This window comes from Aquirufa sp. (assembly GCF_964796385.1).
Window position 1 is genome coordinate 1 of sequence record NZ_CBAUBA010000012.1, and the last position, 57,671, is coordinate 57,671.

Consider the following 57,671-nt stretch of genomic DNA (forward strand, 5'->3'; position numbering starts at 1 on the left):
TTAACTACCCCGAATCCAGCAAGTTTAATTGCTGGGATAGATTCTAAAGGACAAACTAACCGAACTTTTGGAAACGTGAACTTTAATTATTCGGTCTTACCAGGATTAGATGCCAAACTTAACCTTGGAAGTGATCGTCAAACGGTAAGAAGAGACATCTACAATAGCCGATTAACCTTAAGAGGAACTGATTTCGGTGGTTTGGCAAATATTGCTTCTTTGGAGTTGACAAATTATCTCGCCGAATACACCATGAACTACAATAAAGATTTTAACGAGTCGAATAAGTTTTCTGTATTGGGTGGGATTACCTATCAACAATTCAGCCGTCGATCTATGGTCTCCGCAATTTCTAGTTTCCCCACGGATGCATTGGGCTGGGATAATCTTTCTTTAGGCGACCCCGCAAGGGCATCGGTTGGTAGCAATAAACAAGAGAATACTCTTTTGTCATATTTAGGTAGGGCAAATTACACCCTGAATAACAAGTATCTTTTCACCGCTTCAATTAGAGCTGATGGTTCTTCGCGATTTGGTACTAACAATAAATATGGATATTTCCCTTCCGCTGCTTTTGCATGGAAAATGAGCGAAGAAGATTTTATACCTGATGCTTTAGATCTAAAATTCAGACTAAGCTGGGGTAAAACAGGCAACCAAGAAATAGGCAATTACTCATCTTTATCCACTTTGAGTAATGGTGGTCAGGCTGTTTTTAACAATGCCATTTTTTCTTCAACTCAGCCTTCACGAATTGCCAATCCCGACTTAAAGTGGGAAACTACTACCCAAACCAATGTAGGTCTAGATTTTGGAATAGCACTTGGTAGAATTAGTGGATCTATTGACTACTTCAATAAAAATACCAATGATTTACTTTTAAATCTTCCGATTCCTCGCTCCACAGGTTATACTTCTATTTTAACCAATGTAGGTGAAGTTAAAAATTCGGGTATTGAGTTACAAATAAATTCAACCAATATAAATGCAAAAGATTTTCGATGGACTACTAGCTTTAACATTGCGGCTATAAAAAATAAGGCTGTAGATATAGGAGGTCTTAATCAAATTATCGCTGGTGCTTTGGATAATGTTGGTAATTCCGCCATTATTAGGCCTGGCGAGGCTATTTTCTCTTATTATGGATATAAAATTACTGGTATTTTTAATACTAAGGAAGAAGTTGCTGCTTCTCCACAAAAAAGTTCTAAACCTGGTTATCCTATTTTTCAAGACACAGATGGAAACGGAATAATTACACCTGCAGATCAAGTTATTCTCGGAAAGCCATTTCCGGATTTTACGGCAGGTTTAGGAAATGATATATCTTATAAAGGGTTTAATCTTAATTTCTTTATTCAGGCTGTACAAGGTGTGGAGAATATCAATGTACAGGCTATCCAAAGTATGTATCCAGCCAATTTTCGAAGAAATAAGTTTAGAAAACAGTTTTTAGATCGATGGTCGCCTACTAATCTAGATGGTAAATACCCATCTGGTGTTACTCCATCTGCTTATGGAGGAGGAAAAGTAAACAGCCTAACTATTGAAGATGCCTCGTTTATTAGACTGAGAACAGCTACATTAAGTTATAAAGTACCATTAAAAAACAAGAATGTTTTTCAAAATTTAGGTGTATATGTCACGGCTCAAAACCTACTTACTATTAGCAATTATATTGGATGGGATCCTGAGGCTAGCTTAAGAGGTAATAGCACAGGTGCACGAGCAGATGATAATTCTTATCCACTTAGTAAGTCATTTTTATTTGGCGTAACGGCAGAATTCTAATTTAAATAAACAATAATATAATTATATGAAAAAGATATTTATAAATTCACTCTTTATAATCTTTTTGGGCTTTAATTTACAAAGCTGTGATAAACCACTTGAAGAAGTTGTTTTTTCGGAACTTGCCCCAGAAAACTTCTTAAAAACAAAAGCTGGCATCAATTCAGTATTGAACAATGCTTATGCAATTCAGCAGCGTCATGGTCAGAGTACTTTTAATGCCATCGCAACTTTTCAGATGCCAAGTGGAGAAGTTTGGAACCGAGGAGGAAGTATAGAAACAGACTTGACACCTATGCTAGATTATACATGGGATTCCAATGCCGGGCGTTTAGGAAGTGAATGGACTGATTCTTATCGAGCTATAAGGGATGTAAATCTCGTCCTCGATAATTTAGCATTAGGAAAATTTGATGCTAATTTTGTAAAAAATATAACCGCAGAGGCAAAGTTTTTAAGGGCCAAGTCCATGATCGATATTTACGATCTTTTCGGTACAGGCCCAATTTTTCTTTCTTCTACTTTTGATAAGTTTCAAAAAGCCCGTGCCTCTGATTCGGAATGGGTGGCACAAATAGTAAAAGATATGACAGAAGCTATGAACGATCTTCCAGCAAAACCGGCATATGGAAGAGCTTCAAGTGGTGCTGCTGCAGGTATATTATGTAAATTTTACTTAAACCTTAAAAAATGGAATGAATCGTTAACAATGGCTGAAAAAGTAATTAGTTCAGGCGTTTATGATTTATTTCCTACATATATTGAATTATTTGCAATTGCGAATGAAGGAAACAAAGAGATAATTTATACTCATTCAGCTACAAGTGCCGGAGGTCCTGCTTCAGTACAAACAAACGCACTTATTTTTCCTGTAGATTACGCTAGACCTTCTAATATTGGTTTATTCGCGGCTCGACTTTACTTCTTCGACTCTTTCGTTGATTCGTTTCATCCGAATGACTCACGTCAAGCCATGCTTGTTAAATCATATGTAAACACTGCAGGCCAAACTATAAAAGGATATGGGGTTAACCAAACAATTGCCGGCAAGTACGAATTAGATAAAAATGCTAATGGTGCGGATGCAAGTAACGACTGGCCAGAAATAAGGTATGCGGATATTTTGCTCTCTAAAGCCGAAGCCCTAAATGAGTTAAATGGCCCTTCAAAAGAAGCAATTGATTTGATCAATAGAATTAGAACTAGGGCCAAAGTGCCTCAACTCATGTTAAGTGATTTTTCAAGCAAAGAAAAATTAAGGTCGGCCATTTTAAATGAGCGAGCTTGGGAGTTTGCACTTGAAGGCAAAAGACGACAAGACGAAATTAGGCACGGTGTTATGATTTCGAGGGCGAAGGCTCGTGGAAAAAATGCTCAACCATATCATGTATTATTTCCTATTCCGCAATCTGAAATAGACGCAAATAAGGAATTAAAGCAAAACACTGGTTATTAGATAGTTATTTTTAGATGACTATTGCATTAGAAAATCGTATTAAGTTTCAGTCAAATTGCATTTCCGGCAGCAGCTGAATGGCTTTTTATGATTTTCTATTGCTTTGTTTAGAGTGGTAAAAAAGGCAAAGACCTGCTATAAATTATATGGAATTCGAATATAAAATTTCAAATGAAAGAAGGCAGAAACAGCTAAACAAAAAATAATTTAAATGATTGAAAACAATTCATATATATAATGAAAATTAGATCCGAAATAAGATGAGCGTACTTAGCAGAAAAGCCTAGAAGATAAAATAAAATCATTCCTAATTAAAAAGCCCAAAGAAAACAAATATTTGACTCTGAGAAGAAGCTGATAACAATTTGAGGGGGAAATTAAACAATGTCATAAATGAAATATCTCTTCTTTATTATATTAGCTACTTTATCTGCCACAGCTCAAACAAAAAAAGTAACTATTAATACTCCAAATATCATTTATATTTTAGCAGATGATTTAGGTTATGGAGATTTGAAATGCTTTAATCCGTATAGCAAAATACCAACTCCTCATCTAGATAATATGGCCAAAAATGGAATCAAATTTACCGATGCACACACGTCTTCTGCTGTTTGTACGCCTACGCGATATGGAATTCTAACTGGTCAATATAATTGGCGTTCTTCTTTGAAGAGTTCTGTCTTAAGTGGTTACTCCAAATCACTAATTAAACAGAAACAAACCACCATTGCTGAAATGCTAAAAAAACAAGGATATAGTACGGCATTTATTGGCAAATGGCATTTGGGATGGGACTGGAATTTCACTAAAGCCGAAGATAAACTTGATATTAATGACCTAAATGCTGCACCTGAAGTAGACTTTAGTATACCAGTTAAAAATGGCCCATCAACTCATGGATTTGATTATTCTTTCGGTTTTTCAGGCTCGCTCGATATGGATCCTTACGTTTATGTTGAGAATGACAAAGCTACTATGATACCTTCAAAAACTACTGTTTCGGTGGATGAAAAGGGTTTTTGGAGAAAAGGTCTAACTTCAAATGATTTTAATCACTCAAATTTACTTCAAGATTTAACCGATAAGGCCTTAAATTACATCAACAAAAAAGCCAAAAGCAATTCACCATTTTTTTTATATTTTCCCTTACCTGCCCCACATACGCCTATTTTGCCGACTACCAAGTTTTTAGGTAAGAGTAATACCAATATGTATGGCGATTTTGTGATGCAAGTAGACGATGTGGTTCGCCAAATTAGAGAAACGCTTAAGCAACAAGGAATTTCAGAAAACACAATGTTGGTTTTTGTCAGTGACAATGGTTGTTCGCCAAGAGCCAACTATAAAGAGTTGGCGAAAGTAGACCATAACCCTAGCTATTTGTTTAGAGGTCATAAAGCTGATATTTTTGAGGGCGGACATCGGGTACCTTTTATTGTAGAATGGCCTGAAAAAGTTAGAAAAAATACAATTTCAAATAAAACCATTTGTACTACTGATTTCTTTGCTACTTGTGCGGATATTGTAGGCTATAAAATTCAAGAGGGTGAAGCTGTAGATAGTTATAGTATGTTGTCCATTATTACAGGTAACAGTGACGAAACTAATCGTGAATACACCGTTCATCATTCCATCAATGGTTCTTTTGCAATAAGAAAAGGCAATTGGAAATTAATCTTATGTCCCGACTCCGGAGGCTGGAGTTATCCAACTCCGCAAGAGTATAAAGCCAATAAAATGGATTTGCCAGCTATGCAATTATATAATTTGGCAGCCGATATAGGTGAAAATAATAATCTTATAACCGAATACCCAGAAAAAGCAGCAGAATTAAAAGCAGCAATTAAAAAGATCATACTTGACGGCAGAAGCACTCCTGGAAAAGCACAGGAAAATGAAGGCATGGATGGTTGGCATCAAATAGAATCTATTTTGAATTAAATTATACCAATTGAAAATAATTTAGTCCAATCGATGTCATTAATTAAAATTTATCGCAAATGAAAAAAAGCATTTTGGCTATTTTTTTATGGTTTTTGAGTAGTTATTTTTTGTTGGCTCAAAACAAGAGGCCTAACGTACTTATTATTCTGACGGATGATTTAGGCTATCATGATGTATCTTATTACGATAATAAAGATCTGAGTACACCTAATATTGATCATTTGAGAAGGGATGGAATGAGGTTCGATTATTTCTATTCGAATTCACCCGTATGTGCACCCACAAGAGCTTCTTTAATGTCAGGTAGATACCCTGATTTTGTGGGTGTTCCTGGCTTAATTCGCTATAACAAAGAAAATAACTGGGGTTATCTTAATCCAAGTACTATTTTATTACCTAAAGTCTTAAAAAAGGCTGGGTATCACACTGCGCATATAGGTAAATGGAATTTAGGCTTAGAATCGCCCAATCTTCCCAATGAAAAGGGGTTTGATTTTTTCCATGGTTGGCTTGAGGATATGATGGAGGATTATTGGACTCATCTTCGCCATGGCATTAATTTCATGCGATTAAATGAGCAGAAAATCGAGCCAGTAGGACATGCCACCGATTTGTTTACCCAATGGTCTGTGGATTATATTCAAAAACAAGCTCAGAGTAAGCAACCATTTTTTCTTTATTTGGCTTACAATGCGCCTCATTTCCCTGTTCAACCTCCTAAAGAATGGTTAGATAAAGTACTAATGAAAAATCCGGGAATTAATGAAAAGAGGGCTAAGCTTGTGGCATTAATTGAGCACTTAGATGATGGGATAGGTAAGGTGGTCGATGCTTTAAAGAAATCGGGTCAATATGAAAACACGATTATCGTATTTACCTCAGATAATGGAGGGCATTTACCTGATCTAGCAAATAATGGTCCGATTAGAGACGGCAAACAAAGTATGTATGAGGGAGGTTTGAGGGTTCCAACGGTAATTAGTTGGCCAAACAAAATTACAAAAGGCTCAAATTCTACCCATGTTAATTTATCCATGGACATTTATCCAACCATACTTGAATTAGTGGGTGCTACTTTTTCCCATAAAATAGAAGGAAGAAGTTTTGCGAATACACTTCTGAATACGGGAAATGAACAAATAGAACGTCCCATTTATTTTACAAGAAGAGAAGGTGGAATTCAATATGGAGGGAAAGCGTATCATGCCATTCGTTTGGGAGATTGGAAATTATTACAAAATTCCCCTTTCTTGCCTTATGAGCTTTATAACTTGAAAAATGATCCACTCGAGAAGAGTAATTTAGTTGAATCCAATCCTGAAATGACTAAAAAATTAAATAATTTGTTGATGACGTTCATCCAAGAAGGAGGAAGAGTTTCATGGCAAAAACCATTAAATTAAACGAATATGAAACTTAAATTATTTATTGCCGCACTATGTATTTTAACATGTTTTCAGTCGATAGCCCAAGCTTCAAAAAAACGGAAACCCAACTTTATCGTTATATATACGGATGATTTAGGCTACGGGGATTTAGGGACCTTTGGAAATCCAGTCATTAAAACGCCTAATTTAGACCGAATGGCCTATGAAGGTCAAAAATGGACTAATTTCTATGTAGCTGCTAATGTTTGTACTCCTTCAAGAGCCGCTTTAATGACAGGAAAATTACCTGTTAGGATAGGAATGGAAAGTTATAAACGGAGGGTTTTATTCCCCGATTCGAAAGGTGGATTGCCTGAATCTGAATTAACCATTGCTGAAATATTGAAGGCGAATAGTTATCAAACTGCGTTAGTAGGCAAATGGCATTTGGGTCATTTAAAGCAGTTTGCACCTAATAACAATGGATTTGATTATTATTTTGGTATACCTTATTCAAATGATATGGATAAAAAAGCAGGTATGACTCGTGAAGATATGTTTACGCCAAATTTTCAGGATTTCAACGTTCCACTCATGAGAAATTCAGAAATAATAGAAAGACCAGCAAATCAAAATAAGATCACACAAAGGTATACGGAGGAATCTGTTGATTTTATCAAAAGAAATAAAGAGAAACCATTTTTTCTTTATTTGGCACATTCAATGCCACATGTACCACTTTTTGCAGGTAAAGATTTCAAAGGGAAAAGTATGAGAGGTTTGTATGGGGATATCATAGAAGAGCTTGATTGGAGCGTAGGGAAAGTATTAGAAACATTAAGGGAGTTGCATTTGGATGAAAACACGTATGTGATATTTACTTCTGATAATGGTCCTTGGAAGTTATTTAATGAACAAGGAGGTTCCTCGGGATTATTGTTTGGTGCTAAGGGAACAAGCTATGAAGGTGGAATGCGCGTTCCATTTATTGTATGGTCGCCTACTAATATTAAACCAAGGGTTGAGATGAAGATGGGTAGTACCTTAGATATATTGCCCACTCTTTGTAAAATAGCCAACATAGAAATTCCATCTCAAGTTAAATCAGATGGATATGATTTGAGTCCATTAATGGTGCAGAATAAAGATGTCAATCCAAGGAATGAGATGTTTTTCTACCATGCAACGGATTTATTTGCTGCTCGATTAGGCGATTATAAATTGTATTATTTGAAAAATAACCCCATAGGCTATCCAGAGAAAATTGAAAAATTAGAAAAACCAGTGCTTTTTAATCTATCTGTAGACCCTTCTGAGCAATATGATATATATGGTAAAAATGAAAACATTGTCAATGAAATAAATGAGATGGTTCGTAAGCATAAAGCTGGCATTATTTCTGTGAAAAGTAATCTTGAAGATTAATGAAAAAAAAGTTCTTCAAAATTGTTTTCAATTTTTTGATCATTGGATTCTTTGCATGCGATGGCTATGGCCAACAAGTTTGCTCAGATACTGCCAAAATAACTAGCTGTAGAGCAGGGATACCGAATAGAAAAACCGCTATTTTTCAGAAAATACCGGATTTAAATAAGTCAAAAGTTGAAAATGAAAAGAAGTTTGTAATTGATTTGTCAACTAAAAAGAGAATAACTTTAAAATAGTAGTGATTTAGATTTTTTAAGGAGAGAGACATGATGTCTCTCTTTTTGATGTCTAGACTTTATGTTTTGATTTTTGATTTCATTTCTAATTAAACAATGTCACATTTCGATCGAATACCCCACTCTAGCCACGTGTTCTGCTACCACCACCATAAAATAAAAAAATTACTCGCCCTGAGTGGTTTCCAGTTACCGTACGGTTTAAATAAACCCTACCCTATCGTATCTAAATCGGATCAAAACCAAACCATACTAATCTATTTATATTTTTTGATTTTTGAAACACATTAAAATCAGATGAAATAGAGTGGTATGGCTCGCTTATTTGCTACTCTACTTTTTGTGAATAATTTTATTTAAAATAAAATATTAAAATTAAAATTTAAATTCACATGAAGACCAAACACTCCTAAACGAAAAGTCCAATTAGTTTAACGACATACATTAAATAAATAATTATGTTTAATCTAATCTGAAAATGAAAAAAGTATTACCCTCAATAGTTACTATCTTTTTATTGATTACATCAGCGTCTTTCAATGCTGAAAAAAAAGGGAAGGAGATTGAACAACCCAATATCCTTTTCATTTTTGCTGACGATTGGGGTTATGGCGATTTAGGCTGCTATGGAAATACCGAAGTACAAACACCAAATCTCGACAAGCTTGCGTCTCAAGGAACACGATACACACAGTTTCATGTCACAAGCGGAGTTTGTTCTCCGAGCAGAACTTCAGTAATAACGGGTCACTTTCCGGCTCGGCATAGCGTGCATGGTCATTTTGCGGGAAATGAACCCAATGCTCAAAGAGGAATGCCCAACTGGTTAGATGAAAATTTACCTGTTTACCTCCCAAGTATGATGCAGAAAGCCGGGTATTCTACCGCACATTTTGGCAAATGGCATCTGGGCGGTGGTGGATTACCTCATGGAGATCTTTCTGCACCTGAACCAAAAAAATACGGATATGATGAAACTAGGGTTTGGAACGGAAATGGCCCCACCTGGAAAGGGGATCAACTTTGGCCAACAACCCGGTATATGGATAGTGATACCCTTTGGGCACGAAGTTCAAGCAGGATCGCTGTTGATGCCACCATCGATTTTTTAAAACGACACAAAGCAGAGAAGCCCATGTTTGTTAATCTGTGGCTGAAGGATCCGCATACACCACTATGGCCCAGCGATGAACAACGCAAACTTATTAAAGATAAGGGGCTTATTCTTGACAAAGAAACGTATTATTCAGTATTAGCTGATGCTGATTACCATATTGGTCGGTTAATGGCTGCCTTAACTGAATTGGGACTAGATAAAAATACCCTAGTTATTTTCAGCAGCGACAATGGGCCGGCAAATTATCCTCCGGCACGAATAGCCGGTTCTACTGCCGGGTTAAAAGGGCGTAAAGCCGACATTTTTGAGGGTGGTGTGAATGTCCCGTTTATTATACGATGGCCCGGACATGTGAATGCTGGAAAAGTCGATCATAGCAGTGTACTGTCGACAGTTGATTTATTGCCTACTTTTTGTGAATTGGCCCATCAGAAATTAGCCGCCGGTTATCAGCCAGACGGCGAGAGCATCGTTTCCATTTTTAACAACATTCCATTTAATCGCACCAAACCTTTGTTTTGGGAATGGCGATTTCCATACTCCGGAAACGACCCGAATAGAGCTGATAGTTGGGTTACGCTCGCCGTCCGTTATGGTGACTTCAAACTGTTAGCGGATGAAAAACGCGAACGTGTTGAGCTGTATGATATTGCAGATGATCAGTATGAGAAAAACAATCTTTCTTCGAAAAAAAGCGAAAAAGTAAACGAAATGCTTGGCATGTGGGATAAGTGGAAAAGTGAGTTGCCTGAATAGAAATTCAAACAGTATAATTTAATTAAAATATAAGTTCAAGTAATAAGTGTAATACCGGTAATATACTCCTTCGGGGAGTAGTGTAACTTAGCGAAACGGATCCATGAAGAGGGTTGAGCCAATAAAAAACCTTTACATTACTACATGAAAAAAGTATATTATCAGCTCACCCAAGACCAAAGGTAAAAATTAGAATTCTATTTAGCAGTGGGAAAAAGTGGACCGATAGAGGTTATTTATTAGGGAGTTTTTCCAAACAATTATTAACTAACAAAATGGAAACAAGAAAAAAAACAATCAGCCAAAGATTGCACAGAAAAAAAGAAATTATACATTCACAAAACACGAAACACTCCTTAAGGAAAAGTCCAATTAGTTTGACGACGTACAGGAATGTGTGAACCAAACGGGTGAACTTTTTAAAAATAACTCTTCACTTCTGGGGAGTTATTTTTAATTTAGGTCCATTATATTTATTTCTTACTCCAATCGTATGAAAAAATTAACTTATATGTTGGCCTTTCTGCCATTCATAGCGTTTAGCACATTAGCTCAAAATAAAACAAAGCCAAATGTGCTGTTTATCGCCATTGATGACCTTAAGCCTATGTTAGGATGTTATGGAGAAAGTCATGTGCATTCGCCCAACATCGATAAACTTGCTTTATCGGGTACCGTATTTTTATCAAATTACTGCCAACAAGCTGTTTGTGCACCGACAAGAGCGAGTTTACTCACGGGACAAAGGCCTGATTACACACAAATTTGGGATTTAAAAACACTAATTCGGGATAAAGTTCCTTACATATTGACATTGCCTCAGTATTTCCGCCAACAAGGTTATACGACATCCGGGATTGGAAAAGTATTTGATTCAAGGTCGGTGGATGAAAATTCGGATGAGGCTTCTTGGTCTATCCCCTACTTAAAACTAGATAAAGATGACTTTGCAAAAGGTTTTAATAAACCTTTCAACAATTATTATCAATCACAGGAACTTATTCAATTGATCGGCAGCTTCCGAGAGGAAGGAATAAAAAATGGACTAAAAGGAAAAGAATTAGAGGATTTTGTCAAAAATGGCCGCCGACCTCTTTACGAAGCAATCGATGTTCCTGATGACGCTTATATTGATGGGGCAAATACCTTAAAAGCAATCCAACAAATTAAAAAATTAAAAAAAGAAGGAAATCCATTTTTCATGGCAGTGGGTCTTACTAAACCCCATTTACCATTTGTTGCCCCGAAAAAATATTGGGACCGCTACGAAAGATCAATGCTAAAATTAGCCGAGTTTCAGTCCTTATCTGCAGGAACACCTGAATTTGCTTTTCAAGCGTCAAACGAGTTGGTCAATCAATATATTTTACCTTCTGGCGAGCGTATGCCAACTGGATATTCGCCTAAATCAGATGAATTACAGCGATTACTACTTCATGGTTATTATGCGAGTGTTAGTTATACGGATGCCCAAGTAGGCTTGCTTATTGATGCCCTAAAAGAACAAGGTCTAGATAAAAACACCATTATCGTACTCTGGGGAGATCATGGTTGGCATTTAGGTGACCATACGATGTGGGCGAAACATAGCAATTTTGAACAGGCTACAAGAGCTCCATTAATTTTCTCTGCGCCAGGTTTCAAAGGGGGCCAACAAGTAAAAGGAATTTCTGAGTTTGTTGACGTATTTCCTACACTGACTGAATTGGCCGGGCTTCAAATCCCAAATGGTTTAGCAGGAAAAAGTTTAGTTCCTGCCATGAAAAATCCTAGCCTACAAGTGAAAAGATTTGCTCAAAGTCAATATCCACGCATGAACGATAAAGCGATGGGCTATGCGATTAGGACTGACCAATTTAGAATGGTCACTTGGTTTAAAGGAGAGTTTCATACCTCAAAAATCAATTCAGATAATCCAGTAATAGGCATAGAACTTTATGACTATAAAAAAGATCCCCTCGAAAAAGAAAATTTGGCCTTGAAAGCTGAATATTCTAATGTTTTAAAACAACATCAGGAAATGTTAACCAACTTCTTAAAAACTCAAAATCAATCCAGATAACTGTACGTCGTCAAATTAAAGTGGACTTTTCCTTAAGGTATGTTTCGTGTTTTTGTGAATGTATAATTTCTTTTTTTCTGTGCAATCTTTGACTGTTTTTATTTTCTTGTTTAAATTTTGTTATTTAATAATTATTTGGAAATACTCCCTAAGAAATAGACTCTACCGGTCCACTTTAGTTTGACGACGTACAGTTGGAAATTACATATAAACAATAACCATACAACGGTTGTACAAAATGTTCATATAATTTTCCAAATGCTTGTTGATTACCTTCTCTTAAAGATTCCCAAAGCTTTAATTCATCAATTGAAATTTTCTTTAATTTAATTCTTTAATAATATCTTGATGACTTTATTTTTTAATCGATTTTCATTTTTCACTATATTGTTTTTAGCTTTTTATGTCAAAATTGCTGCCCAGCAAGCGTATTTCACTACGGGCTTTAAAGTCAGCGAGCTAAGTTCTTATCATGCAACCGTTTGGACTCGCTTGTGTGAAAAGGAAAAACCAAACCCGGTGATCCATCAGCGGCTTAATCAGGTTTTTAGACATCCGATTGACTTTGATGAAAACATGCCCATAGCTAAGATGGACGGCGCAGTTCTCGGAACAGCAGGTTGGGTTCGAATTACCTTAAAATCAGGCCCTTATGAAATTTCAAGTGGCTGGTTAGTAGCAAGCCAAGAAAAGGATTTTACCGTTTTCTATTCCTTTAAGGAGTTGAAACCTAATACGAAATATGAGGTTAAGCTGGAAGGGAAGTCGACTGAAAAGGGTTTAGTTCAGCAAATAGCAGGGAATTTCACCACGGCTCCAAGGATGAATGATAAAAAGGAATTGAACCTGACAACCTCTACCTGTCAATATTTTTGGAGCCACGATGATTCATTAAAAGGATTCCATACCTACAACAGCATGGCTCTTTTAAAACCAGATCTTTTTGTTCAAACAGGGGATTATGTGTATTATGACAAGCCCGGACCTATGGCCAATACGCCTGAAAAAGCACGTCATAAATGGCATGCCATGGACGCTTGGCCTTCTTTGAAATCATTTTTTCAATTTACGCCTGTATATATGTTGAAGGATGACCATGATTTATTGGCCGATGATGTGCATCCCGGCTCGGCTAATTTTGGCCAACTGACTATTTCTGAAGGCTTAAAAATTTGGCATGAAAATGTACCACTATCGGATAAACCCTATCGGACTTTGCGCTGGGGAAAAGATGTTCAGTTATGGTTTCTAGAGGGGCGAGAATATCGAAGCAATAACGATATGCCGGATGGGGCATCCAAAACAATATGGGGAATCGAGCAAAAAAATTGGCTCATTAACACCATGCAACAATCTGATGCGACCTATAAAATCATTTTTTCTCCTACGCCTATCGTAGGGCCTGATCGAGGTGCTAAGGCTGATAATCACTCAAATCTTGCCTTTAAAACAGAGGGAGATTGGGCGAGGAGATTGTTGTCGGGTCAAAAAGCGATTGTAGTCAACGGGGATCGGCATTGGCAATATGTTACTAAAGATGCTTTGACTGGCTTAATAGAGTTTGGTTCAGGACCTGTCAGTGACTTTCATGCGCAGGGTTGGCCGCCAGGTGAGAAAAGACCTGAGCATCAATTCCTTCGTGTGGCAGGTGGTTTTTTAGGTATTAAAATGGTTTATGAACAGCAAAAACCAATTCTTTACATGACTCATTATGACGCAATGGGGAAGAATTTGCACGAAGAAAGAATCAAAAAATAAGCATGCGTTTTCCATTTTAATTGGTTAATTTGAAAAAATATCTCGAAAAAATTTACGATTAATCGTATACCTAAAACCTATTATTGACATGAAAAAATTACTCATTGTGGCCATTTTGTTTTTGAGTTTCCACCAAATATCTCTGGCCAAAGAGCCCAAATTAAAAAAGATTTTTACAGGTAAAAACTTTGATGGTTGGAAACTACCTGAAGATTTAACTTGTTGGCGCGCCGAGAAAGGCATCCTCTACGTACGCAACAACGCGGCTAGAAAAGGAAGTAATTTATGGACGGAGAAGACGTATACTAATTTTATTTTCCAAGCAGATTATTTGTTAGGGGATGGGGTGGTTGATTCGGGTGTTTGGATGCGTTCAGAAAATGATCAAATACAAATAGGCATATCGGGTTCATTAAAACGAGACTTAACGGGCTCTCCTTATATTCCAAAACTTAGATATCCAGTAGAAGCGAAGGGCGTTTTGGAGTTAATCAAACCAAAGGATTGGAATACGATGAAAATTAAAATGGAGGGGAAAACCTATACTGTTTGGTTAAATGGCGTGGAAGTGATGACGTATACTTCTGAAACGATTCCAGCTTCAGGACCAGTGGGACTTCAATTGCACCCTGGGAATACCATGTCGATTCAATACCGTAACATCCGCTTGGCTGAGCTACCTTAACTATTTGTAAATCGTCAGCAAAAAGTGAACCGATAGATGTTATTTTTTACGATCTGGTTTAAATTTTAACAAACTAACATTTCGACCGAATACTCCTCTCTAGCCGTTCTGCTACCACCCCTTTAAATTTAAAGAAACCACTCGCCCTGAGTGGTTTCTAGTTACCGTACGTTTTTAAGGAAACCCTACCCTATCGAATCATAATCGTATTAAAACCAAACCATATTAATCTATTTTTATTTTTTGATTTTTGAAACACATTAAAATCCAATGAAATAGAGTGGTGTTTCTCGCTTGTTTACTACTCTCCTTTGAGTAAATTATTTTATTTAATATAAAACATTTAATTTCAAATCAAGTCCAAACACACCCAAAGGAAAAATCTACTTTAGTTTGACAACACATACTAATTTTCTCAATAAATATTTTTAACGAATATGAAATTTAAACTAACTTTTCAAATAAGCCTTTTGATGTTTTTTGTTTGCCAATTTTCTTTTGGCCAAAAAAACTTTAAAGCCGATGTCATTATTTATGGCGGTACGGCCTCAGCGGTTATGGCTGCCGTACAAGTTAAAAAGATGGGTAAATCAGTTATTGTCGTATCACCTGATAAACATTTGGGAGGGCTTTCATCTGGCGGTTTAGGATTTACAGATACAGGTAATAAGGGAGTAATAGGTGGACTTTCAAAAGAGTTTTATCAACGACTTTTTACCCATTATGACAGTGATAAGGCTTGGATTTGGCAAAAAAAGTCTGAATTTGGCAATAAAGGACAAAGTACTGTAGCCTTAGACGGAACTCTAAAAAGCATGTGGATATTTGAACCCCATGTAGCTGAAAATACTTTTGAGCAATTTGTAAAAGAGTACGAAATACACGTTTTACGAAATGAGTGGCTCGACCGATCTTCAAAAGGAACGGTAAAAAAAGAAGGAAAAATTGTTTCTTTTAAAACGTTAACCGGAAATATTTTTACCGGCAAAATGTTCATTGATGCTACATACGAAGGCGACCTCATGGCGGCGGCAGGCGTAAACTATCATGTTGGTCGTGAAGCCAATAGTGTTTATAATGAAAAATGGAATGGTGTACAAACGGAGGTTTTTCAGCACGGTCATTATTTCCAAACCAAAATTAGTCCATATAAAATTGCGGGGGATCCAAGCAGTGGTCTCTTGTCTGAAGTATCTACCGAACCTGCCGCAGCATACGGTTCAGGTGATAAAAAATTACAAGCCTATTGTTTTAGAATGTGCCTAAGCAATCACCCAGATAACCGCATCCCTTTTTCTAAACCCGAAGGCTATGATCCCGCCCGCTATGAGCTATTAGCACGTGTTTTTGCCGCGGGGTGGCGTGAAACTTTCAACAAATATGACCTTATTCCCAATCGGAAAACAGATACCAATAATCATGGCCCGTTTAGTACCGACTATATTGGTAAAAATTATGATTATCCCGAAGCTTCATACGAAAGGCGTAGAGAGATAATCAAAGACCACGAATTATACCAAAAAGGGTTAATGTATTTTATGCAAAATGACCCCAAAGTGCCTGCCGATGTACAAGATAAAATGAAACAATGGGGCTTGCCAAAAGATGAGTTTACCGATAATGGAGGTTGGCCTCACCAACTTTATATTAGAGAAGCTCGCCGAATGATTGGCGAATTTGTGATGACCGAAGCTGATGCCCTTGGCAAAACAAAAGTGCCAAATTCTGTGGGAATGGGGTCGTATTCATTAGACTCACACAATGCACAACGCTATGTGAAAAGTGATGGTTATGTACAAAACGAAGGAGATATTGGTGTGAAGCCCGATAAACCCTATTCTATAGCGTATGGCTCAATACTGCCTAAAGAAAAGGAATGCAGTAATTTGTTGGTTTCAGTTTGTATTTCAAGCTCGCACATAGCCTATGGTTCTATTCGAATGGAACCTGTTTTTATGATTTTGGGGCAATCTGCGGCTGCTGCGGCAGTTTTAGCGATCGAAAACAAAATGTCACCCCAACAATTACCCTATGAAAAATTACGTAAAGTACTTGTAGCGGGTAATCAGAAATTAGAATTGTAAATCACACCATAAATCTAAACCATGTCCATATTTCAAAAATCAATTACCGCAATTATCATTGTATTCTTCTGTGTTTATTCTACCAGCGCCCAACAGAAAAACTGTAAATCGTCAGCAAAAGTGGACCGATAAAGGTTATTTCTTGACTTCGTTTAAATTTAAACAAAGTTATATTTCACCTGAAAACCCCTCTCTTGCTATCAATCCTGCTACCACCCCCATAAAATAAAAGAAACCAATCGCCCTGAGTAGTTTCTAGTTACCGTACGGTTTAAGGAAACCCTATCGTATTTAAATCGGATCAAAACCAAACCAGATTAATCTATTTGCATTTTTTGATTTTTGAAACACATTACAATCGGTTGAAATAGATTGGTTTTACTCACTTATTTGCTGCACTATTTTTTAATAAATTATTTTATTTAAATAAAATAATTAAAATCAAATCAAGATCAAACACGCCTTAGAGAAAAGTCCAATTAGTTTGACGACGTACACTGATACCTATTTTACAAGAACTTACAGAAGCCTGGATAAGGGGACTGTAGAAAATAGAATTGGTGTTATTCGAAGATTTTTTCCGAAGAAAACAGACCTTTTGCTTATTACTAAAAATGATAGTAAACTTGTTGAAAGAAAATTAAATAACAGACCAGTAAGAAAATTTACCTATTTAATACCTAATCAAGTGCTACAACAAAAAACTGCACTTATTACTTGAACTTACAAAATAATGATCAATCTCAGAAAAGTATTTTTTTTAACCATGATGCTTGTATGCTGTTCAGGCATTGTTTTTTGTCAGGCTGTCATTAGCCCATTGAAATTAACCTATAAGCAGGTGGATACAGTGCGGCTGGGCCTGAAGATATTCTATCCTTCTGGGTACAAAAAGGGGGATCATCATCCAACCATGGTCTTCTTTTTTGGAGGTGGCTGGACAGGAGGTTCAATGGCACAGTTTGAGCCGCATGCATTGCATTTTGCTGCCAAAAACATGATCACTGTGCTGGTGGATTACCGGATAAAGAACAAGCACAATACCAGTCCTTTTGAATGTGTCAAGGATGCAAAATCAGCCATTCGGTATCTGCGTCAACATGCAGAAGCGTTAGGTATAGACGCAAACAAGATTGTCGCTTCAGGTGGTTCTGCTGGTGGGCATTTGGCTGCGGCATGTTTCACCAACGAATCCCTCAATGAATCAACTGACGATCTTACCATCAGTTCAAAACCCAATGCTTTGGTGCTTTTTAACCCGGTTATCGACAATGGCAAAGATGGATATGGTTTTGAAAGGATTGGTGAAGCATATATTACATTTTCACCCATCCATAATGTGAAGAAGGGATTTTCTCCAACCATTTTTTTTCTTGGAACAAATGATAAGCTCATACCAGTGAGTACAGCCCAAAATTTCAAGAAAAAAATAGAGGAAGTTGGCAGTAGGTGCGATTTGTTTTTGTTTGATAATCAGCCACATGGTTTTTTCAACAAGGAACCATTTTTGTCTGAAACAATTGCCAAGACAGATTCATTTCTTTTGTCGCTTAATTATATCAAATAGAATGTGAACTACTTTCTTTAATTCATATTGGCCTGAAACACAATAATAAGAATGCGTTAACGGGAGTGATTAATAAGGTTAGGGCGCTGGAGGAGGTCAATAGAATTTAATAAATAACATAGTTTGCTACCAATCGTGCTACCACTACCGTAAAATAAAAAAACCACTCGCCCTGAGTGGTTTCTGGTTACCGTATGGTTTATGAAAACCCTACCCTATCGTATCTTAATCGGATCAAAACCAAACCAGATTAATCTTTTCGTATTTTTTGATTTTTGAAACATATTAAAATTGAATGAAATAGACAGTTGTTGCTCACTTATTTGCTGCTCTATTTTTTAGAGAATTATTTTCTACTAAAATATGATAAATCAAAAAAATATTCTTGGTTCAATAAAAATAAATTCCATTTTCTTATGAACGTTTTGTAATCATGATTTGTAAAGTTAATTTCAAGCGTAATTTCAACGATTTCTTTATAATTAAATTTGATAATTAATAACTCTTTTTCTTCAACATATTCAAATAAGAAATTTTTACAACTTTCACATTTTATAAACTCGAAACCGTCTTGATAATTTCGAAATCCCACCTTCCTGATTCTAATATATTTCATTGGAATTAAATGAAAAATTTAGGTAAAAATAAATTACAATTTGAATTTACTTGTTAAATATTAATCCTAAACTTCATTTAAAATTCTTAATAAAGAAATGATATTAAATTGATTTAAATTCTATTTTGAAACCCAATGACCAACTTTAATTTAATAATTTTATAATAATAGCTAACATTAATGATTTCAAAATCAAACAGTCATTAAAGTTGTAATTCGTCAACAGAATTGTGCCGATATAGACGATTTTTTGACTTTCTTAAAATTTAAGCAAACCCACATTTCCCTTGAAATTCCCTCTCGTGCTACCCGATTTACTTCTACTCCCGTAAAAAATAAAAAAACCACTGTAAATCGTTAGCAAAAGTGGACCGATAAAGGTTATTTCTTGACTTCGTTTAAATTTAAACAAAGTTATATTTCACCTGAAAACCCCTCTCTTGCTACCAATCCTGCTACCACTACCGTAAAATAAAAAAACCAATCACCCTGAGTGGTTTCTAGTTACCGTACGGTTTAAGAAGACCCTACCCTATCGTATCTTAATCGGATCAAAACCAAGCCAGATTAATCTATTTGTATTTTTTGATTTTTGAAACACATTAGAATCGGATGAAATAGAGTGGTGTTGCTCACTTATTTGCTGCTCATTTAAAAAGGAATTTGTTTAAATTAAAATGAAACATTTAAATTTGTTTGCCGTCAGAAATTTTTAACATTAGAATCGGTTGAGTGATAATAGGTAATATTTTTCAGAATTAATTGAATCAATATAAATGGAAATTTTATATTTTTTCGTTGCATCTAGCTTATCGGGATTAATTGGGTTGAACTTAATTTTCCGCAAGGGTATTTTGGCATATAAATTATTAGGAATTTATTTATGTCTTTTTTGCTTTTTGATTTTCACCTCCTATTTCACTACTCATGAGCGCCTTCAAGATTATCCCGAAATAGATTTAATTCAATCACCCGCACATTTTTTATTTGGCCCAATACACTTTCTTTTTATCTATTTCACTTTAAACCCACATAATAAGTTTTCAAACTATTTTTGGTTATTGTTTATTCCTTTTGTACTTCATTTAGCTGAATTATTTGCCATTTACAATGAACCAATTTTTGATAAAATAAATGAGATTGAATTGTTTATGAGGCATAAGTCTTTGGCCAATTATCCAAATAAAATGCTTCTTATCCCAGCGTTCACAATGTCATGCATAAAAGTGGCTTTGACATTAATTTATCAGATAATTTCTTTGTGGCTGTTATTTAAATATATTCAGGTTAAAAAGAGAATTAATCTAAAAAATAAGATTTTGTTAAACTGGCTATTTTTAGTAAGTGTTTTAGGAATATTTTCTGTTTTTTTAAGTATTTTCTATTTAACTGGAATTATAAGTTTTAATAATTTTCCCTTTACATATTTTGATTTGCTTATGATATTACCCGCATTTTTTAATCTTGCCATTTTGATAACGAAACCGAATATTTTAAAAGTTAATAATTTCCAAAGGTTAGTGTTTGAATTATATGAAAATAGGCAAATAGGTAATTCTACTTATGTTAGCGGTTGTAATAATCAATTTGATTCTATTGCCCATCAACTTGAAGCATTTTTTATTTTAAAAAAGCCCTACTTAGATTCAAATTTAAGATTAGGTGTTATTGCAACTGAATTAAATGTTTCTAGTCGTGTATTGTCTCAAGTAATTCTGTACAAGTATGAAACAACTTATTCAAATTATATAAATTCTTGGAGGTTAAATTACATTACCGAACAACGAGCTTTGCACGAGGAATGGTCAAATTATTCATTTGATTTACTTGCTGAAATTTCAGGTTTTAGCTCAAGACAAAGTTTTTACAACGCGGTAAAAAAAATTCATGGAACTACACCCACTAAATTCTTAAAATCTTAGAATGAATTTTTGTCTAATTTTATCATTCAACATAAATTTTTACTGCAATCCAGATTTAAAATTTTAAGATTTAAGAAAAATAGTTTTCTTAATGTCTCACGAATTTGCCATTTATCTATATTCTTTTTTAAGCTCACTTAGTATAATCTTTGGTGGCAATTTTTTGATTCGATCTAATAATTTAATCGTTTCTAAAATTTTAGGAATTCATTTAATTATTGTTGGTTACTTGATTTTCGCTTCTTTTTTTCTGAGGCCAGAAAACATCTTAATTCAACCTCATATATTTCGAACGATTGCCCCTTTTCATTATGCCCTGCCACCCTTAAATTTTTTATTTTTTTGGTATTTATTTAATCCGAATGAGAGATTTAATAAATATCACTTTTTTTTATTCACCCCCTTTATTTTTCAGATTTTAGAATACACTCCATTTTACTTGAGTTCCAGAGATAATAAAATAAATGAGATAAAAAGGGTCATTTCCAAAGACAATTTTTTCGAATTCAATTATGACTTTATGTTGGTTAATCCCATTTATCATAATTATTTGAAGTTTCTTTTAGCTGTAATATTTTGCCTTTTTACGTTTGTATATTATGTAAGATTTAAAAAAGATAAGCGATATCAGAATTCATTTAAAAAACCGTTATTTAACTTTTTGGTTATTGGGCAATTAATTTTTCGAGTAGGTTTGATTTTGTATTCAACTTTTCTTTTTTTCTTTACTGAGCTAGGAAAAGTTAATTCTCCCAATTTTATACTTTTAGGAGAAATTTTTAATTGTTTTTATTTAGCCATTCATCCATATTTATTAGATAATAAGACTTTTTCAGAAGAGTTGAATTTACAAAGTGTGATCATTAAAGATAAATCTTTGATATCTAGGGAAATACGATTAAACTCTATAATTACAGAAATTGATAAATATTTTAAGGAATCCCAAGTATTTTTAAAATCTCGATTAACCATCAAAATGGTAGCGAAATTTACAGGATATTCTCATCTATTAATTAGTGAATCCATTAAATTCAAATATGGAATTAATTTTCGTGAATATTTAAATAAACATAGAATTTCATATTTTGAAGAATTACTCCTTAAACCTCAAATGTTATCAAAGTTCCCAATTGACATTCTAATAAAAGATTCAGGATTTGGCTCTCGCCAGAGTTTTTATACAGCTTTTAAAAAAGAAAAAGGGTGTAGTCCCAAGGAATATCTAAGTTCCTTAAATAGGTCATAATTTTTGTCCATTTTTTTACAAAATCTTTTTTTTTGACCAATTAAATCTGGTTTTCAAAATATTATTGAAAGTATTTTAATCATTCAATAACCTACGAAAATCAAATTTATTCACTGTCACCTTCAAAATCTATTCGTACGGGTTCACAATTAAACAGATTAATAAATTGTGTAAAAAAAGTAATAACCTATAAATTATTTATGAAAGTAAATTATCACCTTTTGCTTTTTTTATGTGCTTTTGGATTTCACATTTTCGCTCAGACTCCTTCAAACATTGGCTTTCAGTCCGGGAATTTGTCCTTTTGGGAACATATTAATGGTAGTTACAATGGTGGCGCTTCTATTTATGAAGGAGATTATACTGGCAGAACACCAAATAACCCGATTCCTTCCAAACTATCAACTTTAACGTCAAGTACTGCATTTGAAATTCTTACAGCAGATAATACTAATTCGGCTAGAGACGAAAGGGTTTCAACGCTTCCAAAAGTTCCTATAATCAACGGATATAGATATGCTAATGCAGTGAAATTAGGAAATAGCACATCGGGCGCTCAAGCTGATAAAATGACTTATCGCCTTACAGTACCTGCTGGCCTAAGTTCATATAATATTACCTATGCTTTTGCTATGGTATTGGACGATGCAGGACATACGGCAGACATCCAGCCAGCGTTTGTTGCGAACGTTCTTGATCTTTCAAGACCAGTTGGTCAACAGAAAATAACATGTGGATCCAAGGCTTACAATGCATCCACACCAGGTTTAATAACACTCGGATCTATTAAATACTCTAATTGGCAAGAGGTATCCTTTGATTTGTCTCAATATGGGGGTAAACAAATTGAAATCAATTTTCAGGCAATGGATTGTGCAGCTGGTGGTCACTATGGTTATGCCTATTTTACATTAAGAAGTGAAAATTTTTCTGGATTACTTTCTGGTCAATCGGTGATTTGTAATAATTCCGGAAATTTAACATATACTACACCGGCCATTGATGGAGCAACATATAATTGGACCGTTCCTGCTGGATGGACGGGAACTTCTACCACCAATAGTATTACTGTAAATCCAAATGGTAACTCAGGTACAATTAGTGTAACACCTTCTCAATCTTGTGGTAATATTTTTTCTAATAGCTTAAATGTAACTGTTGCAAATGGGGTACCGGCGGATCCCGGACCAATAACTGGAACTAACACCGTTTGTGCCAATGGCTCAGTGGGCTCATCTAATTTAAGTTACTCGATTGATGCGGTTCTCAATGCAACAGAGTACGAATGGACCCTGCCGACTGGTTGGACCATAATTGGGGGCTATGGAACTCGTAGCATTACAGTGAATTTAGCTAGTAATGCCTCATCAGGAACTATGAGCGTAAGGGCCAAAAATGCATGTGGATATAGTAATACCTCTTCTCGGACATTTACTGTATTAGCTTCACAACCAAGTGTGGGTGGAAGTATTTCTCCTAGCAATGTCGCCTTATCATGTCCTCAGAGCAATACCCTTACACTCTCAGGAGTAACCGGCACGGTTACCCAATGGGAATCCTCTACCGATGGAGGATTTTCTTGGTCAGAGGTAAGTAGTTCTGCTGGATTGAGTTCCCTCAGTGTTAGTCCTAGTACTTCTACATTTTACAGGGCCGTCCTAACCAATGGTTCATGTCCAAGCGCAGTTTCTACTAATTCTCTAATTAATGTAAAATCCCCACCTAATATAGTCACTCAACCTTTCGATAAATCAATCTGTTCTGGAACTGCCACCACCTTTTCTGTCGTGGCCTCAGGTGATGATTTAAGCTATCAATGGTTTGTTTCTACTGACGGAGGAAGTACTTTTACAGCTATATCTAATGGGGGGGTATACTCTGGGGCTACATTGGCCACGCTTAGCCTTAGCTCTGGAATTAATAATACCTATAATAATTATAAATATCGCGTCAAGGTAACAAGCACCTGTGATAATATTGGAATTACTAGCAATACAGTAGGACTATATATTTATACTTCAGCCAATGTAAACATTACTTCACAGCCGGCAAGTGTAACAGTTACTCAAGGTTCTACCACCACCCTACGTGTAGTTGCTGAAGGGCCTGGGTTGTCATATCAATGGAAATCGTCCTCAGATAATGTAAACTTTACTAATGTTTCAGGAGCCAACAATGATACTTATACGCCTCCCACCAGTAGTACGGGATACTCATATTATACAGTGACAGTAAGCTCAAGCAGCTGTTCAGGTTCAGCAAATCAAACTAGTAATACCGCTACCCTTTTGGTCAGGTTATTTAATCAAAATCCAGTTGGTGTGAACGATAATAATACTGGGCCAGAAGATTCTAATTCAATTATAGGAAATGTGTTATCGAATGATTCTGATCCAACAGGTGATACATTAACAGTGACTCAATTTGTAGTGGCAGGATTAAGTGGCAATTTTACAGCTAGTCAAACTGCAACTATTGCTAATGTAGGGACTTTGCAAATCAATGACAATGGTAGTTATATATTCATTCCTTTAGCTAATTATAACGGCATTGCTCCTACAGTGACTTATACTATTAGCGATGGAAATGGAGGAACAACTACTGCAAGTTTAATTATTACCATTTCACCAGTTAATGATAATCCACTTGCGGTTAATGACACTAAATCTATAAATGAAGACGCAAGTAGTGCTACAGGAAATGTGTTGACTAATGATTCAGATGTAGATGGAGATGCATTATCAGTGACTCAATTTGTGATTGCTGGCTTAAATGGTACATTTACTGCAGGTCAAACGGCAACAATTGCAGGCGTCGGTACCTTACAAATTAACGCCAATGGTAGTTATACGTTTGTTCCAACTGCCAACTATAATGGTTCAGCTCCCACGGTTACGTACAGCATTAGCGATGGCAATGGGGGAACAGCTACAGCTACGCTGATTATCAGAACGGATTCAGTAAACGATATACCAATTGCAGTTAATGACACAAAATCGGTAAATGAAGATGCAAGTAGTGCTACAGGAAATGTGTTGACTAATGATTCAGATGTAGATGGAGATGTATTATCGGTGACCCAATTTGTAGTGGCAGGCTTAAATAATACATATACTCCAGGTCAAACAGTAACTGTTTCTGGTGTCGGTACCTTACAAATTAACGCAAATGGTAATTATACATTTGTCCCAGCTGCCAATTATAACGGTATTGCTCCAACAGTAACGTATACAATAACTGATGGCTTTGGAGGTACTGGTTCGGCAACATTAATTATAACCGTATCATCAATAAACGACATACCGCTTGCGGTGAATGACAATTTCCAGTTAGATGGATATAATTCTTTCACAAATAATGTGTTGACAAATGATTCAGATTCAGATGGAGATGCATTAGCGGTAACTCAATTTATTGTGGCAGGTTTAAGTGGTACATTTAACGCAGGTCAAACGGCTAACATTCCCAATGTTGGAACCCTGGTAATTAATACTAATGGAACATTTATTTTTAATCCACTTACGACCTTTGGCGGCAATGTACCAAATGTTACTTACACTGTGGCGGATACAAATAATGGGTCAGCAACAGCAATATTAGCCATCGTACTACTTTCTGACATAGATGGAGATGGAACACCAGATTATCTTGATCCGGACCCTAATGACGGATGTATTTGGGATCCTGCTCAACGTAGTATGCAAACATCGATCGCTTGGAATAATTACGATTGCGATGGCGACGGCAATCCCAACGGAACGGATCCAAGTCCATTGGATTTCTGCGTAGGAGGATTAGCCGGGGCAGTACCAGCGATAAGTACGCCGCAATACAAATTCTTCCAAAATGCAGATTGCGATTACGATGGCATCTCGAATAGTTTTGAGTGCTTTGGTGGCGGGCCGACATGCCAAGATTTTGATGGTGATGGTATTCCAAATTACTTGGATGAGGATTCAGATGGCGACGGCATTAATGATAGCTACGAGAAAAATCGCGATTCAGATGGCGATGGCGATGCAGATTATTTGGACTTAGATTCTGACAATGATGGAATCCCAGATAAGCGCGAGTACATCGGCGATATGGATGGCGACGGCATACCAAACTACCTAGATAAAGATTCCGACGGGGACGGTATTTTAGATAGTGCCGAAGGAAATGCCAAATTCCGCGCCGCTACCGATGCGAATGCAGACGGAATCGTGGATTGTGCAACGATCGATACGAATGGAAACGGAATCGGCGATTGTGTTGAGGGAACAGGGGCATTGGAAATACCAGATACCGACAAAGATGGCACACCAGACTTCCTAGATTTAGATGCGGACGGCGACGGAATTCCAGATTCAGTTGAATTAACCAATGATCCCGATGGAGATAAGTTGCCAAATTACCGCGATCTAGATTCGGACGGCGACTGGTTAGCTGACGGCATCGAAGGGTTGGCAGATACCGATAAAGACGGAATGCCAAATTACCTAGATCTTGACTCCGACGGTGATACAATTCCGGACAGTTGGGAAGGTGCGGATCGCTGCCCAAGCTGTACCAACTTGCAAGATGATCAAGGTGACGGCTTCGATGACCGCAAGCAATTTGTGAATCCATTACCGATCGATACCGACGCCGACGGAACTCCAGATTATTTGGATTTAGATTCTGATAATGATAGCATCCCAGATCGCGTTGAGTTGGGTGCAGATCCAGATAGCGATGGCCGGCCAAACTTCCGGGATGTGGACTCAGATAATGACGGCATTCCAGATAGCGTGGAGGCAGGTAAAGACCCGAATAATCCAGTGGATACTGATGGGGATGGAAAGCCCGATTACCAAGACACGGATTCAGATAATGACGGATTGCCAGATAGCGTGGAAGCAGGCAAAGATCCGTTGAAACCAGTGGACACCGACGGGGATAGCAAGCCGGATTACCAAGATACCGACTCGGATAATGACGGTCTTCCAGATTTTGTGGAGGCAGGTAAGGACCCAACGAAACCCGTTGACACCGACGGCGATGGTAAGCCGGATCATTTGGAAACAGACTCCGATAACGATGGTATTCCGGACAGCGTGGAAGCAGGCAAAGATCCGTTGAAACCAGTGGACACAGACGGTGACGGCAAGCCGGATTACCAAGATACCGACTCGGATAATGACGGTCTTCCAGATTTTGTGGAGGCAGGGAAGGACCCAACGAAACCTGTGGACACCGACGGTGATGGCAAGCCAGATTACCTGGATACCGACTCGGATAATGATGGCATCCCGGATACCCTCGAGGCTGGAAGCGATCCGTTAAAGCCTGTTGACACAGACGGCGACGGCAAGCCAGATTATCAAGATACCGATTCCGACAATGATGGCATTCCAGACGCTGTGGAGGTGGGTAAAGATCCGTTGAATCCGGTGGACACCGACAAAGATGGCAAGCCAGATTACTTGGATACCGATTCCGATAATGATGGTATTCCAGACAGCGTCGAAGCGGGCAAAGACCCAGCGATTCCGGTGGATACGGACAAAGATGGCAAGCCGGACTACTTAGATACCGACTCGGATAATGATGGTATTTCAGATACGGTTGAAGCAGGCAAAGATCCAACCAAACCAGTTGACACAGATGGTGATGGTAAACTGGATTATCAGGATACAGACTCAGATAATGATAGCATCCCCGATACCGTGGAGGCAGGACCAAATCCGAATAAACCGATCGATACCGATGGGGATGGCAAGCCGGATTACCAAGATACGGACTCCGATAATGATGGCATTCCAGACGCAGTTGAGGCGGGTAAAGATCCGTCGAAACCGGTCGATACGGATGGGGATGGAATGCCAGATTACCGCGATTTGGATTCCGATAATGATGGATATAGCGATGCGTATGAGGCAGGTCCAGATAAGAATAATCCGGTGGATACCGACAAAGATGGCAAGCCAGATTATCAAGATATTGATTCAGATGGTGATGGCATTGAGGACAAGTTGGAGGATGACGTGAATTACGGTGCGCTACCAGATTGTGATAAAGATGGTATTGAAAACCGATTGGATCCGGATGATTGCGCGGACTTTGCACCGCAAGGTATTTCGCCAAACGGGGATGGTTTGAATGACGTCTTAATCATTCCAGGAATCCTGCGGCGTCAGCCAAACAGGTTGACCATCTTTAGCCGGTGGGGCAATGTGGTTTATGAAACCGAGAACTATAAAAATGACTGGGGCGGCAAAACGGACCGTGCATTCAGCCTCTTGGAAGATGACCAATTATTGCCTGATGGAACGTATTATTATGTGATTGATTACCGCGGCAAATGGCCGGATATCGGGCAGTATGTGTATATCAATCGGTTAGCAAAATAGTCAGTCCAAAGTCCGGAGTCCGAAGGAAATTTGGGCTCTAGACATTGGATATGATACATGTTAGAAGAGAAAAGATTCCTCCGGACTAATGACTTCGGACTAAAGTTTATTTAAATGAAAAACATTACCCAACTCGCCTTAGGCATCCTGTTTTTGCTGATTTGTTCAGTGGAAATTGCGCATGCCCAAATAGAGCCGCAGTACAATTTGTATCGCTTAAATCCGCAGGTTTATAATCCGATGACGGCGGGAAGTCGGGGCGATACGAGTGAGGTTTTTGTCATGTATCGCCAGCAGTGGCTGGGGATTCAGGGCGCGCCCCAAACGTTCTTCTTTAATGGAAATTTTAAGTGGAAGGAGCGTCGCGGGATTGGAGTCAATGCAATGTTGGACCAGTTAGGCCCTGTCAAAATGACGACCTTTTCTGGAGATTTTGCGTACCATACGCGCTTATCAGAAAAGTGGATTTTGTCTGGGGGTATCCGTTTGGGATTGGCGAATGTGGCGTTGAATTTTACCGGTTTGGCCTTAACAAATCAAGGGGATCCGCTCTTTAATGCGGATCGGTCAACGGGCTTAAAATTCAATACGGGTTGGGGTGTAAAGATCAGTAAGCAGGATGGATTTTTTGTGAGTTTTGCGATGCCAAGGATCATTAAATATGATTTTGGTGAGCTTTCGGGAGGCTATAAAGATGCAACCTACATGTATACGATGGTAGGAACGAAACTTGAGTTAAGCGATGATCTTACCTTATATCCGAATGCCATGGCACGCCTTGCAACCGACGTTCCATTAAGTTGGGATGTTCAATTAATGGCGAATCTTCGCGGAAAGTTAGATGCTGGATTGAATTACCGGCACCAGGAAAGTATCGGTATTCGCTTGGGCTTGCAGGCGAGTAAGAAGTTTTATTTGGGTTATGTCTATGAAATGCCAATGGGAGAGGTGTCCAAAATTAGTAACCAAACGCACGAATTTGCACTCCGATTTTTTATTTTGAAGGATAAGAAGGAAACTACTTCAAATGAGAGATTAAAAATTGGAAAAGATAATTTAAAAAGTCAATGAATTAGGGTGGACGAACAGGATGCTTCACTAAAAACTTATTATCAAAAGGTATAAATAATAATGTTAAATTATTAGCTATGAAAGTCATCCGATTACGTAGGCCAAGTAAACACTATGTAAGTTTTGATTTTTTATCCGTTCAAGATCTTAAAGGCTTAACTTTTACGGCTGAAAAAGATGTAATACACTTAAATATTGATCATAAGAAACGTGGCAACTTACATTTCACCACGCATAAAGGAACTATCGAAGATTTACAATTATTAAATTTTCGGTGGAAGCAATTTCAAACTAATGAGGCTATTTTTTTTGATTTAGCATGGTTTGAACCTAGCGCAAAATAAAGGATATTTTTTAGAACAAGGAGTTATAAAAAGCCGCGGATATTTTATCTGTGGCTTTTTTGTTTTTTAGGTTTACTATTCCAGCTTTAGGTCTATTAAATTTAAAAAATATTATATATGAAAAAACAATATTACCCTCAGATTACAATCAGGGCTAAAATCAAAGATTACAGCGTTTGTTGACCATGATTATAAGCGGCCACAAATACATTGAAAGCTATGAAATTTACATCAAAATAAATAAACGAAATGTCCTGAAGGCGATGATTGAGAAAGTAAATCAGAGGTCAATAGAATTCAATAAATAACAAAGTTTGCTACCACTCCTGCTACCACCCCCGTAAAATAAAAGAAACCACTCGCCCTGAGTGGTTTCTGGTAGTCCGTACGGGAATCGAACCCGTGTTTCATCCGTGAAAGGGACGTGTCCTAACCCCTAGACGAACGGACCATTATTTATTTTGGTGGCACAAAGGTAGAATTTTCCCTTTTAAATCCAAACACCTCGTTTATAAATAGCTTATTTTTTTCTGATTAATTTTCGCTATTTTAGCCTAATCATTGAAACTGAACCCCTTATGGCCAACGTAAAACCCTATTCCCGCTTGACCGATTTTGATGTTGACCTTTTCTTACATGGCAAGCACACACGGCTTTACGAAAAACTAGGTGCCTTCGAAATCGAACACGAAGGAGAAATAGGTACATTCTTCGCCGTTTGGGCACCCAATGCCGAATCCGTTCAGGTGATAGGCAATTTTAATTTTTGGGATAAATTTTCTCACCCACTCATGAAACGCTGGGATGCCTCCGGTATTTGGGAAGGCTTTATTCCCGGCATACGCAACGGAGAAACCTATAAATACGGCATCCAAGCACGCTCCGGTGAATACCTCGAGAAATTAGATCCCATGGGTCTCTACTGCGAAACACCACCCAAAACCGCCTCCATCGTTTGGTCCACCTTCAAGGAATGGAAAGACTCCCCTTGGATGCAAACACGTAACACAAAAAACGCGCTGAACGCTCCCATGTCCATCTACGAGGTGCACCTCGGATCATGGCAAAAAACGCTAGATAATGAGTTTTTGAGCTATGCCGACTTCGCAGTCAAATTAGTCGGCTATGTCAAAGAAATGAATTTCACCCACGTGGAATTTATGCCCGTGATGGAATACCCCTACGATCCGTCATGGGGATACCAAATTACCGGATATTTTGCGCCAACCTCACGTTTTGGAGACCCACAAGGGTTCATGCAACTCGTTGACGCATTCCACCAAGCCGGAATCGGAGTCATCTTAGACTGGGTTCCCTCCCACTTTCCCGGTGACGCACACGGCCTTAAAGATTTCGATGGCACTCCCATCTACGAACATCCAGATCCTAAAAAAGGCTACCACCCCGACTGGAAATCCCATATCTTCGACTACGGCCGTACCGAAGTACGCAGCTTCCTACTATCAAACGCAGCTTTTTGGCTCGACCGCTACCACATCGATGGCCTACGCGTAGATGCCGTAGCCTCCATGCTTTACCTCGACTATTCACGCAACGACGGCGAATGGGAACCCAATGAATTTGGCGGAAACCAAAACCTCGATACCATCTCGTTCTTGCAAGACCTCAACGTACACATGTACGGTGAATTCCCCGATATTCAAATCATTGCAGAAGAATCTACCTCCTTTAACGGTGTCACCAAACCAGTCTTCATGGGCGGACTAGGTTTTGGCCAAAAATGGATGATGGGCTGGATGAACGACACCCTACGCTTCTTCCAAAAAGATCCGATTCACCGCCAACATCACCTGAATGACCTGACGTTCTCGTTGATCTACGCCTTTACCGAAAATTTCTGCCTGCCCCTCTCCCACGACGAGGTCGTGTACGGCAAGCAATCACTATTGAATAAAATGCCTGGAGATGAATGGCAGCAATTTGCCAACCTGCGTCTCTTGTTCTCCGAACAATTCACCCATCCGGGAACTAAATTGATCTTTCAAGGAGGGGAATTTGGCCAGCGCGAAGAGTGGAATCACAGCGTGAGTTTAGACTGGCATTTAACGGAATATGCACCGCATAAGGGCATTCAAGAGACCATGAAGGCGCTCAATGCATTATACCGCGATGAGCCTGCGTTACACGTGAAGCAATTCTCACACGAAACGTTTGAGTGGCTGGAGTCCAACGACCAAGGCAATTCCGTCATCAGTTTTGTCCGTAAAGGCGAAACTGCCAAACAACAATTAATCGTCATTCTCAACCTCACTCCCGCTCCACGCGAAGATTACCGCATCGGTGTTCCCCTACCTGGGGTTTGGAAAGTGGTGTTTAATTCAGATAAAGGCCTATTTGGTGGGTCCGACTACCCTACGAAAGGCGCCGTGATGACCGAAGAGTACGGTTGGCACGGAAAAGCATTCTCCATCGCCATCAACCTTCCTCCCCTTTCTTGCCTCATCTTGAAAGCCTAAAACGAACTAGGCGGAAACAATAAAGACTCAGAAAAATTCCGAGCCTTTATTCAATCCGCCTAAGTAGTATCTATATGATTTAGCGCTTTAAGCGCTGATTCAAATCAAAATTGTACACAAAAATACTACTATATTTCAATTTTTGAAATAATATCGGGAAAATTTATACTATTCGAATAATTAATGTTTTTTGGCCAAGATATCTTCCATGTCGGAAAGCTCAACTTCCAGCGCCTTCGTAGATATCGTAATTTCCCATGCACTGAGCATGAGCGCGACACACATGCCCACTAAAGCTGTCCCAAAGAACCAATGAGAAACCAATTGCATTTCAAAAAAGATAAAAAACATACAAACCACGCTCAGAATTAAACTAATAATGGCAATGATCTGCATATTCTGAATCAATTTCATGCGAAGACGTAAATTTTGAATTTGCTTTAAAATAGACTCATCTGGGTTTTGTTGGAACTTTTCATGCAAACCACGAATCAACGAGGCCATCGACATAAAACGATTCGTAAATGCAATCATCAATAACGAAACTGTTGAAAACAATAATGCCGGGGTACCGATTCCTAATTCCATTTTATTTGATATAATATGCGTCTAAATGCATCGCCATTTCTTCCTGTAGTTTCTGGGCTTCCCGCTTCGCATCTACGGCTGGATTGTCACCCGCATAAATAATGCCGCGGGAAGAATTGACTAATAAGCCCACACGCGAATTCATGGCATATTTAGCCACATCTTCCAAACTCCCCCCCTGTGCACCCACACCTGGAACTAAAAAGAAATTATCAGGTGCTACTTCACGAACTTTTAGTAAGAAATCTGAGCGCGTTGCCCCTATCACAAACATTAATTCCTCCGGAGAAGCCCACGTCTGTGCCAAGCGCATCACGCGCTCATACATGGGAATGTAATCCTCTGACTTCGTCATTTGGAAATCATGACTACCCGGATTCGACGTTAAGGCTAATAAAATAACCCATTTTTCCTCGAAACGAAGAAAAGGCTCCACCGAATCATGTCCCATGTAGGGAGCAACGGTAATCGAATCAAAATTCAAGCCACTCAATGCAGGATCGAAAAACGTTTGCGCATACATGTAAGCCGTATTACCAATGTCCCCACGCTTTGCATCTGCAATCGTAAAGACATCTTTCGGCATATATTCCATTGTTTTCTGTAAACTTTCCCAACCCTTCGGTCCCAAGGCCTCATAAAAAGCGATGTTGGGCTTATAGGCCACCGCATAATCAGCCGTTGCATCAATGACCGCCTGATTGAAGGCAAACACAGGATCTGACTCTTGCTTAAATTTGGAAGGAATTAACCGTGGATCCGTATCTAAACCCACACACAAAAAAGATCGCTTGCGTTCTATCTGATTGACTAATTCTTGTGAATTCATACGGAATTGGGAAATAGAAATTGGTTTACTGCGTAAATATCAATAATTTTGGCACAAATTAAGGGCTTTCCTTGCCATTATCAAACTTAAGGAATTTTAATTCTATGCAATTTATCAACCACCCATTCGCAGGCGTCATTGAATGTATTCCGACCAAATTTCACGATGATCGCGGCTTTTTTTACGAGTCATATAATCAAAAGCGTTTTGCCGCAAACGGCATTCCAGAAAATTTTGTTCAGGATAATTTCTCATTTTCAACGCCGGGTGTTTTGCGTGGACTACATTTTCAAAAAGATCCCCATGCGCAAGGAAAATTAGTGCGCTGCATGACCGGAAAAGTCAAAGATGTTATTGTGGACCTACGTAAAAGCTCACCCACCTACGGACAGCACGCTTCCTTCATTCTAGACGCAGATCAAGGTAATATGCTCTATGTCCCCGTTGGCTTTGCACACGGATTCGTAGCCTTAGAAGAAACGATTTTTGTCTATAAGTGTACCGCATTTTGGAATAAAGAAGCGGAATCCGGCTTGCGCTGGAATGACCCAAGCTTACAAATTTCATGGGGAATCGATCACCCCATCGTTGCAGAAAAAGACCAAATCTTACCCCTATTTGACCCAAACGAAGTGATATTTAATTAATTTTCATACCTTTGTACCAATGACTCGCAAGCTGATTTTATCAAGCCCATTATTGGAGATAACCATATCCAGGTTATGCCAAGAGCTCATTGAGAATCAAATCAAAGATGTTGAAACCGTTATTTTAGGACTACAACCACGCGGAATCTATTTCGCAGAACGCATCGCCGCTGAACTTGGAAAGCAATTAAATATACCGCATAACGTGGGTAGACTAGACGCAACCTTCTACCGCGACGACTACCGTAGACGCGATACCATCGCCCCTAATTCAACGGACATTTCCTTCTTGATTGAAAATAAACGCGTCATTTTAGTGGATGACGTACTGGCGACTGGCCGTATGGTTCGTGCGGCACTCGATGCGATGAATTCATTCGGTAGACCCGCAAAAGTTGAACTTTGCGTACTAATTGACCGTATTTACAACCGAGACCTGCCCATTAATGCAGACTATGTAGGGAAAGCGGTGAACACACTGCCTACGGAAAAAGTACTTGTGGAATGGCAAGAACAAGGCCATGAAGCAGATAAAATTTGGTTAATCACCCAATAAAAATATGTTGAAATCGCCACACTTGTTAGGGATCAAAGATTTAGACGAAGCGTCTATCCACTTAATCGTTAAAACGGCCAAAGAATTTAAAGAGGTTCTCAACCGACCGATTAAAAAAGTTCCTTCCCTACGTGACGTCACCATTGCCAATGTATTTTTTGAAAACTCAACCCGTACCAGACTCTCCTTCGAATTAGCCGAAAAACGCCTCTCAGCAGATACCATTAATTTCTCAGCCTCTGGAAGCTCTGTTAAAAAAGGAGAAACGTTACTTGATACGGTCAACAACATTCTAGCCATGAAGGTCGACATGATCGTTATGCGCCATGCAAGCCCAGGTGCTCCGCATTATTTGGCCAAACATATCAAAGCCAATATTATCAATGCGGGCGACGGAACCCACGAACATCCCACGCAAGCCTTATTGGACACCTATTCACTTCGCGAAAAATTAGGTGACCTAAACGGCAAAAACATAGCGATTATCGGTGACATCTTGCACTCCCGAGTAGCCCTTTCGAATATCTACGCACTGAAGAAACAAGGTGCGAATGTCCGCCTGTGCGGTCCGAGCACGCTGATTCCCAAGCATATTCAATCCCTAGGAGTTGAAGTGTCTCATGATGTGAAAAGTACGTTACAATGGTGCGATGCTGCGAATGTACTGCGGATACAGTTGGAGCGCCAACAAATCAAATACTTTCCAAGTCTTCGTGAATATTCCCAATTCTTTGGAATCACTCGCCAAATGTTGGAAGAACTCCCCAAAGAAATTGTCTTAATGCACCCAGGCCCGATCAATCGCGGGGTAGAGTTAAGTTCAGATGCGGCAGATTCTCCACACTCAATCATCCTAGATCAGGTAGAAAATGGAGTGGCCGTGCGTATGGCAGTTCTTTATCTACTCGCTTCGCGCGCTTAAAATTCAGTTTACGTACTAAACAAAGGCCTACTAAACCGGGATTTTTACCCCAAAGCTGTTATCAACACGACCTGGTGTTAGGATAATAAGTTCGTTGACATATTGCATCATGCAAGAAAAATGAGCGATTGGCCATAATTTTAATTAATTTTGAAATCTTTTGCGGTTTAAAGCTCTTTATGAATTCAATTAAAATCCAAACATTGCCCAACGGGATTACGTTGGTACATCGCCAAGTCATGCATACCGAGATCTCGCATCTTGGGATTATGCTCGATATCGGCAGTCGAGATGAGGAGAAAAACGAGGAAGGGCTAGCGCATTTCTGGGAGCATTTGGCATTCAAAGGCACAGAAAAGAAGAATAACATGCAGATTATCAACCGCTTAGAAATCATCGGCGGGGAGTTAAATGCCTATACCACGAAAGAGAAAATCTGTTTTCATGCGTCCGTACTGAGCCCTTATTTTGAGCGGGCCTTGGAGTTAGTTACGGATATCACCTTTCATTCTATTTTTCCGGCGAAGGAATTGGAGAAGGAACGTAGCGTGATTTTGGAGGAGATGTCCATGTATTTCGAAGCGCCCGAAGATGCCATTCAGGACGATTTCGATGAATTATTATTTCCAAATCATTCCCTAGGGATCAATATTTTAGGAACGCAAGAGACGGTCAATTCCTTCAAGCAATCAGATTTAAATGCCTTTATTGCTAGGAATATGGATACCAGTCGGATCGTTATTTCGTCCATCGGAAAGCATCCGCATGACAAAGTATTCAAATGGGCGGAGAAACATTTAGGTCAAATTCCGGCGCAGCGCAACCAAGTCAAGCGGGTGCAACCACCTGCGATGATCCCGCTGGAACGGATAACGAAACGCGGCTTGAATCAATCGCATGTGGCGCTGGGCCAACAGTCCTATGCGATTAAGCATCCGGATCGATTGGCGTTTTTTATGTTGATTAATTTGTTGGGCGGGCCGTCCATGAATTCCTTATTGAACGTGTCCATTCGGGAGAAAAGGGGCTTAGTGTATTCCATTGAGGCGAATTTCACGTCGTATGTAGATTCCGGATTTTGGGCAATATATTTTGGCACCGAGTCAAATCAAGTAGCCAAGTCGATTAAATTGATTCATAAAGAATTCGAAAAATTGCAAGATCGCATCTTGAGTCCAGCGCAATTGCTAAAGATTAAATCCCAACTGAAAGGCCAAATGGCGATGGCCGAAGAAAGCAACCTCAATTTCATGTTGATGATGGCCAAAAGCCTCCTAGACCGCGAAAAAATTGAGACACTCGAAGAAATATTTGAGCAAATTGATTTGGTTACGGCGGATAAAATGCAGCAGATGGCGCGCGAGATGTTGAATCCGGCGGACCTAAGTGTATTGATTTTTGAACCTTAAACGCGGTGCATCTTTACCTTCATATTCCGTTTTGCCACCAAGCATGTCATTATTGTGACTTCCATTTCTCCACGCGCCTCGCGGGAAAAGAGTCGGTGGTGCAGGCGATACAACAGGAATTAAACTTACAAAAAAACTACCTAGCGGGTGAGCCGTTGGCCACCATCTATTTTGGTGGCGGCACGCCTTCCCTACTCAATCCTTCCGAATTAAACCAAATTTTAGGGACCATTCGGGATCATTTTTCCGTGGAACCCGATGCCGAAATTACGCTAGAAGCGAATCCGGAGGATTTAACACCGGATTATTTACGGGCGATTCAGTCACTAGGAATAAACCGACTAAGCATTGGGATTCAATCGTTTCAGGATCGAAATTTGACATTTTTGAATCGGAATCATGATGTTTCACAGGCGAAAAAAGCCATTCGTGACGCCCAGTCGATTGGCCTTACGAATATTAGCATTGATTTAATTTACGGATTGCCGGAAAATTCATTGGTAGATTTGGAACAAGACATCCTTCTCGCTGTCGAAACGGGTGTCAACCACATTTCGGCGTATAGTTTGACCGTTGAACCAAAGACGGTTTTTGGCCATCAAAAGAAGCAAGGAAGCTTTCCTGAGGTATCGGACGCGCACATGGCTACGTGCTTTGAATTGACGCATGACTTGCTTGAAAAACAGGGGTTTGAGGCGTATGAAACGTCGAATTTTGCCAAAAATGGCCATTTTTCACGGCACAATACCTCGTATTGGAATCAGGAAAGTTACTTGGGTATCGGCCCGGCGGCACATAGTTTCAATCAGGGGAGTCGGCAATGGAATGTTTCTAATAACGCAACCTATGTCAAGCAAATAACGCAAGGAATTATCCCCGCAGAAATCGAAATACTAAGTCCTGCAGATCAATTGAACGAACTGATGCTAACCAAATTCCGCACCAAAGCCGGGGTTTCAATCGATCGATTGACCGAAAAATTTACGGCGGCGGGAAGTTCATTTCCGGAAAAAAAATTTAACCGTTGGGTTGAAGAAGGCCTAGTGGAGATGGTTGATGGACATATTCGATTGATTGGTGATGGGAAATTGATCGCGGATCGACTTGCGTCTGAATTATTTGTCTTAGACGTTAGACGCTAGACGTTAGACGCTAGACGTTGGACGTCAGACATTCAACTCCGGACTTATTCCCTTCGGACTTACGCATTTCTTTCGTAATTTCGCACACCCAATCCTTTGTCCATGGCTAAACGCGTAGATCTATCCAATACCCCCCGAACCAGCACGCGTGGTTCTAAGTTCAGTCGCATGAAATCAAGCGATTCACCGAAAGCGGGCTGGACATTTAAACGGGTACTGGGACGCATAGGACGCTACTTTTTGTACCTGTGGATCTCTACGATTGTGGCTGTTGTCCTCTTCAAATTTGTTCCTGTCTACTTCACCCCGACCATGGCGGCACGAAAAATTGATGCCATCCAAGCCGGTGAACCTTCCAAAATTTCGAGCCAGTGGACTCCCTATGAACAATTGGACAGAAATGCCGCATTGGCTGTGATTGCTTCGGAAGATCAATTATTTCCGGATCACCATGGATTTGATTTTGATGCGATGTGGGGAGCGGTCAACAATAATTTAAAGGGAAAGCGAATTAAGGGTGCGAGTACGATATCCCAACAAGTCGCCAAAAACGTATTCCTTTGGCAAGGCAGAAGTTATCTGCGTAAAGGTCTGGAAGCCTATTTTACATTGATGATCGAACTAATCTGGGGCAAAAAACGCATCATCGAAGTATACTTAAATATAGCGGAAACAGGGAAAATGACTTTTGGCGTTGAAGCAGCTAGTCGGAAATACTATGGCCATTCAGCCGAAGAATTAAGTACGACCGAAGCGGCAAGAATTGCAGCCTGCTTACCCAACCCAATCCGGTTTTCAGTCGCCGCTCCATCTGGCTATGTGAATAAACGCACCCAGGCGATAAAAAGACAAATGAAAGGGTTAGGTGGGAAGAAATTCCTTCGCAGCATCGACTAGGCTAATTCGGCCGAGGGATCCCAAAAATGTTGCTTGAAGTTGGTGATTTGATCATCTTGAACGCGAATTCCTTCTTCGGCCAAGAGTATTTCCATCCGATTCCCTCCAAAAAAATTCTTACCCGTTAACACACCATTTCGGTTAACCACCCGATGCGCAGGAATATCGGATAGCGTATGCGACGCATTCATGGCCCACCCCACCATGCGAGCTCCACCTTTCATACCTAAATATGCCGCAATCGCGCCATAGGATGTTACGCGACCCGATGGGATCTCGCGAACCACCTGATAAATCGCATCAAAGGCATTGATTTTATCCATTAATCCAATTTACGCTCGTCTATTTCACGCTCCAACTCCGCATACCATTTGGTACCGAATTTACGAATCAACGGATCCTTTAAGAATTTATACACAGGTACGCCCAACTCTTTTCCATGCGAGCATGCATCCGAACAAATTGTCCATCGCTCATAATTAATCGCTTGATATTCAGCTAATTTTTGGATTCGAATCGGATATAAATGGCAGGAAATTGGCTTGCGAAAATCAGTTTTACCAGCAAAATAAGCTTGCTCGATGCCACATTTCAAATAACCCTTTTGGTCATAAACGGCATACACACATTCACGACCTTTGATAATTGGCGTAGAAAAATCACCCTCCTCTTCCCGAATGTAGGTGCCTTGTTTTTCGATTTCGGCGATCCCGTCTGCCGACAAAAATGGCCGAATTTCATCTTGAATGCGATCGATGATCGCTAATTCTTCTTGCTCCAAAGGCGCGCCCAAATCCCCTTCTACGCAGCATGCACCCTTACATTTTGTTAAATCACACACAAAATACTCGTCGGCAATATCCTCGCTAATTACCGTATCGTCAATTAAAATCATATCGTTTGGGCTAAAAACCAAAGGTAAAGATAATCCGCAGGATTGCCACAAAAAGCAATAATTCCCCAAAGCATCCGTTAAATCAGTTAAAATTGATAAATTTGCACCTATGAATTTTAAGCACTTTGTCTGTTGGCTAGCGTGCAGCATCACAACCCCGATGTTTGCTTCAAACATCGTTCCTGATACCATTTCGATCGGAAATGTGCGGGTCGCAATTCATTCCTCGGCCAAACCAATTTTTGACAAAGAATTTGCCATGCTTGGGGCCAACAAGAAATATGTAGCCACTTTGGTTGAAAAAATGCGTTTATACTTTCCTGTGATCGAGCCAATCTTAGCGCAGGGAAATGTTCCAGATGATTTCAAATTTTTGTGTGTCCAAGAAAGTGCCTTAAACCCAAATGCCGTTTCTACTTCAGCAGCCGTGGGATATTGGCAATTTAAATTAGAAACTGCGAAGGATGTAGGCCTAAAAGTTAACCACGAAATAGATGAGCGCCGCCACATCCTCGAAGCGACCCGTGGGGCCGTAAATTATTTCAACCGCAATAATGGCGTATTACACAACTGGATGAGCACCTTACTCTCCTACCGCGTGGGTCTAGGCACCATCAAAAAACTACCATACACAGTAAATTGGGCAGATAAAACGGAAATAGAAGTTGACTCGTCCACCGACTGGTATGTTATCCGATTCCTAGCCTACAAACACTTTTGGGCCGAACAATTAAGCACGTTACCTAAGACAGACACGACGAGTTTAGTGACATATACGAATACACGCGGAAAAAATCTATATGATTTATCAGATGAGCTAAAGGTGAGTTACGATGATCTCAAGCGTTACAATGCGTGGATATTGAAAGATTTTGTACCAGACGATAAAGCCTATACGTTGTATCATCCGTCCAATCTGAAAACCTACCTGTCGGAGACACCGCCGCAGGATTTAGTGCTGACCGCTTCGGTAGATTCCACAAAATTATATGCCCCAAGCCGATCGAAAATCACAAAATCAAAGAACAATCAAATTTTGAGTGATCAATTTGAGGTACGAAATCACGTGGTCACCACAGGTGATAATTTAAGCTCAATTGCGACGAAATATGAGATGAAGTTGGGCGAGTTACTCAAGCTGAACGGCATCGACCAATCATCAGTCATTCAGATTGGCCAAAAAATTAAAGTCAATCGCCGCATTCCGATGCTGGAAATTATTGCGCAGAAATTAGACGAAAAAAATAAAAATGCACCTGCTGCGGAAAAAACAGTCGCACAAGCACAAGCGGTCGTTGTCGTAGAGGAAGCACGGAAAATCGAAACCATCGAGCCTAAAAAATCATTCTACATTGATCCCGCCGATTCCCGCGAAATCGTCATTAGATCAGACAAAAAAGAGGCTGAAAAAATCATTGAGCAAACACAAGTTGTCGAGAAAACTCCTGAAGTTGTCCCTGAAAAAATCAACACACAAGTAGCATTTCACGAAGTGAAAGCAGGTGAAACACTATTTCGTATTTCGAAAATCTACCAAGTTAGTGTAGATGATTTAATTCGTTGGAATAATTTGGGAAAGGTGCCTACCATTCAAGTAGGACAAAAAATCAAGGTAAAACCTTAACTCACGCGCAGCATATACAATCCGTCCCGTAAAGGCAGTAACATCTTGTCGACGCGCGGATCATCCAAGCATTTTTGATTAAAATCCTTGAGCGCTTGTGTCGACTTATCGCGTGCATTTTCATCTACTATCTTGCCACTCCACAGCACATTATCCACTAAAATAATCCCGCCAGGGCTCATTTTGTCAATAATCAAATCATAATAAAGGGCATAATTACGCTTGTCGGCATCAATAAACACCATATCAAACGGCCCGCCGATCTTCATTAACTCATCTTTGGCATCTGCAATCCGGTAATCAATTTGCTCCTTGTAGTCCGAGCGATCAAAGAATGAGCGGGTAAACGTTTCTAATTCTTCGTTGATGTCGATGGTAATCAGCCGACCCCCTGGCAACAATCCTTCCGCTAAACATAAAGCCGAATAACCAGTAAAAGTGCCTATTTCGAGGATGGTGGTAGGCCGACAAACCTTCGCGAAAAACGATAAAAACCGGCCTTGTAAGTGCCCGGAGAGCATACGCGGCTGTAAGATCATCGCATGGGTTTCGCGGTCTAACTCCTGCAGTAAAGCGGATGGCTCGCCTGAAAAGACGCGTGCATATTCCTCAATGGCAGAATCGATGAATTCCATTATTTGATACCCGTGAAAAAGAAATCTAGAGAATCGGCAGGTTTGTCACTCAAGTAATAATCATCCACTTGAATGGAATTGACTAATTGATTACTTGATTTTGAAATCGCAAGCCGACTCAAGCGATTCGCTATATCGTACGGAACCTGAAGCCACGTACGTGGTAAATTATATTGCAAGTTGAATACATCGAAACGCGTGATTTTAGCCACTGATTTCTTATTCTCCTCGTAGTAATGCATCACTTTTTCGTTGCCATGTACCCCTTCCGTAACTACTTGACTGAAATGCTTGGACATTAAACCACTTAACTCAGCCGATACATATTCCCGCGTATGCCATGGATTACGTGTCAATGAAAATAGGCGATTAACTGTGGTCAGGTATAATTTACCTCCTGGCTTTAAAACTCGCGCAGCTTCGGCAAGAAAGAAATCATCATTTTCAATGTGCTCGATTACCTGAAATGTGATCACGTAATCAAAGTGATTGGAAGGCAAATCTTGCAAAGGTGGCAAGAACATATCGATGAACGTAAAATTCGGATATTGCGCCGAAAGCGAATTCATTAACTCCGTGTTTTTGTCGACACCCGTATAAGCAGAAACTTTATCAGCCAGCACGCCTACACCCCGACCTGTCCCACAACCAATTTCCAACACATTTCCTGAAACCAATTGGCTGACATGTATATAAGGAAACAATAAGCGCTGGTGAACAGGGTTATCTGAAGGAATATCAGAGGAGGCAATTTCAGTCGTTTTATACATAGCATGCTAAATTTGAGCACAAAGGTAAAGTTTTTACCTAAGATTAGGTAATTTGGAACATGCTTTCGCTTTTCGCTTCATCGGAATCCCAAAATTTCCTCCCCCACGACGGAGCGGTATACTACTATCCCAGCTTTTTATCTATTTCGGAGGCAAACCAATTTCAACGCGTGTTGGAAGAAACGATCCCTTGGGAGTCTGATGTGGTTCATATTTTTGGTAAAACGATACCGATGCGGAGAAAAATGGCCTGGTTTGCAGATGGGCAGCGTCGCTATACCTATTCCGGCTCTGCCAAATTTGTCAATCCCTGGACGCCGGAGCTACTCGAACTCAAAAACCGTGTAGAAAAGCAGTTAAACGTCACATTTAACGGTTGTTTGTTGAATTACTACCACGATGGTGCGGATGGCATGGGCTGGCATGCGGATGACGAAAAGAGCATTGTCCCCAATTCGTGCATCGCTTCGATCAGCCTAGGTGCGACCCGGAACTTCGATTTCAAACATCGAAAAACAGGTCAAAAAGTTCGCATTCAGTTACTTCCTGGAAGTTTGTTATCCATGGAAAATGATACCCAACAGCATTGGCTTCATGCCTTGCCCAAGGCGCTAAAAATTCAGGCTCCACGGGTAAATTTGACCTTCAGACAAATGGTTTGAAAAAAAATGCCGACCTTTGCGTCACATTTCAGCCAATACCGTGTCAGAAGAAAACGAATCAAGACCCCCATTCCGAAAACCATTTAGACATTTTACAACTCCCAAAACGGAGAATAAAGAGATTGTCTTTGGTATTCAATCTGTTTTAGAAACCTTACGTTCGGGAAAAGAAATTGATCGCTTGATTGTACAACGCGAATTAGGAAATACTGAAATCCTTGATTTGGCGCATGAAAAAGGTATTCAAGTACAAAAAGTACCGGTAGAAAAATTAAATCGCATTACGCGTAAAAATCACCAAGGAGCCATTGCCTTCGTTTCGGCTATTCATTATGCGAAATTGGAAAATGTTATTGCAGACACCTTTGAAAAAGGTCAAATCCCATTAGTTTTGATTCTTGACCGCATTACGGATGTTCGAAATTTTGGAGCTATTGCACGTACAGCTGAATGTGCTGGTGTTCATGCGATTGTGATTCCTTCCAAAGGTGCAGCTCAAATCAATGCGGATGCGATGAAAACCTCTTCGGGAGCCTTAAACTTTATTCCAGTTTGCCGAGAAGACAGCTTGTTGCAAACGGTAAATTTTCTACAAAATTCTGGATTGCGCGTAGTAGCGTGTACTGAAAAGGGTGAAAGTTCCATGTATGGCGTTGACTACACTGGCCCCACCGCTATTGTACTAGGTTCGGAGGAAGATGGAATCTCAGATGAAATCATCCGTAAATCAGATGATTTGGCGGTTATTCCCCAAAGTGGACAAGTTGGATCACTGAACGTATCCGTTGCCGCTGGAGTCATCATTTACGAAACCGTTCGTCAAAGAAATCTTTAAACGCGATTTATTTGCGTCGCCGACGCTTGGGCAGTTGGCAAAATAGTCACATCCGCAATATTTACATGTGCGGGTGCCATGACCATATAGCGTATCAAATCAGCGACATCTTTTGCCACTAAAGGCTCAAATCCGGCATAAACAGCGTCAGCTTTGGCTTGATCACCCTTAAATCGTACCTGAGAAAATCCGGTATTCACCGCACCTGGTGCAATGTTTGATACTTTAATCCCATGCACATTTAAATCCTGGCGCATGCCTTGCGAAAGTGCTTCGACAGCGGCCTTCGAAGCACAATAAACATTCCCATTTGGATAAACTTGTTTGCCAGCAATCGATGAAATATTAAGAATATGCCCTGTTTTCCGTTCAATCATCTGCGGAATTACTGCGCGCGAAACATATAAAAGGCCATCTACATTCATGTGCATCATGGCGTCCCAATCGGCCACATCTCCCGATTGAATGGGACCTAATCCATGTGCATTTCCTGCATTATTTAACAAAACATCAATCGACTTCCATGCTTCCGGTAACGATGTAAAAGCGGCCTCAACTTCAGCCAATACGCTAACATCAAACGTGAGCACATAGGATTCAACAGGTAAATCAGCTTGCAACTGAAGCAAGGAATCAATTCTTCGTCCACAAAGGATTAATCGATAACCTTCATTGGCCAGCGCATGAGCCGTAGCCAAACCTATTCCTGAACTAGCACCTGTAATGCATGCAATCTTATTCATAAGCATAATTTTTTATCCCGAAGGTACATGCTTCGAGGTGATCTAAAAAATTTGAACGTAATTTGTGACATAATTTATTCCTCTCATGAACTTTTTGATCGTTGGCCTAGGCAACATCGGACCCGAATACCTATTCACACGACATAACATCGGATTTATGGCGGTCGATTATTTAGCCAAAACAAAGGAAGTCAACTTCAAGCAAGACCGATTAGGGGCAATAGCATTTTATAAGTTAAAAGGGCATACCATTTACTTACTGAAACCAAGTACCTTTATGAACTTGAGTGGGAAAGCGGTGAATTACTGGTGCCAACAACTTAAAATTGAAAAAGAGCGTTTGCTCATCTTAACAGATGACATCGCATTGCCTTTGGAGACACTGCGCTTAAAGCCTAAGGGATCGAGTGGAGGGCATAATGGTTTAAAGAGTATCGAAGAAGTATTGCAAACACAAGAATATGGGCGTTTGCGGATGGGAATTGGGTCAGATTTTGCGAAAGGCCGACAAGCAGATTTCGTATTAAGCAACTTTAATTCAGATGAAATTGACCTTATTCCGTTCATATTGATCAGATCGAATGAGATCATTGATTGTTTTTGCTTGGAAGGCATCCAACAAACAATGAACAAATACAACCAATGATTGTACTATTTAAAGAATCTTTGAATTCTTACGTAAATTTAAATTTAGAATTTTTCAAATGATTTACAATCTTAATCCAAATTTTATTTTGTTTTTGTTTTAATTATATATATAATATTCTGTTTAAGGTCAAAAAATAGAATAAAAAACAATTGTAAATTCTAAAATTGTGCTAAATCAAGTTTTGTTATATTAAAAAAATACAATAATTTTGTATCGTTGATTTAATCAATAAATATAACATTCTTATGAAGAAGCAAATTTTAATGATTGGTGTTTTAGTGGGACTAAACCTAATCGCAACAGCGGCAAAAGCAAACGGAACAACATCTAATGTAGATGTTACGACAACAGGGTTGTCTATCAAAAAAGAAACATTATCTGAAGTAATTCAGACATTGATAAAAAAAGATTATGTAGGTGCAAGTGCATCCTCAACAGCTAGCTTGACGATTTCGATTTTAGAAAATTATCAAAATAACCAGTCGGCCTACCTAAAAGCAACTAAAGCTGAACAAGCTTTGTTTAACGAAACAATTCGGTCGATTGCTAATCAAGTAGTTACAAGCGAAAAAACATCGAATTGGATTAAAGAAATCAACAAATCAGCCAAGGCAATCAATACGATTTGGGCTGTTTTAGAAGCTGAACCGAAGATTGATTCAGATTTAAATATTATTTCTGAACAAAATCAAGATTTAGTAGTTGTGTTTCAAAAATAGATTTTAAGTAGTTTTCATAGTTAAATAGGTTTAGAGGTATTTGAAAAAGATGTTGTTTTTAACGACATCTTTTTTTTTTATTTTTTGCACTAAACTCATATTTTTTAAATAAAACAGCTATATTCGTATAAATTTTCATAGTTAAATAGGTTTAGAGGTTAAGCAAATAAGGCCAGAAGTTTCTTCTAGCCTTATTTTTATTTTACGCAAGTCACAGATTAACTGATATTTGCCCCATTCCATACCGATTTACTAGGCGTAACAAAAGCCAAACTACCATCAGCATCCTCTGCCATCAAAATCATTCCTTCACTTTCTTGACCCATAATTTTACGTGGAGCTAAATTTGCCAAGAAAGTCACTTGCTTACCAATAATCACATCCGGTTCAAAATACTCCGCGATTCCACTTAAAATGGTGCGGTCTTTGAGGCCATCGTTGACGGTCAACTTTAATAATTTTTTACTTTTCTCAACCTTTTCAGCTGCGGTGATTTGACCGATACGCATATCCATCTTCGCAAATGAGTCAAAATCGATCGTTTCTTTCACGGGAGCCACTTGTTTGCTCGCTAATTCCATGTGTGCTTTGCTTGCTTTTAATTTGTCTACTTGTGCTTGAATGACATCATCCTCTAGTTTCTCGAACAACAAACCTGGATTTGCTAGTTTTTGACCCGAAGGAATCAATTCGAAATCTCCGATTGCTGACCAGTCGGCATCTGCTAACCCAAGGGCTGTCCGCAGGCGAGCTGCCGTAAACGGAATAAACGGCTCAAGCGCTAAGGAGGCATGCGCCACGAGTTGTACCGCATAATTCAAAACGGTCCCGGCTTTGGTACGATCTTCCTTAATGATTTTCCATGGCTCCGCATCGGCTAAGTATTTATTGCCTATACGCGCAATTTCCATCGCATACACTAAAGCATCCCGGAATTTATAGGTAGCTAAGGTCTGATCTAATTTAGCTGGAATCTCAGCTAAAGCTGAAATAACATCGGCTTCCAAACCTGTTCCTAATACTTTTTCAGGCACAATGCCGTCAAAATTCTTATCGATCAGCACAAAAGCGCGATTAACAAAATTGCCCAAAATGGCAACTAGCTCTGAATTATTTTTCGTTTGAAAGTCTGACCACGTAAAATCAGCATCCTTAGTTTCCGGACTTGATGCCGTCAACGCGTAACGCAAGACATCTTGTTTACCTGGAAACTCCCGAAGATATTCGTGCAACCATACCGCCCAATTGCGTGAAGTGGAAATCTTATCCCCCTCCAAGTTCATAAACTCATTCGCCGGAACTTGATCCGCCAATTGATACCCGCCATGCGCCATGCACATCGCCGGAAATATCAAACAATGAAATACAATGTTATCCTTACCAATGAAATGAACGATCCTACTATCCTCGGCTTTCCACCACTTCTCCCAATCAGGTGTCAGTTGGCTCGTCATCGACACATAGCCAATAGGCGCATCAAACCAAACATACAACACTTTTCCCTCCGTATCCGGCAAAGGAATAGGTACACCCCAGCTCAAATCGCGCGTCATAGCTCGTGGACGCAAGCCATCTTGTAACCAAGATTTTACCTGTCCACTTACATTTGATTTCCACTCGGGATGGGAATTAACATATTTTTCTAACTCGCCTTGCCATTGATCTAAAGGCAAAAACCAGTTTTTAGTCTCCTTTAAAATCGGCGAAGCACCACTCAACGTAGATTTTGGATTAATCAATTCCGTGGGCGACAATGCTGAACCACATTTTTCACATTGATCTCCATAAGCACCAGGTTGGTGACATTTCGGACAATCTCCCGTTATATATCGATCAGCCAAAAACTGATCCGCCGCCACATCATAATACTGCTCTGTTACTTCCTCAATGAACTTTCCATCTTGGTAAAGCTTCAAGAAAAAATCCTGAGACATTTTATGGTGTGCCGGATCGGACGTCCGACCATAAATATCAAATGAAATACCAAATTCCTCAAAAGAAGCCTTGATTTCCTTGTAAAAATAATCAACAACTTGTTGGGGCGTTTTACCCTCTTTTTGCGCCTTGATCGTAATCGGCACCCCATGCTCATCTGTCCCTGAGACAAAAATGACATCCTGTTTCTTCAACCGCAAGTACCGAACATAGATGTCTGCAGGCAAATAACAACCTGCCAAATGACCAATATGAATGGGGCCATTGGCATAAATCAAGGCCGCAGTGACCGTAGTACGCGCAAAATCCGACATAATTCCTAGTAAAATGAAATGTAAAAATAAGTAAAAATACCTAATGAAAATTTAGAAAGACCACTTGCATCTTCAAAATTATAAGTGTACATTTACACACAATTTAATTCAAAAGAGAAAAATACATGTTAATTATTTCAATCAAAGAGAACGAGTCAATTGATAAAGCACTTAAGCGCTTCAAGAAAAAGTTTGAAAAAACGGGTGTAGTTAAAGAATTACGTAGAAGATCCGCTTTTGAAAAACCGTCTATTTCTCGTCGTAAAGAAATGATTCGTGCTTCATACAAGCAAATCACATACGGTAACGTAAACAACTAGTTTACCAATTTCCGAGAAATTGACTACTTTCGAGATATGAATCTGGAAGTAGTCAATTTTTTTTTGGTCCATCTGACCGTTGAGCGCCGACTAAGCAAACACACTACTAGCGCATATTCCACTGATTTACTTCAATTTTGCGCGTTTTTGGCGTCCGAGTACCCTGAAATTTCCTTGACTAATGTTCGTGCTGCAAACGTACGTGCTTGGCTTGCATCTTTGGCAGAGGACGATATTCAAAATCGATCCATTAATCGAAAATTAGCATCCTTACGCACGTTGTTTAAATTCATGCTACGTAGAGGCGACATTCACGAAAATCCTATGTCGGCAGTTCGCATGGTCAAAACCCGCAAAAGCCTCCCCCATTTCGTTCGTGAATCGGAAATAGCACCCCTATTAGAAATAAGTCGAGAACCTGCTTCATCCTTTACCGAGGCCCGTGACGAGCTCATTCTATTTTTGCTTTATGGTACAGGCATGCGCTTGGCTGAATTAATCGAGCTAAGAAATAATCAAATCAATTTAACGGCTAAGACCTTGCGCGTTATTGGGAAACGAAATAAAGAGCGGATCATTCCTATTCCGGAAATGCTCGTACTTTTCATCCGCCAATACAACGAACTGAATACCTTTTCGAGTGAATATTTGATACTCACTGATAAAGGAGAGCAGGCCTACCCAATGTTTATTCAACGAACAATTAAAAAACAATTAGGCGAAATTAGTACGTCAGAAAAACTATCGCCACATATCCTACGGCATAGTTATGCAACCCATTTGCTAAATCGGGGTGCTGATTTAAACGCAATCAAAGAACTTCTGGGGCACGCGAATCTCGCTGCGACGCAGGTATACACACACAATTCCATGGAAAAACTAAAAGAGATCTACAAGCAAGCCCACCCGAAAGCCTAACGAATCATGGGGCCTTGTTGGTTTATTTCTGACACATATTCCTCTGTACCAATTCCTACCTGATGGAAACCAGCCGCCATAGCTGCCGCTACGCGCTCCGCCGTTTCCTTCCCTTTGGACAAAGCAAACAAAGATGGCCCTGAGCCTGATATAGAACAACCTAACGCACCTGCTTCTAAAGCTGCGGCTTTGACTACATTGAACTGAGGGATTAATATGGCACGAGCGGGTTCGATGATCACATCGACTAAAGACCGACCGATCAACTGATAATCAGGCAGCAACAAACCAGCCACTAATCCAGCCACATTCCCCATCTGTGTAATGGTTTTATGTAGCGTGATTTCGCGTTCCAAAATACTCCGCGCATCTTTGGTATTCACTTCAATTTGCGGGTGCACGATACTTGCATATAAATCGGAAGGCGTTGGGATTTGAATAATGTCTAGCGGATCATAGCTCCGAATAATCACAAATCCACCTAATAAACTGGGACCTACATTATCTGCATGCGCGGAACCACACGCCACGCGTTCGCCTTCCATGGCGAATGGAAGCAATTCTTTTTGGCTTAATGGCTTACCCATTAGTTCATTCGCGGCAAAAACGCCCGCTACAGCAGACGCCGCCGAGGACCCCAAGCCAGAACCCAATGGCATGTCCTTATGAAGTGATAATTCAAACCCTTGATCAGGCTGGCCAATAAACTCCAAATACTTCATGATTGCAATTCCAGCCGTATTTTTTAAAACCTCTTTGGGAAGTCGGCCATCATCACCTGTAATTTCGTTAATGCGAATCCCGGGGATTGCCGACTTCGTCAATACGACCTCATCTCCTGGATGATTAACGGCAAAACCGAAGATATCAAATCCACAAGCTACATTGGCTACCGTTGCCGGGGCATAAACGCGTATAGTTTCCATATTAAGACAAATAGCTACCGATGGATACAATATCAGCAAAAACACCGGATGCTGTCACTTCAGCACCAGCACCAGGACCCTTAATGACTAATGGTCGGTCGTGGTAACGCTTCGTCGTAAATGCAATTACATTATCTGCTCCATCCATTTGATAGAAAGGATGGTCTGAACCCACCGCGCGAAGCCCGATCGTGATTTTCTGATTTTCTAATTTGGCGATGTAACGTAAAACTTTGCTTTCAGCATGTGCTGAATCAACCAAGTTCTCAAAATAAGCATTGGCTTTGTCTAACTCCTCAAAAAATGCATCAACAGTTGGCGCCTCTTCACATGTCGCAGGTATAATTTTCTCAATCGTAATATCAGAAAACTCAAGTTTCATTCCAATTTCCCTACTCAAAATCAAAATTTTACGCGCCACATCCATTCCACTCAAATCTTCACGTGGATCTGGTTCTGTATATCCTTTGGCTTTCGCCTCATGCAAAACAGCAGCAAAAGATTTTCCTGGGACAAATTGATTAAACAAAAAGGACAGCGTCCCAGACAGAATTCCTTCAATTTTTTCAAAACGATCCCCAGAAGCGATCAAACCTTGTATGGTATTAATTACAGGCAAGCCAGCTCCCACATTCGTTTCATACATAAACTTCACTCCTTTTTTCAAGGCCGTTTGATGCAAAGCTGCATACTGATCGTATGGACCAGAATTCGCCACTTTGTTAGGTGTCACGACGGACACGTTCGCCTCAAACAATCCTAAGAAATAAGGATGTATTTCCTTACTAGCTGTACAATCCGCAAAAATAGAATTAGGTAAATTCAAGGACTTTATCTGCTCCACAAAATTCGATAATGAATTTGATTCACCCGATGAATCTAATATTGCTAAAGCATCCGTCATGGAAATACCTGCTTTATCTATGAATTGTTTGCGGGAATTTGCGATGCCCACTAACTTAATGCGTAAGCCTTTGAATTTTTCTAAATAGCGCTCCTGACCAATTAGTTGGTTCAATAATGTTTTCCCAATTAAACCCGTTCCTACTAAGTATAAGTGTAAGGTTTTGATTTGAGAGAAAAAGAACGTCTCGTGTATGACATTCAAGGCCTTAGATAAGTCTTTTTTCTCAATCACAACAGAAATATTCAGCTCAGAAGAGCCTTGCGCTGTGGCCACAATATTGATACCATTTTTCCCTAAAACAGAAAACAATCGCCCGCTCACACCCGTATGCTTGCGCATCCCCTCTCCCACAATGGCTATAACCGAAAGCTCAAGTTGGATATCAAAACCTTCAATATCTCCAGACTCAATTTCCTGTGCAAATTCTTTTGCCAGGATTTTATCTACCTTGGTGGCCACTTTCGGGTCAATCGCGAAACATATAGAATGCTCTGAAGAAGCCTGAGAAATCAATACAACAGAGATTTTCTCTTTTGCCAAAACAGTAAATAATTTGGCAGATACCCCTGCTACACCGATCATCCCAGATCCTTGAACATTGACTAAAGCCAATTCGTCAATGGAACTGATTCCCGTTATAATATAGGGACTTGAGGTTGTATCCCTTGAAATAACGGTTCCTGAAAATTGGCGATTAAATGTATTCAACACACGAATCGGAATATTTTTTGCAAAAGCTGGTTGTAAGGATGGCGGGTAAATTACCTTGGCGCCAAAATGCGTCAACTCCATCGCCTCCGCATATGATATCGAGGGAATGGTAAAAGCAGCCCCCACTTTGCGAGGATCCGCCGTCATCATACCATCTACATCTGTCCAGATTTCAATTTCTTGGACGTCCAAAGAAGCACCTAAGATAGATGCCGTATAATCTGAACCTCCCCTTCCTAACGTAGTCGTTTCTCCTTGCTCATTTGTGGCAATAAAGCCTGTAATTAAGGCTATTTCCGTGTCATACCCCTTAAAAAACTCCTGAATTAAGCCACGTGTCTTTTCAAAATTTACTTCTGCCTTTCCAAATTGCCCATTGGTTTTAATCAATGATCGTGCATCCACATAAACGACGGGAAGACCGCGTTGTGTTAAGATGGCTGCAATTAAGGCAGTTGACAGACGCTCTCCAAAACTCACTAATAAATCAGATGTCTTTGGCGAAATCTCTTTTATCAGACCAATGCCCTTCAATACATCGCGTAATTCGTTAACTAATGTGCGAATCTGCGCAATAACTTGTGATTGGCCCGTAACTGGAATAAAATGCTTAATGATTTCAAAATGCCGCTCCTCAAGTTGTTCAATTAAGGTATTATTGGTCTTTTGCTTGCCTGCTGCAGCAACACCAGCCTCAAGTAAGGCATTGGTCACACCACGCATGGCAGAAAAAACAACGGCAAATTTGGATTTTAACTGATGATTGGCTTCGATAATCGCCAAAACAGACTCGATACTTTCAACGCTCCCACAACTGGTCCCACCGAATTTTAAGATTTTTTCCATTAGAAAAGAAAAATATTTGATCCTTAGCTCTACAAACAGCTAAGTAAAGTCTGCAAATATACTAGTTTAGGCGGTATTTCCCTTAAGAAGTTGAAGACCTTTCCGATAATTTCCTGATATCTTAGAAATAATTCAATCGATCTCATCATCGCTAATTCTAATGTGAACAGCTAGGCAAATTCCTTTTTCCCAAGAATTCGAATAGCCGCCACGATGAACACGTAGACGGCTATTGATTTGAGGGCAATGATTCCAAAGCCACTCATAGTTTCTATTTTTTCTTTTCTGCAGCCATAACCATCGATAAGTTATTTTTAGCTGCCAAATCATATACATCCGTTAAATCTTGAACAGAACGCGATTTGTCAATAGATATAATCAATGAATTCGCTTTCTTCGTTTTCAAAATTTCCTTCAATTGCGCATCTACTTGATCAAGTACAAGAGGCTGTGCATTACCGTCAATAAAAAAGTTATTATTAGCATCCACCGAAACCCGAATCGACTCAACCACCGGCGGGGTTACCTTCGTCGAATCCGCTTTCGGCAACAAAAGACGAATAGCATCTGGCGAAGCTAAGGTCGATATCATCAGGAAAAACATTAAAAGGAAAAACAAAATATCAGCCAAGGCGCCTGTTTCTACCTCCGATGCTTCTCTTTCGCGCTTTCTAAAATTCATAAGTAAATTATTTTTTATTCGCTGGCTTGTGCAACAAGTCAATAAAGTCCATCGCCACAATCTCCATCTTATTAATCGAACGATCAATCATCGTAGTTAAAAGCGTATACATGACATATGCGATAATACCTACAATCAAACCAGAAGCGGAAGTAACCATTTTCTCATAAATTCCAGAAGCAATGGTCGAAATTTCAATTTTATTGGACGTTGAAATATTATGAAACGTACGAATCATACCCGTTACCGTACCCAAAAATCCAAACATCGGTGCAATACGTGCAATCGAACTTAAAATACCTAAGTTCTTTTCCATATTGTAAATTTCTAGCTTAGCCTTGTTCTCAATCGCACCTTCAATTTCCCGAATCGGAGAGCCCAAACGACCTAAACCACGCTCCAATAAATTAGCAATCGGAAATTTAGAATTCTTACAATACGTAACAGCTCCTTGGATATTCCCTGCCAATAATAATTCATTAATGTTATGGAGAAAATTCTCGTCAATCCGAGACGTCTTGCGGATATACAAATAACGCTCAATAAACAAAAACAGCGCTACGGTGAATAAGAACAAAATAGGATACATCACGTATCCCCCTTTTTCCAATAAACTTAGTACTGTAAATTCTTCGACTTGCAAAATTAAATTCAATAGAGAAGACATATAGCTTTGTTGAAAATTTTAATGATAAATAATTAACTTAAAGTTGGTCAATATTATTGTACTTTTCAAAATATAATCCCCTTTTTTATCGCCTCGTCCCGCTGACTATACCAAAACCCTTCCTTCAAACTATTCGTTGACATCCACATGTCCTGAATATCAAACTGGGTCAATATACGGTCCACCAACAAATTAGCATAGGGGAAAATACCTGCACGAAACTCACGCATACCCGGAAAATGTGTCCGCTCTCCAGGTTCCATACGTTCAATCGCTCCTTTAACTTGATAAAAACACGGTATATCTAGTTCATACGCTTGCTTTTTTACAGTTCCACCACCATTCAACGCTTGTTCTATATCCCACATTGTTTCAAAAGCACCAGCCGCACCAATAAGCACGTTGGGTAAATGACCACAAGCTTCAAATAATGGCTGCAAATTTCGATCTATATATGCAATGCAATCCTCTTTAATACGCAAATCGAAAAAATCTGTATGATTAAACAAGGACCTCAACTTTAATCCTCCTAACTCTAAACTCGTTTTGAAATGCACCTCAGCTCCTTGAAACAAAATAAATTCCACACTTCCACCTCCAATATCCATTAATAAGGTAGGCCGTTCCCAGGGTTGTGGCAACGACTGAAAAACACCCTCAAAAATCAACTCCGCCTCCCGCAATCCGGAAATCAATTCAACATGAATTCCCAATGACCGTTGCCATTCCATCATTACATCCACCCCATTGGAAGCATTTCGTAAAATACTCGTCGCCAAAGCCGTTATTTCGTTGACTTCACAACCATGCAATGCCGCTATCTCAACAAATCCCGCTAATACAACTTGAGCACGATGCAAGGCATCTGCTTGTATTACCCCCCCCTCCATTGCTCCTTTACCCAATTGTACCGGACGTTGTAAATTAACTAGTACCTCCAAAGGTGCGTGTAGGTCCATACTTGAGCCTACCAATAACTGAAAGGTATTCGTCCCTAAATCAATTACTGCGCGCGTGTAAGCCATTTTTAAAAAATTTTGAACAAATTTAGAGCTAAAGCGCGTTTATTCTTGATAAATAAATAATAAATTAGAAGTAATTTCGCTTCCAACCACTTATCAGGCCTTTATGCTAAATCCAGAATACGACGATGACAGAGAAGATATACAATCTTCCCTGAAAAGGTTTGAGAAAATGCTCGCGCAAGAAGAGAATTCATTCTTCGATTTGGATACGTTAGAGCAGATTGCCGACCACTATTTTATTCAATCGCGTTTTGAAGAAGGACTCAAAGCATGTGATCTAGGTCTGTTACATTTCCCCTACACCTTGGAACTTATTGTTCTAAAAGCACAAATTTTGGGCGAACTAGAACGAACAGAGGAAGCAATGGAGTTAATCGAAAATTCCATCCTACTGTTTCCCACAGATACGGATCTTAAATTAGTCAAAGGTTCCTTATTGAGTCTGTTGAAACAACATGAAGCGGCGATAGAGCAATTCCTCAACGTGATTGAGTCAACAGAGGAAAAAGATGAGGTGTACTTTCGCATTGGTTTATGTTACCTCAATTGGCCTAAGCCACGTGAAGCAGTCGATATGTTCAAAAAAGCATTGGAACATAATCCGGAAAATGAAGGCGCCCTAGTAGAACTCGCTAACGCACTAGATGAAATCGGAAAAATCGAAGAGAGTATTCCTTTTTATAAACAATTCATCGACAATGACCCATTCTCTTTCACAGCATGGTACAATTTAGGCATTGCATATTCCAAGTTAAAACAGTACGAAAAAGCAATCAATGCCTATGAATATTCGTTGGCCATCGAACCTACCTTTGGCTCTTCACTATTCAACTTAGGTAATACATTCATGAATTTAAATGAATATGCCAAAGCTGAGGAAGCCTACCGTCTTTGTTTACAACACGATGACCCGAATCCCGAATTGTATTGTTGCCTTGGAGCCAGCTTAGAACGTCAAAAACAATTCGATGAGGCACTAACCTTTTATAAGGAATCTGTCAAAATTGACCCGCTTTGGGATGAAGGATATTATGGACTTGCTGTATGCTTGACGGAATTGGACAAGTGGTTTGAATCGCTACACTTCTTGAAAAAAGCAATCAAACTGAATGAGATCAATCCTTTGTATTGGACAGGCTTAGCCGATGTAGAAGCTTACCTTGGAAACACAATTTCCGCAGACGAAGCCTATCAAAAATCACTCGAATTAGACTCCTTTTTTGCGCCAACGTGGGTAAAATGGGCACAGTTGCACTATGATTTGGAGGATTTTGAGAAATCGGCCGATATCATGCTTTCAGCCATCGATGAACTGCCTGAAGAGGCTGAATTATACTACCGATCGGCCATTTTTCTAATTAAAGCAGGCCAATTCAAGGAAGCTTTCCACTTTCTAGAAACAGGTTTAGTCCTAGATTACGACAAACACGTGCTAATTTTTGATTATTTCCCAAATCTGGAAACACAAAAAGCTATTTTCAAGTTAATCCAACAATACAAAAAATAAAACCCTTCCGAACAGGAAATTAACCACTCATCCAAATCGCTTTCGATATACGAAATGCTTTGGTAAATTCGCTTCTTATTCAAATTT

The 57,671-nt window shown here is 39.4% G+C and carries 45 protein-coding genes and 1 tRNA gene; 32 read left to right on the forward strand and 14 right to left on the reverse strand.

The genetic code is table 11. The features are described 5' to 3' along the window. From AC1W6K_RS05430 to AC1W6K_RS05510, 17 genes are all read left to right on the forward strand, one after another. Positions 1-1,791, forward strand: a 1,791-nt coding sequence (locus AC1W6K_RS05430; RefSeq protein ID WP_481946731.1) for a SusC/RagA family TonB-linked outer membrane protein, incomplete at its 5' end; no start/stop codon positions are given. Positions 1,792-1,816: 25 nt separating this feature from the next. Next, complete coding sequence (locus AC1W6K_RS05435; RefSeq protein ID WP_481946732.1) at positions 1,817-3,247, forward strand: RagB/SusD family nutrient uptake outer membrane protein; 1,431 nt, start codon at positions 1,817-1,819, stop codon at positions 3,245-3,247. Positions 3,248-3,640: 393 nt separating this feature from the next. Then, a complete protein-coding gene (locus tag AC1W6K_RS05440; RefSeq protein ID WP_481946733.1) occupies positions 3,641-5,191 on the forward strand; it encodes a sulfatase family protein in 1,551 nt (516 codons plus the stop codon). A gap of 59 nt (positions 5,192-5,250) precedes the next feature. Further along, the gene (locus tag AC1W6K_RS05445) at positions 5,251-6,597 is read left to right on the forward strand and encodes a sulfatase family protein (RefSeq protein ID WP_481946734.1); all 1,347 of its coding nucleotides are present in this window, start codon (positions 5,251-5,253) and stop codon (positions 6,595-6,597) included. Between the two features lie 6 nt (positions 6,598-6,603). After that, positions 6,604-7,986, forward strand: coding sequence for a sulfatase family protein (locus AC1W6K_RS05450; RefSeq protein WP_481946735.1), 1,383 nt, complete (start codon positions 6,604-6,606; stop codon positions 7,984-7,986). Continuing rightward, on the forward strand, positions 7,986-8,225 hold the full coding sequence (locus AC1W6K_RS05455) for a hypothetical protein (protein WP_481719404.1): 240 nt from the start codon (positions 7,986-7,988) through the stop codon (positions 8,223-8,225). Before AC1W6K_RS05450 ends, AC1W6K_RS05455 begins: the two co-directional genes overlap by 1 nt. 478 nt (positions 8,226-8,703) lie before the next feature. Next, on the forward strand, positions 8,704-10,098 hold the full coding sequence (locus AC1W6K_RS05460; RefSeq protein WP_481946736.1) for a sulfatase-like hydrolase/transferase: 1,395 nt from the start codon (positions 8,704-8,706) through the stop codon (positions 10,096-10,098). A gap of 493 nt (positions 10,099-10,591) precedes the next feature. Next, on the forward strand, positions 10,592-12,160 hold the full coding sequence (locus AC1W6K_RS05465; RefSeq protein ID WP_481946737.1) for a sulfatase: 1,569 nt from the start codon (positions 10,592-10,594) through the stop codon (positions 12,158-12,160). A gap of 348 nt (positions 12,161-12,508) precedes the next feature. Beyond that, positions 12,509-13,918 carry an alkaline phosphatase D family protein gene (locus AC1W6K_RS05470; protein WP_481946738.1) on the forward strand — a complete coding sequence of 470 codons (1,410 nt, stop codon included), beginning with the start codon at positions 12,509-12,511 and terminating at the stop codon, positions 13,916-13,918. 88 nt (positions 13,919-14,006) lie between these two features. Beyond that, positions 14,007-14,603 (forward strand): 3-keto-disaccharide hydrolase, encoded by a 597-nt coding sequence (locus AC1W6K_RS05475; RefSeq protein WP_481719402.1) that lies wholly within the window; start codon positions 14,007-14,009, stop codon positions 14,601-14,603. Positions 14,604-15,076: 473 nt separating this feature from the next. After that, a complete protein-coding gene (locus tag AC1W6K_RS05480) occupies positions 15,077-16,687 on the forward strand; it encodes an FAD-dependent oxidoreductase (RefSeq protein ID WP_481946762.1) in 1,611 nt (536 codons plus the stop codon). A 766-nt stretch (positions 16,688-17,453) separates the two neighbouring features. After that, positions 17,454-18,254, forward strand: coding sequence for an alpha/beta hydrolase (locus AC1W6K_RS05485; RefSeq protein WP_481946739.1), 801 nt, complete (start codon positions 17,454-17,456; stop codon positions 18,252-18,254). Between the two features lie 1,392 nt (positions 18,255-19,646). Continuing rightward, on the forward strand, positions 19,647-20,792 hold the full coding sequence (locus tag AC1W6K_RS05490) for an AraC family transcriptional regulator (RefSeq protein ID WP_481946740.1): 1,146 nt from the start codon (positions 19,647-19,649) through the stop codon (positions 20,790-20,792). A gap of 91 nt (positions 20,793-20,883) precedes the next feature. Next, entirely contained in the window at positions 20,884-22,038 is a 1,155-nt protein-coding gene (locus tag AC1W6K_RS05495; protein ID WP_481946741.1) for a helix-turn-helix domain-containing protein, read from the forward strand. Between the two features lie 200 nt (positions 22,039-22,238). Next, positions 22,239-28,412, forward strand: a complete 6,174-nt coding sequence (locus AC1W6K_RS05500; protein WP_481946742.1) for an Ig-like domain-containing protein — start codon at positions 22,239-22,241, stop codon at positions 28,410-28,412. A 114-nt stretch (positions 28,413-28,526) separates the two neighbouring features. Beyond that, complete coding sequence (locus AC1W6K_RS05505; RefSeq protein WP_481946743.1) at positions 28,527-29,483, forward strand: PorP/SprF family type IX secretion system membrane protein; 957 nt, start codon at positions 28,527-28,529, stop codon at positions 29,481-29,483. A 77-nt stretch (positions 29,484-29,560) separates the two neighbouring features. Beyond that, complete coding sequence (locus AC1W6K_RS05510; protein ID WP_481946744.1) at positions 29,561-29,827, forward strand: hypothetical protein; 267 nt, start codon at positions 29,561-29,563, stop codon at positions 29,825-29,827. Positions 29,828-30,203: 376 nt separating this feature from the next. On the opposite strand, the gene AC1W6K_RS05515 is transcribed toward AC1W6K_RS05510, so the two are convergent. After that, a tRNA-Glu gene (locus AC1W6K_RS05515) sits at positions 30,204-30,278 on the reverse strand. 127 nt (positions 30,279-30,405) lie between these two features. On the opposite strand from AC1W6K_RS05515, the gene glgB reads away from it, so the two are divergent. Then, the gene (gene glgB / locus AC1W6K_RS05520; protein ID WP_481946745.1) at positions 30,406-32,304 is read left to right on the forward strand and encodes a 1,4-alpha-glucan branching protein GlgB; all 1,899 of its coding nucleotides are present in this window, start codon (positions 30,406-30,408) and stop codon (positions 32,302-32,304) included. Positions 32,305-32,484: 180 nt separating this feature from the next. On the opposite strand, the gene AC1W6K_RS05525 is transcribed toward glgB, so the two are convergent. Both AC1W6K_RS05525 and pyrF read right to left on the reverse strand, forming a co-directional pair. Continuing rightward, complete coding sequence (locus AC1W6K_RS05525; RefSeq protein ID WP_481946746.1) at positions 32,485-32,892, reverse strand: DUF2721 domain-containing protein; 408 nt, start codon at positions 32,890-32,892, stop codon at positions 32,485-32,487. Between the two features lies 1 nt (position 32,893). Beyond that, entirely contained in the window at positions 32,894-33,721 is an 828-nt protein-coding gene (pyrF, locus tag AC1W6K_RS05530) for an orotidine-5'-phosphate decarboxylase (protein WP_481946747.1), read from the reverse strand. A 104-nt stretch (positions 33,722-33,825) separates the two neighbouring features. Between pyrF and rfbC the strand changes: the two genes are divergently transcribed. The 6 genes from rfbC to mtgA all read left to right on the forward strand — a co-directional run bounded on the left by rfbC (position 33,826) and on the right by mtgA (position 39,294). Further along, positions 33,826-34,368 carry a dTDP-4-dehydrorhamnose 3,5-epimerase gene (gene rfbC, locus AC1W6K_RS05535; RefSeq protein WP_481719814.1) on the forward strand — a complete coding sequence of 181 codons (543 nt, stop codon included), beginning with the start codon at positions 33,826-33,828 and terminating at the stop codon, positions 34,366-34,368. Between the two features lie 19 nt (positions 34,369-34,387). After that, positions 34,388-34,924 carry a bifunctional pyr operon transcriptional regulator/uracil phosphoribosyltransferase PyrR gene (gene pyrR, locus AC1W6K_RS05540; protein WP_481719816.1) on the forward strand — a complete coding sequence of 179 codons (537 nt, stop codon included), beginning with the start codon at positions 34,388-34,390 and terminating at the stop codon, positions 34,922-34,924. Positions 34,925-34,928: 4 nt separating this feature from the next. Beyond that, positions 34,929-35,846, forward strand: a complete 918-nt coding sequence (locus AC1W6K_RS05545; RefSeq protein ID WP_481946748.1) for an aspartate carbamoyltransferase catalytic subunit — start codon at positions 34,929-34,931, stop codon at positions 35,844-35,846. Positions 35,847-36,025: 179 nt separating this feature from the next. Then, entirely contained in the window at positions 36,026-37,255 is a 1,230-nt protein-coding gene (locus AC1W6K_RS05550; protein ID WP_481946749.1) for a M16 family metallopeptidase, read from the forward strand. Positions 37,256-37,260: 5 nt separating this feature from the next. Then, positions 37,261-38,397 (forward strand): radical SAM family heme chaperone HemW, encoded by a 1,137-nt coding sequence (gene hemW / locus AC1W6K_RS05555; RefSeq protein WP_481719822.1) that lies wholly within the window; start codon positions 37,261-37,263, stop codon positions 38,395-38,397. 102 nt (positions 38,398-38,499) lie between these two features. After that, positions 38,500-39,294 (forward strand): monofunctional biosynthetic peptidoglycan transglycosylase, encoded by a 795-nt coding sequence (gene mtgA, locus AC1W6K_RS05560; protein ID WP_481946750.1) that lies wholly within the window; start codon positions 38,500-38,502, stop codon positions 39,292-39,294. On the opposite strand, the gene AC1W6K_RS05565 is transcribed toward mtgA, so the two are convergent. After that, entirely contained in the window at positions 39,291-39,617 is a 327-nt protein-coding gene (locus AC1W6K_RS05565; protein WP_481719826.1) for an MGMT family protein, read from the reverse strand. The two genes, mtgA and AC1W6K_RS05565, sit on opposite strands and share 4 nt — an antisense overlap. Then, entirely contained in the window at positions 39,617-40,189 is a 573-nt protein-coding gene (locus AC1W6K_RS05570) for a DUF3109 family protein (protein WP_481719828.1), read from the reverse strand. The genes AC1W6K_RS05565 and AC1W6K_RS05570 overlap by 1 nt, the downstream gene beginning before the upstream one ends. A 109-nt stretch (positions 40,190-40,298) precedes the next feature. Between AC1W6K_RS05570 and AC1W6K_RS05575 the strand changes: the two genes are divergently transcribed. Then, a complete protein-coding gene (locus tag AC1W6K_RS05575; RefSeq protein WP_481946751.1) occupies positions 40,299-41,813 on the forward strand; it encodes a LysM peptidoglycan-binding domain-containing protein in 1,515 nt (504 codons plus the stop codon). Here AC1W6K_RS05575 and AC1W6K_RS05580 read toward each other — a convergent pair. Together AC1W6K_RS05580 and AC1W6K_RS05585 are read right to left on the reverse strand one after the other, a co-directional pair. Further along, the gene (locus AC1W6K_RS05580) at positions 41,810-42,448 is read right to left on the reverse strand and encodes an O-methyltransferase (RefSeq protein ID WP_481719832.1); all 639 of its coding nucleotides are present in this window, start codon (positions 42,446-42,448) and stop codon (positions 41,810-41,812) included. The genes AC1W6K_RS05575 and AC1W6K_RS05580 overlap by 4 nt on opposite strands. Next, positions 42,448-43,218 (reverse strand): class I SAM-dependent methyltransferase, encoded by a 771-nt coding sequence (locus tag AC1W6K_RS05585; RefSeq protein WP_481719834.1) that lies wholly within the window; start codon positions 43,216-43,218, stop codon positions 42,448-42,450. The genes AC1W6K_RS05580 and AC1W6K_RS05585 overlap by 1 nt, the downstream gene beginning before the upstream one ends. 59 nt (positions 43,219-43,277) lie before the next feature. On the opposite strand from AC1W6K_RS05585, the gene AC1W6K_RS05590 reads away from it, so the two are divergent. After that, positions 43,278-43,880 (forward strand): alpha-ketoglutarate-dependent dioxygenase AlkB family protein, encoded by a 603-nt coding sequence (locus AC1W6K_RS05590; protein ID WP_481719836.1) that lies wholly within the window; start codon positions 43,278-43,280, stop codon positions 43,878-43,880. A 16-nt stretch (positions 43,881-43,896) separates the two neighbouring features. After that, positions 43,897-44,715, forward strand: coding sequence for a 23S rRNA (guanosine(2251)-2'-O)-methyltransferase RlmB (gene rlmB / locus AC1W6K_RS05595; protein ID WP_481719838.1), 819 nt, complete (start codon positions 43,897-43,899; stop codon positions 44,713-44,715). Here the strand turns inward: rlmB and AC1W6K_RS05600 are convergent. Then, positions 44,712-45,458 (reverse strand): SDR family NAD(P)-dependent oxidoreductase, encoded by a 747-nt coding sequence (locus tag AC1W6K_RS05600; RefSeq protein ID WP_481719840.1) that lies wholly within the window; start codon positions 45,456-45,458, stop codon positions 44,712-44,714. The genes rlmB and AC1W6K_RS05600 overlap by 4 nt on opposite strands. An 85-nt stretch (positions 45,459-45,543) precedes the next feature. Here AC1W6K_RS05600 and pth point away from each other — a divergent pair, with 85 nt between their 5' ends. Further along, positions 45,544-46,104: an aminoacyl-tRNA hydrolase gene (gene pth, locus AC1W6K_RS05605; protein WP_481719842.1), complete on the forward strand. Its 561-nt coding sequence runs from the start codon at positions 45,544-45,546 to the stop codon at positions 46,102-46,104. Between the two features lie 248 nt (positions 46,105-46,352). Then, positions 46,353-46,826 (forward strand): hypothetical protein, encoded by a 474-nt coding sequence (locus tag AC1W6K_RS05610; protein ID WP_481946752.1) that lies wholly within the window; start codon positions 46,353-46,355, stop codon positions 46,824-46,826. Positions 46,827-47,044: 218 nt separating this feature from the next. Here the strand turns inward: AC1W6K_RS05610 and metG are convergent, their stop codons facing one another. Continuing rightward, positions 47,045-49,075: a methionine--tRNA ligase gene (gene metG / locus AC1W6K_RS05615; RefSeq protein ID WP_481946753.1), complete on the reverse strand. Its 2,031-nt coding sequence runs from the start codon at positions 49,073-49,075 to the stop codon at positions 47,045-47,047. A gap of 125 nt (positions 49,076-49,200) precedes the next feature. Between metG and rpsU the strand changes: the two genes are divergently transcribed. Both rpsU and AC1W6K_RS05625 read left to right on the forward strand, forming a co-directional pair. Continuing rightward, entirely contained in the window at positions 49,201-49,395 is a 195-nt protein-coding gene (gene rpsU, locus AC1W6K_RS05620) for a 30S ribosomal protein S21 (RefSeq protein WP_481719848.1), read from the forward strand. Between the two features lie 36 nt (positions 49,396-49,431). Further along, positions 49,432-50,313: a tyrosine-type recombinase/integrase gene (locus tag AC1W6K_RS05625; RefSeq protein ID WP_481719850.1), complete on the forward strand. Its 882-nt coding sequence runs from the start codon at positions 49,432-49,434 to the stop codon at positions 50,311-50,313. Here AC1W6K_RS05625 and AC1W6K_RS05630 read toward each other — a convergent pair. The 5 genes from AC1W6K_RS05630 to AC1W6K_RS05650 form a co-directional block, all read right to left on the reverse strand. Next, positions 50,310-51,239 (reverse strand): homoserine kinase, encoded by a 930-nt coding sequence (locus AC1W6K_RS05630; protein ID WP_481946754.1) that lies wholly within the window; start codon positions 51,237-51,239, stop codon positions 50,310-50,312. The two genes, AC1W6K_RS05625 and AC1W6K_RS05630, sit on opposite strands and share 4 nt — an antisense overlap. Before the next feature lies 1 nt (position 51,240). Beyond that, positions 51,241-53,703, reverse strand: coding sequence for a bifunctional aspartate kinase/homoserine dehydrogenase I (gene thrA / locus AC1W6K_RS05635; RefSeq protein ID WP_481946755.1), 2,463 nt, complete (start codon positions 53,701-53,703; stop codon positions 51,241-51,243). 271 nt (positions 53,704-53,974) lie between these two features. Next, entirely contained in the window at positions 53,975-54,385 is a 411-nt protein-coding gene (locus tag AC1W6K_RS05640) for an ExbD/TolR family protein (protein WP_481719856.1), read from the reverse strand. A gap of 7 nt (positions 54,386-54,392) precedes the next feature. After that, positions 54,393-55,052, reverse strand: a complete 660-nt coding sequence (locus tag AC1W6K_RS05645; RefSeq protein WP_481719858.1) for a MotA/TolQ/ExbB proton channel family protein — start codon at positions 55,050-55,052, stop codon at positions 54,393-54,395. 65 nt (positions 55,053-55,117) lie between these two features. Continuing rightward, on the reverse strand, positions 55,118-56,077 hold the full coding sequence (locus AC1W6K_RS05650) for a Ppx/GppA phosphatase family protein (RefSeq protein WP_481946756.1): 960 nt from the start codon (positions 56,075-56,077) through the stop codon (positions 55,118-55,120). Positions 56,078-56,180: 103 nt separating this feature from the next. Here AC1W6K_RS05650 and AC1W6K_RS05655 point away from each other — a divergent pair, with 103 nt between their 5' ends. Continuing rightward, on the forward strand, positions 56,181-57,584 hold the full coding sequence (locus AC1W6K_RS05655) for a tetratricopeptide repeat protein (RefSeq protein ID WP_481946757.1): 1,404 nt from the start codon (positions 56,181-56,183) through the stop codon (positions 57,582-57,584). Positions 57,585-57,671: the final 87 nt, after the last annotated feature.

Coding starts and splice junctions, on each gene's coding strand:
- AC1W6K_RS05550 (WP_481946749.1), top strand. CDS start 36,026: ATGAATTCAATTAAAATCCAAACATTGCCCAACGGGATTACGTTGGTA.
- thrA (WP_481946755.1), bottom strand. CDS start 53,703: ATGGAAAAAATCTTAAAATTCGGTGGGACCAGTTGTGGGAGCGTTGAA.
- rpsU (WP_481719848.1), top strand. CDS start 49,201: ATGTTAATTATTTCAATCAAAGAGAACGAGTCAATTGATAAAGCACTT.
- AC1W6K_RS05525 (WP_481946746.1), bottom strand. CDS start 32,892: ATGGAATTAGGAATCGGTACCCCGGCATTATTGTTTTCAACAGTTTCG.
- AC1W6K_RS05545 (WP_481946748.1), top strand. CDS start 34,929: ATGTTGAAATCGCCACACTTGTTAGGGATCAAAGATTTAGACGAAGCG.
- pyrR (WP_481719816.1), top strand. CDS start 34,388: ATGACTCGCAAGCTGATTTTATCAAGCCCATTATTGGAGATAACCATA.
- AC1W6K_RS05500 (WP_481946742.1), top strand. CDS start 22,239: ATGAAAGTAAATTATCACCTTTTGCTTTTTTTATGTGCTTTTGGATTT.
- AC1W6K_RS05625 (WP_481719850.1), top strand. CDS start 49,432: ATGAATCTGGAAGTAGTCAATTTTTTTTTGGTCCATCTGACCGTTGAG.
- AC1W6K_RS05490 (WP_481946740.1), top strand. CDS start 19,647: ATGGAAATTTTATATTTTTTCGTTGCATCTAGCTTATCGGGATTAATT.
- glgB (WP_481946745.1), top strand. CDS start 30,406: ATGGCCAACGTAAAACCCTATTCCCGCTTGACCGATTTTGATGTTGAC.
- AC1W6K_RS05505 (WP_481946743.1), top strand. CDS start 28,527: ATGAAAAACATTACCCAACTCGCCTTAGGCATCCTGTTTTTGCTGATT.
- pyrF (WP_481946747.1), bottom strand. CDS start 33,721: ATGAATTCACAAGAATTAGTCAATCAGATAGAACGCAAGCGATCTTTT.
- AC1W6K_RS05455 (WP_481719404.1), top strand. CDS start 7,986: ATGAAAAAAAAGTTCTTCAAAATTGTTTTCAATTTTTTGATCATTGGA.
- AC1W6K_RS05435 (WP_481946732.1), top strand. CDS start 1,817: ATGAAAAAGATATTTATAAATTCACTCTTTATAATCTTTTTGGGCTTT.
- AC1W6K_RS05510 (WP_481946744.1), top strand. CDS start 29,561: ATGAAAGTCATCCGATTACGTAGGCCAAGTAAACACTATGTAAGTTTT.
- AC1W6K_RS05655 (WP_481946757.1), top strand. CDS start 56,181: ATGCTAAATCCAGAATACGACGATGACAGAGAAGATATACAATCTTCC.
- AC1W6K_RS05565 (WP_481719826.1), bottom strand. CDS start 39,617: ATGGATAAAATCAATGCCTTTGATGCGATTTATCAGGTGGTTCGCGAG.
- AC1W6K_RS05465 (WP_481946737.1), top strand. CDS start 10,592: ATGAAAAAATTAACTTATATGTTGGCCTTTCTGCCATTCATAGCGTTT.
- rfbC (WP_481719814.1), top strand. CDS start 33,826: ATGCAATTTATCAACCACCCATTCGCAGGCGTCATTGAATGTATTCCG.
- AC1W6K_RS05440 (WP_481946733.1), top strand. CDS start 3,641: ATGAAATATCTCTTCTTTATTATATTAGCTACTTTATCTGCCACAGCT.
- pth (WP_481719842.1), top strand. CDS start 45,544: ATGAACTTTTTGATCGTTGGCCTAGGCAACATCGGACCCGAATACCTA.
- AC1W6K_RS05450 (WP_481946735.1), top strand. CDS start 6,604: ATGAAACTTAAATTATTTATTGCCGCACTATGTATTTTAACATGTTTT.
- AC1W6K_RS05600 (WP_481719840.1), bottom strand. CDS start 45,458: ATGAATAAGATTGCATGCATTACAGGTGCTAGTTCAGGAATAGGTTTG.
- AC1W6K_RS05485 (WP_481946739.1), top strand. CDS start 17,454: ATGATGCTTGTATGCTGTTCAGGCATTGTTTTTTGTCAGGCTGTCATT.
- AC1W6K_RS05650 (WP_481946756.1), bottom strand. CDS start 56,077: ATGGCTTACACGCGCGCAGTAATTGATTTAGGGACGAATACCTTTCAG.
- AC1W6K_RS05580 (WP_481719832.1), bottom strand. CDS start 42,448: ATGGAATTCATCGATTCTGCCATTGAGGAATATGCACGCGTCTTTTCA.
- AC1W6K_RS05610 (WP_481946752.1), top strand. CDS start 46,353: ATGAAGAAGCAAATTTTAATGATTGGTGTTTTAGTGGGACTAAACCTA.
- AC1W6K_RS05475 (WP_481719402.1), top strand. CDS start 14,007: ATGAAAAAATTACTCATTGTGGCCATTTTGTTTTTGAGTTTCCACCAA.
- AC1W6K_RS05460 (WP_481946736.1), top strand. CDS start 8,704: ATGAAAAAAGTATTACCCTCAATAGTTACTATCTTTTTATTGATTACA.
- AC1W6K_RS05470 (WP_481946738.1), top strand. CDS start 12,509: ATGACTTTATTTTTTAATCGATTTTCATTTTTCACTATATTGTTTTTA.
- AC1W6K_RS05495 (WP_481946741.1), top strand. CDS start 20,884: ATGTCTCACGAATTTGCCATTTATCTATATTCTTTTTTAAGCTCACTT.
- AC1W6K_RS05645 (WP_481719858.1), bottom strand. CDS start 55,052: ATGTCTTCTCTATTGAATTTAATTTTGCAAGTCGAAGAATTTACAGTA.
- AC1W6K_RS05480 (WP_481946762.1), top strand. CDS start 15,077: ATGTTTTTTGTTTGCCAATTTTCTTTTGGCCAAAAAAACTTTAAAGCC.
- AC1W6K_RS05630 (WP_481946754.1), bottom strand. CDS start 51,239: ATGGAAACTATACGCGTTTATGCCCCGGCAACGGTAGCCAATGTAGCT.
- metG (WP_481946753.1), bottom strand. CDS start 49,075: ATGTCGGATTTTGCGCGTACTACGGTCACTGCGGCCTTGATTTATGCC.
- AC1W6K_RS05445 (WP_481946734.1), top strand. CDS start 5,251: ATGAAAAAAAGCATTTTGGCTATTTTTTTATGGTTTTTGAGTAGTTAT.
- AC1W6K_RS05575 (WP_481946751.1), top strand. CDS start 40,299: ATGAATTTTAAGCACTTTGTCTGTTGGCTAGCGTGCAGCATCACAACC.
- AC1W6K_RS05570 (WP_481719828.1), bottom strand. CDS start 40,189: ATGATTTTAATTGACGATACGGTAATTAGCGAGGATATTGCCGACGAG.
- AC1W6K_RS05590 (WP_481719836.1), top strand. CDS start 43,278: ATGCTTTCGCTTTTCGCTTCATCGGAATCCCAAAATTTCCTCCCCCAC.
- mtgA (WP_481946750.1), top strand. CDS start 38,500: ATGGCTAAACGCGTAGATCTATCCAATACCCCCCGAACCAGCACGCGT.
- AC1W6K_RS05585 (WP_481719834.1), bottom strand. CDS start 43,218: ATGTATAAAACGACTGAAATTGCCTCCTCTGATATTCCTTCAGATAAC.
- AC1W6K_RS05640 (WP_481719856.1), bottom strand. CDS start 54,385: ATGAATTTTAGAAAGCGCGAAAGAGAAGCATCGGAGGTAGAAACAGGC.